Below are 57,671 nucleotides of genomic sequence, written 5' to 3'. Positions count from 1 at the left end.
ACATTTGAGAGCAATGCGCGACTCAACAATCTTAACTTTAAATTAGGCTGGAAAGTCGACTCGATATCCAGAGCAAGCTTGGATTGGCTGAGAGTCACTCAGATCCTTAATAACCTATTGAACAATGCGATTAAGTTCACCGAGAACGGCTTTGTGTTAGTTACGGTAAAAACATCGAGCGAACAACTGCAGCTTTCGATTACGGATACAGGCTGCGGTATGTCTGACCAACAGATCGCTCGTGCGTTTCAACCTTTCGCACAAGGCGACCGTAGCATTAGTCGACGCTACGGCGGCACAGGACTGGGAATTACGGTGGTTCAACGACTAGTTAACATGATGGACGGTGACCTCAAGATTGAAAGCAAGTTGGGGCTAGGCACTAAGGTTTCGGTGAGCTTACCAATTAAAGGAACAGCGAGCCCAGTTAAAGTGGTTACACCGATGCATTCTGAAGACAGAGAGATCTTGGCATGGTTTAAAGCTTGGAAAATCGATAATCAAATGAACGATTACAGTCAGGCTATTGAACGCTCCACACAGTGGCAGAACCTGTATCCAGACCTATTGCTGAGCGATATCACGGCTCAAGGCAAAAGCGTGACTCACGCTCCGGCGTCAGAGTACCACTTTACCGGAACCGTGCTTATCGCCGATGACGACCCAATCAACCGCTTGTTGTTTGCAAAACAGCTTAAGCGCTTTGGTTTAAAGACGATCATCGTCAAAGACGGTCAAGAAGCGATGGAAGAATTAGAAAACAGCGAAACATTGGTGGATATCATCATCACGGATTGCCATATGCCGAACATGGATGGCTATCAATTGACGGAGAAGATTCGTTCACTCGACAAGCTGAAACACTTGCCAATTATTGGCTGTACAGCCGAAGACTCGAAATTGGTTATTGAGAAGGCTGAACGTGTGGGTATGGATCAAGTGATCTACAAGCCTTATTCGTTTGAAGAGCTCGCATTCGCGATTGAGGAATTACTGCCCCAACAAGCGGTAGAAACGATCCAAGCTGATCAATCTTGGGCACAGAATTACAGTCCAGAAGAGCAGCTTCAAATGGCGACGGTTATTTTGGATTCGTTCAGCTCAGACAAAGCGATGCTGCTAGAGCCTAACCCAAACATTAAAGCGATAGCACACAGAATCAAAGGGTCGGCAAGCCTACTTGGCTTAGATTCTCTCAATCATGCAGCAAAGGATTGTGAGAAAAATGCAGAAGACCCTATGTATTGTCACAAGTTAATTGAAGAGCTGGACTTAGCGATTGCCTCAGCTCAAGCGGTTATAAACAGGTTAAATTCACTATGAAAATTCTCATCGTTGAGGATTCATTGTTACAAGCAACACAAATTCAGATCCTACTTAAACGCCACAGCGTGGATGAGGTTTATACCGCTTACAACGGCGAAGATGCGATAGAGCTATGCAAACAACATCGCTTTGATATTGCGTTCTGTGACCTTCAGTTGCCACAGATTGATGGTGTGTCATTACTGGCTTCTTCGGAAGCTCAAGGTTCGATCCAAACTGTCGTCATATTGAGTGCGATGGCTGATGCTGCGTTGGACTCAACCAAAAGCATGTGCAAACTCATTGGTTATAACGAAGTCGAAGCGATACCGAAACCGGTCGATGAAACGCATATCCAGCGTTTGTTGTCGTCGTATAAACGTATCCAAACCGCTAAGTCTATTCTGCCGACCGAAGTTAAGTTAGATGAACAGCAGACCATTGAAGCCTTTGAAAATAAATGGTTCACCAATGCTTATCAGACACAACATGACGTAGAACAATCGACACTGGTTGGTGTTGAGGTACTTGCACGCATCATGCATCCAGAATTAGGGTTGCTCACACCTTTCCATTTCATGGATACATTGCGTCAGCTTGGGCTGATGGATCGACTTTTCTTCACTGTGCTTGAGCTGGCTCTGAAAGATATCTCATCAATGCGTAAACCGATCCACTTCGCGATCAATATTGAGCAATCAACATTGAAGCTTGAGATCGCCGATCAAGTCGCGAGCTTATGTGACAAATACAACATTGATCCATCATTGCTGACTCTGGAGATCACGGAGCATGAGACGATCTTGCTCGATGCGCATTGCTATAAAAATATCGCAAAACTGAGCATGTTAGGGGTTGGATTATCGGTTGACGATTTCGGTACGGGTTATGCGTCACTGTCCCAACTGTCGAGCTTACCATTCACCGAGCTTAAGGTGGATCGGAGTTTTGTTAACAATATCAGCGAAAACAAAAAGAATCAGATTCTAACCAAAGCTTGCATCAATTTGGCAGAAAACCTAGGCCTTTCTTGTATTGTCGAAGGTGTCGAGCAGCAACAAGATCTTGAATACTTGAAGACTATTGGCATGACCAAGTACCAAGGTTTTATTGCTTCAAAGCCTGCGAGCTTTTCGGAATTCACGTCAGTAAATAATTTAAAATAAACATGAAATTAACTCAATTAAATACACTTATCGTTGATGACTCAGCGATAGTGCTATCAACTATTCGCAATATGTTGGTTCATATTGGCTTCTCAGAGCGTTTGATTTCAATTGCTAAGTCACCTCGCATAGCAATGGCTCTCACAAGCGACACAACCTTTGATGTGATCATTTGCGATTATAACTTTGGCAACACCATCAACGGCAAACAGCTATTCGAAGAGTTGAAGCAATCCAAAAGATTAAAAGACGACGGGATATTTATCCTAGTAACAGGCGAGAATTCAGCTTTGTCGATCCGCCCTATCTTAGAGCTTCGACCAGATAACTACCTATTAAAGCCGTTCAACCGAGAAACGTTGAAGCAACGTATTACCAGCTCTCTAAAAAAGAAACTGGTATTGCAGAATATCTACAAGGCTGAAAGAGAGAACAACTACCAAGCGGGTTTAAAATTCTGCGAAGAGTTAGTCGCATTCCATCCAGAATATTTCGCGACGATTCAACAGTTCCGCGGAAGCTTTCTATCCAAGCTTGAACTCTACGACGAAGCTAAGCGTGTTTATGAAAAAGCGCTTGATGAAGGCAGTTTCGATTGGGCTCAAGCTGGGCTAGCGAACAGCCTTGCGAACTTAGGCCAGCTTAATGAAGCACAACGCATGATCGAAAGCTTGATTGATTCAGCGCCCACCAGCACTTTGTATCGAGACCAAGCCGCTCAGGTCAACCTGATCAGCAACAAGATTCCTGCGGCGATTGCACACTTTAAGTTGGCGAGCGAACTCACCCCTGGAAACTCAGAGCGAGAGTTGGCAATCGCGAATCTATGCTTGTCGGTGAATGACTCGAGAACAGCACTGCTTCATTATCAAAACTATGTGCAGATCAACAGAGACACCTTCCGTGACAACTTGTACATGAAGTTGAATCATATTCGATTCTTGCTCTACTGCGCGTCTGACGGCATTGATAAGCAAGCGAATTTGGATCAAGTCAATTACCTGATTTCTAAGATCCCGACCGAGGCAAGATCAGGGCTTCAAACAGACTTGGCGCTGATTGCTGCTCACATTGCAATGGAATCTAAGCAGTATCAAAAAGCGGTGACGATTTTAACCGCACTGCACGACAAGAATGACTTCAATGCATTTCCTGTGATTTATCACCATGCATGGTTGTTGGATAGAATGAGTTGTGAGAACGAATTTAAAGTCGCTCAGAATCGCTGCGGCATGTTGATCATCAAGACAGCAAACGAAACCGTTGTGTCGAGTCAGATGACGATGTGTGCTGAGATGAAAAATCGCAACACAGAAAAAATGACATGGCTAAAAGAGAAAAACATCAGTATTAAGCAAGGCCAGTCAGATTATAAATTGGTGCTCGTGGCTTACTTAGACATTCATAAGCGCTGCCCGATGATCAAAAACGTCTGTATGAACATCGTGAAACTGCTTTCTGTGATTTGGCCAGATTCTATGGGTGCTAAGCAAGTGCTTACTATCATCAAGCAATGTGATGAAGTGATCACCCAGCTTTATACCATTGATGAGCTGACAAAAAACAACTATCAAAGCTACTACCGAAAGGCGCTTCTAGCGTGTAAGCAAGCAGATACTGCTGCTAACGCCAGCTTCTCGTTTATGTAGCAGTTCTTTGAATTAGCTTTTCTAAATAACTGTCGCATACAAAAAATAACGCCACATACAAAAAAGGCTTTGCCATTACAGCAAAGCCTTTTAAATAATCTATTTCGCGCGAGGCGCTAAATAATTAGATTAACCGATGTGCGTTACGCCGCCCATGTATGGTTGAAGTACTGCTGGGATAGCAATACGGCCGTCAGCTTCTTGGTTGTTCTCAAGAATAGCAACCATAGTACGACCTACAGCAAGACCAGAACCGTTTAGTGTGTGTACAAGTTCAGGTTTCTTCTCGCCTTTACGACGGAAACGAGCTTGCATACGACGCGCTTGGAAATCCCACATGTTTGAACAAGAAGAGATTTCACGGTAAGTCTCTTGTGCTGGAACCCATACTTCTAAGTCGTAAGTTTTCGCAGAACCGAAGCCCATGTCGCCCGTACATAGAATGACTTTACGGTAAGGAAGCTCTAGAAGTTGAAGTACTTTCTCAGCGTGACCTGTTAGCTCTTCAAGAGCTGCCATAGAGTCTTCTGGTTTAGTGATTTGTACTAGTTCAACTTTATCGAATTGGTGCATACGGATAAGACCACGAGTGTCACGACCGTAAGAACCTGCTTCAGAACGGAAACATGGTGTGTGAGCTGTCATCTTAAGTGGCAGTTCAGCTTCATCAGTAATCGTGTCACGAACCATGTTCGTTACCGGTACTTCTGCCGTTGGGATAAGCGATAGAGTCTTAAGAGGTACGTCACTTACTTGCTCAGTTAGTGGGCTTGTGTGGAACAAGTCTTCGCCGAACTTAGGAAGTTGACCAGTACCGTATAGGCTATCGTGGTTCACTAGGTACGGTACGTACATTTCTGTGTAGCCGTGCTCATCAGTGTGAAGATCCAACATGAACTGAGCAATAGCACGGTGTAGACGTGCAAATTTGCCTTTCATCACGATGAAACGAGAACCAGAGATTTTAACTGCGCTAGCAAAATCAAGACCGCCAGACATTTCGCCTAGGTCAACGTGATCTTTAACTTCGAAGTCGTAAGTCTTAGGTTGGCCCCAACGAGAAACTTCTACGTTATCGTCTTCATCTTTACCATCTGGCACTTCTGCGTCAGGAAGGTTAGGAATAGACATTGTGATCGTTTCTAGTTCAGCTTGAAGGTCAGCCAATGCTACTTTAGCTTGGTCTAGTTCTGCGCCTAAGTTGCCTACTTCTGCAAGGATACGCTCAGCTTCTTCATGGTCGCCTTTTGCTTTCGCTTGACCAATGGACTTCGATCGAGAGTTACGTAACGCTTGCAGCTCTTCAGTTTTCATCTGAAGGGACTTACGTTTTTCTTCAAGTTCACGAATTGTCTCTACATCAAGGGCGAAGCCTCGACGTGCTAATTTTGCCGCTGTTTCATCCAGCTCAGCTCGAAGTAATTTAGAATCCAGCATTGCTAATCCTATGCTTTAGTTATTTGAATATTCAGTAGTTTGCTACTGAATCACTGCTAAACCCCTAAAACTGGTGCTATTTCGACCAACTTTTAACGATTTAATATAAATTTTATGACTAGGTAACGATATCCAAAAAAGACTACTTTTCATAGCGTTTTTGTGGGCTTTTTGCGTCCAAATCCGCCAGATAATCTAGCTTCTCGCCAATTTTGGTCTCTAAGCCTCGTTTTGTTGGGAAATAGTATTGTTTCTCTCCCATTTCAGGAGGCAGATACTTTTCGCCAGCCGCGTAGGCACCCGGTTCGTCATGAGCATAACGGTATTCTTGTCCGTAGCCCATGTCCTTCATCAAAGTTGTCGGTGCATTTCGTAAATGATGAGGCACTTCGTACTCTGGAAGGTTATGCGCATCGGTTAACGCTTGCTTCCAAGCGGTGTAAACGGCATTACTCTTTGGCGCACATGCTAAATAAACAACCGCTTGAGCAATCGCACGTTCTCCTTCAGCAGGGCCAATACGAGTGAAGCAATCCCAAGCCGACATAGCGACCTGCATTGCCCTTGGGTCAGCGTTACCAATATCTTCAGAAGCGATAGCCAGTAAACGCCTTACGATATACAGAGGGTCACAACCCGCGGCAATCATTCGCGCCGACCAATATAGCGCCGCATCAGGGTTCGAACCACGAATCGATTTGTGAACCGCAGAGATTAGGTCGTACCAAATATCGCCTTTGTTATCGAAACGAGCGACTTTCTCACCTGCCACTTCAGCAAGCAACTGCAAAGTTATCGCTTTCTCGCCCTTATCGTTGTCTTCTGCCATGTCGTACAGCAGCTCAAGATAGTTGAGCGACATACGCGCATCACCGTTCACCAACTCAGCGAGACGGTCTAAGACGTTATCAGCGAAGTCGGCAGGCACATCACCCAATCCACGCTGTTTATCTTCAATAGCTTGGCGAATAACAAGGGAGATGTCGTCAGTATTGAGAGAAGTCAGTTTGTAGACACGCGCACGTGACAACAAAGCGTTGTTCAATTCAAAAGAAGGGTTTTCTGTAGTCGCGCCGATAAACGTAACCGTGCCATCTTCAATATGAGGTAGGAAGGCATCTTGCTGACTCTTGTTAAAGCGATGGACCTCATCCACAAACAGAATCGTTCTGCGTCCTGCTTGCTTGTTTTCTCGTGCTTTCTCAATAGCAATGCGAATGTCTTTCACACCCGATGTTACCGCTGATACACGCTCCACTTCTGCATTGGCGTAATTTGCAGCCACTTCCGCCAACGTAGTTTTACCGGTACCCGGAGGCCCCCATAAAATCATGGAGTGAATATGGCCCGCTTCCAGCGCTCTGCGAAGTGGTTTACCGGGGCCCAATATATGCTGCTGACCGATGTACTGTTCAACAGTTTCAGGTCTCATACGAGCAGCAAGGGGACGAAAATCTTCGTCCCCTGCAAAATCTAAGCTGTAATTACTCAATTGCAATCTCTTGATTCGTTGATGGCATAATGCCTATCGACTTACGACCAAACGATCTGCCTGTTTGGATCAATTTCTTTGGTCGTCGACCTCGACACCTTCCGGTGCCACAAAAGTAAAGCGGTCTGCTGATGGCTTACCTAAATCAACGTTACTGAAAGTAAACTCACCTTTCTGGCCATCTTGTTCAATCACGTTAAAACCCTGAACAATGCCCTTTTCGGTGATGTTAATCTGGAAATCACCTTGGTTAGAATCCACTGCCGTTGGTGTTAACGTAAATTGGTTACCCGTTTGCGCGACGTTGTAGTTATCCCAATCACTTTCTTGGTTGCGAGTCAGCAGTACGAAAGGCGTTTGCGATGTCGCTTGCTCTTGCCAGTAAATGCTCACTTGCTCAATGAACGGGCTGTAGTACCACAAGCTTTGACCATCAGATACCAATAGGTTTTCATCAGGGAACGTGGTTTCCCAGCGGAATAAGCTAGGGCGCGCAATCTCTACAGTACCCTCGCCTTCCATCACCACATCACCATCAGGGCTGGTCACGACTTGTTTAAAGTCAGCACTAAAACCTGCGTTCAATGCCAAACGGCTACTCAGCTCTTCTTTCGGAGAAGCAAACACTGAGAAGCTCATAAATAAAAGTGCGAATACTTTTTTCATCAATAATCCTGTTAAAACATAAGTCGGTCATATTCACGATTTGACCGACTTAATGGGCATAAGTTCATAGGGCGTGTAGACCTAATCTTTTGGTGGCGCTGGCGCTAAGACTTCTCGGTTACCGTTATGGCCCGGAGCACTTACGATACCTTGCGCTTCAAGCTGCTCTACAATACGCGCTGCGCGGTTATAACCGATCTTGAATCGACGCTGTACGCCAGAAACCGAACCACGACGTGAATGAACAACGTGTTCGACTACTTGATCAAACAAAGGATCAACCTCTTCATCGCCTTCCATCTTCTCGCCCGGAAGCAAGGTTTCAGGAGTTTGTTCACCGTTGGTGATTTCATCAATATAGTTTGGCTTACCGCGCGCCTTCCAGTTATTCACCACCGCGTGTACATCATCATCCGATGCAAAGGCACCGTGAACACGAATGGTATGGCTAGAACCCGGCGGTAGGTAAAGCATATCACCCATACCAAGTAGCGATTCTGCACCACCTTGGTCAAGAATGGTTCGAGAGTCGGTTTTGGTTGATACGGTAAAGGCAACACGCGTTGGGATGTTGGCTTTAATTAGACCCGTAATTACATCTACCGATGGACGTTGAGTCGCGAGAATCAAGTGAACACCCGCCGCACGTGCTTTTTGTGCCAAACGCGCAATCAGTTCTTCAACCTTCTTACCTACTACCATGATTAGGTCGGCAAATTCATCGACGATTACCACGATATAAGGAAGTTTCTCTAGCAATGGCGCTTCTGGGTCCATGCTGTCACCCGGTTTCCATAATGGATCATAGATTGGGTGACCCGCATCAGCGGCCATCTTAAGCTTATCGTTGTAACCTTTAATATTACGAACACCTAACGCCGACATTAGCTTATAACGACGTTCCATTTCGCCTACACACCAACGAAGGGCATTCGACGCATCTTTCATGTCAGTAACGACTTCAGATAGCAGATGAGGGATACCCTCATAAACTGAGAGCTCAAGCATTTTCGGGTCAATCATGATGAAGCGTACATCTTCTGGAGATGCTTTATATAACATACTCAAGATCATCACGTTCACACCCACCGACTTACCTGAACCAGTTGTACCGGCAACAAGAACATGAGGCATTTTCGATAGGTCAGCAATCACAGCTTCACCTGCGATGTCTTGTCCTAGAACCACTGTCGTTGGTGATTTCGCTTCTTGGAACTGAGTGCTACCCACTACATCAGAGAAGAATACCGTTTGACGACTCATGTTCGGCAGTTCTAGGCCCACATAAGGTTTTCCTGGAATAACTTCAACCACACGTACTGCTAATGCAGACAGTGAACGAGCTAAGTCCATAGAAAGGCCTGAGATACGGCTTACTTTCACACCTGGTGCCAAATCTAACTCAAATCGAGTGATCACAGGACCAGGGAAAATGTCGACGACGTCGGCTTTGATCTTGTAATCCGCAAGTTTCGATTCAACCAGACGAGCAATCGCTTCTAGTGCATCACGGTCAATGAAGGTTTCACGCTTTTCAGGGTGGAACAACAACTCAAGCGTTGGTAGAGGCTCTGCAGGCTTCGGCAAGTTAACATCTTGCTGAACCAAGAACGGGTTCTGTGCCGCCGCCATATTTGCTTGCGCTTCAGAGACAATGCTTTGGAATGCTTCTACGTCTTTATCTTGGTTCAGAGGCTCATCTTCTGTCACCTCTTCCCAAGGAAGATCAATCGCTGGCTCTAGGCTTTGTTCTGTTGGCTGTGATGGCTTTGAATGTTCTTCTTGGTAAGAGAAAGGTTCAAATGGCTCATCAGCTAATTCTGCATCAGATTGCTCGGTTTCAGTCTGATGAACTGCAGGAGCAAAAGTCTGTTCGTCACTCTGCTCTTCCGTTTCATCAAACGGTGAAGCTTGTGCAGAGAAATCTTCTTGTATTGTTTCTTCTGGCTCACCCATTGGTGAAGCATATAGAGATTCAGGCTGAACCTCTTCAGCATCAAATTCACTCGTTACTTCTGGCGAGCTGTTGATTTCTGGTTCTGTACTTTCAAGAGCCGTATCAGTAGGCGTAACGTCTTGCTGTTCATTCTGTATGTATTGCTGATAAGCGACCTGAGATTCATGCGCGTCAACCTGATCTTGCTCAGCAAGGTCATCTTCATACATAGCGGCGTTTTCCAGCTGCTCGATAGTGGCATTGAGCTGCTTAGAACGTTCAACACCTTCTTCTAAAGGCTCTTCTGGCGCTTGGTAAACCGGCGCTACAGGGATCGGCTCGGGTTCAACTTTAGGTTGACGCTGAATCTGAGGTTCTTCTTGAGCTGAAGCTTCTTGCTTCGTAGGAGCCTCAACTGGCATGTGAATGTTGTAATGACGCTTCGGTGTCGCTGCACTCTCTAGCGCACTTGCAGCCGCATCTGACGAATCATTAGTCGCAGAGAAGCTCAGTGCAGGATCAAGCGGATCTTGCTCTGTTGAGTGTTTATTGTCTTCTATAGCAGGAACGTCGCGGTAAGTTGGCTCTTGGTGACGTTCTTCAATTAAATCACGGTCTGCTGACTCTCTTAGTTGAGGCTCAAGCAACTCTTGGTCTTGGCCGCGCGCTTTGTTTACAACAGACGTGAACAGCTTGATCGCACGTTCACCCAACCATTCAACAATGCTTAACCAAGAAATACCCGTTAGTAGAGTAAAACCAGCGCCCCATAAGAAAAGAAGAACTAACGTACTGCCAAGAACATTCAGAGTCGGAAGTGCAAGGCTAGTTAATACATCACCTACAACACCACCTGATGAGAAGTACCAGATGTCGTCAAAGTTGATATCCGCTAAACCACAGCTAGTCAGAATAAGGACTGTGAGGCCAAGTAAGCGAGTGCCCCAAAGCATAAAATCGATCTGTTCATCTTCATTACGCTTGCGGAACAATACCCACGCGGCAACCGTGACTAAGATAGGCAGAGGGTAAGCCAGAGAACCAAATACAAAGAACAGCGTATCCGCTAACCATGCACCTAGGTAACCACCGGCATTTTGAATGTCACCACCCCACGCCGTTTGCGACCATGATGGGTCTGCAGGGCTAAAGGTTAATAACGCAACGGCAAGTAGAATAGAGAAGAGAACACCCAGAATCAGGCTGCACTCTTTGAGACGTTGAGAACCATTCAAACGAGGAGACTGAGGCTCTTCACTCGTTTTAATGATTGTTTCTACTTTATTACTGCTCTGCTTGAACATAAACCAACTTAATAATTAAACGGGATAAAAACATAACGAGCGGCACACGCCGCTCGTTTCAATGAAACTACTGTTGATTTAACCATATCAAACCGAAAAACCCAATTCCAGAAAGCAAGAAAGCGGAACAAAAGTCCGCTTTCTTTCATTTCACCAATTGTGATTAACGAGTTTTAATCACAAGTTGATTAGTTTGTTTCACTTCTTCCATTACAACGTAGGTACGAGTGTCGTTTACGCCTGGTAGACGCAGTAACGTATCACCCAGTAACTTACGGTAAGCACCCATATCCGATACACGTGTTTTTAGAAGATAGTCAAAATCACCCGACACTAAATGACACTCTTGGATGTCATCAAGTTTCTGAACAGCGGTGTTGAATTGTTCGAACACATCTGGCGCACCACGGTTCAAAGTAATTTCAACAAACACTAAAAGTGAAGCATCAAGGTACTGTGGGTTCAGCAACGCTGTGTACCCAGTAATGTAACCTTGACGTTCTAAACGACGAACACGCTCAAGACATGGAGTCGGAGAAAGTCCTACTCGTTTTGAAAGTTCAACGTTTGAGATACGACCGTCTTTTTGCAACTCATTAAGAATGTTGCGGTCAATACGATCTAGTTCCTTGGACGGCTTCTTATAATTGTCTGCCATTTTTTATTCCACCTTATTACTTCCTTGCAAAAAAATATACTACAACTTTTTAATATTCAGTATCAAATTTTATCTGAACATATCTATACTAGATATTAATTCGACAGAATTACCCTACACATAGATAAAACAACCAAAATAAAATGAGGAGTCAGGATGATCATTGGCGTACCTAAGGAAATCAAAAACCACGAATACCGCGTTGGTATGACCCCAGCTAGCGTGAGAGAACTAATCTCACACGGCCACCAAGTTTTTGTAGAAACCAATGCCGGTACTGGTATCGGTTTTTCAGACGATGATTACATCGCTGTAGGCGCATCCATTCTTCCTACTGCTGCTGACGTTTTCGCGAAAGCAGAGATGATTGTAAAGGTTAAAGAACCTCAAGCTGTCGAGCGAGCTATGCTTCGCGAAGGGCAAATATTATTTACCTATTTACACCTTGCACCAGATTTTCCACAAACTGAAGAGCTGATCAAGAGCAAAGCTGTCTGCGTAGCCTATGAGACTGTAACAGATAATATGGGTCGCTTGCCACTATTAGCACCAATGTCTGAAGTCGCTGGTCGCATGTCTATTCAAGCAGGTGCACAAACATTAGAGAAATCTAACGGTGGTTGTGGTCTTCTTCTTGGTGGCGTTCCTGGCGTTGAACCAGCAAAAGTTGTTGTTGTTGGCGGCGGTGTTGTAGGTGCTAACGCAGCACGTATGGCTGTTGGTCTTCGCGCAGATGTTACAATTCTTGACCGTAACGTAGATACACTTCGTCGCCTTGATGAAGAATTCCAAGGGCGCGCAAAAGTGGTTTATTCTACTGAAGACGCTATCGAGAAGCATGTTCTAGAAGCAGACCTAGTGATTGGTGCAGTACTAATCCCAGGTGCAGCGGCTCCTAAACTTGTTACAAAAGATCACATCGCTAAGATGAAGCCAGGTTCAGCGGTTGTTGACGTTGCAATCGACCAAGGTGGTTGTTTCGAAACTTCACACGCTACAACGCACGCAGACCCAACTTACATCGTTGATGACGTTGTTCACTACTGTGTTGCTAACATGCCAGGTGCCGTTGCTCGTACTTCAACTTACGCACTAAACAATGCAACACTTCCTTACATTGTTAAGCTAGCGAACAAAGGCTACCGCGAAGCACTTCTATCTGATAAAGGCTTCCTAGAAGGTCTAAACGTAATCCACGGTAAAGTGACTTGTAAAGAAGTTGCAGAGAGCTTTGACCTAGAATACGTAGACCCAGCAGAAGCTATCGCAATGTTTAACTAATGATGTAGTGACTAACTGAGCGTAAAATTTTCTCGTTGAAGCGTTCAGTTACAACACACATTAAAAAAGGTTCATCGCGGCTTTCCGGGGAAAGCCGCTTTTATCTTCAAGAAGAAGTAGTCTGTATCTCGATATCCATACCCCATTCGCTTGATTAACTTTATTTTGTTGTTTATCCCTTCCAATGTGCAGGTGTTGAGCGGATAAGTTGCCGATGCAATAATACCGTGAAGATAAGGCCTCAGTTTTCGTGCAAACTCTTTCAATGGCTTAATTCCACTCTCTTGCACTTGTGCCCACCATACCTCCCAGAGCCCCTTAGCATGTGCTTCTGATTTACAGTAACAAAGCTCTTTGAGTTGTGAGCCGAGTATATAAGTGGCCATCAAGTCCTTATTGATATTCAATATTTCAGTAAGATAGCTATCTTGTCGTGCATTTAAATTACCTCTGTTTTTCAGCAGTACCCAGCGTGAGCGCTTCACCCATTGCCTCGCTTTTTTATCCTGCTTGAGTTTGTTAGCTTGGTCGACTCTGACTCTATCCATCACCTCACGACCGAACTTAGCAACAACATGGAATAAGTCGTAAACGATTTTTGCATTCGGGCAGTGCGCTTGAACTTCAAGGTCAAAAGCCGTATTCATGTCCATTGCGACCGCTTCGATATTGTTACCATGCTTGCCTAACTGCTCGAAAAACGGTCGTATGTCCTTGCGGCTACGACCTAACCCTATCCAAATGACTTGGTGAGTCTTAGCATCAGCGATGACTGTGGCATATCGGTGCCCTTTAAAGATGGCGAACTCGTCCATGACGAGTTGCCTTAGCCCTTCCCATTTCACTGACGGTACCACTTGGCGAAGTCGACGTTTATCTATCTCTTTAATGGTGTGCCAATGAACGCTCGTTAACTGGGAGATATGCTTAATGGGAAGAAGAGGCAGTAGTTGTTCTATATAACTTTTTAGACGCGTCGTTATACGAGCATAAGGCTCTAACCAAGATAGAAACTCTGTTTTTATGCCGCAGTCACGACACTTGATCCTTCGAGTTTGAACGGAAAGCTCAACAGGAACATTGAACAACATGGCCTCTTTCACATGACGCCATTGATACTCATGGATAGCCTCAGCTTCAAGACCGCAAAGGCATTTAGCCTCAGAATTAGGTTTAAGAGTTAGTGTAACAAGTGATGCTGTCTGGTGAGACTTTACTATTTTAAAGCCTTCCCAGAATGAAGATAGGAAAGTATGATTCGGCATGAAAACGGTAGTTTGTGTATGATTTTTGTTTGGCGACTAAACCATATCACTTACTACCGTTTTTTTGTTTTTAGTTCCCGCTAATCCGCGATGAACCTTAAAAAAGCCAGTCCGACATTTGTTGAACTGGCTTAATTATATGGTCCGCCTCACTCTCAAGCCCTTAAGCTTAGAGTAGGCTCTCAGAATGAGGTGAACCATATGTCTTCTATTCATATTTTAGGTATCGACCTAGGTAAACACTGCTTCCATGCTATCGCACATAACCGTTGTGGGGTGGAGGTGCTTCGTCGTAAATTTAATCGCAATCAACTCTTAATCTTTCTTAGTAAAATAGAACCAACAACTATTGCTTTCGAAGCTTGTGGCGGTGCTCATTGGCTTGCTCGAAAGTGTGGTGAGCTTGGTCATCAACCCCGACTTATTCCTCCTCAGTATGTAAAGCCTTATGTCAAAGGCAATAAAAACGATTTCATCGATGCTTCAGCGATCGCAGAGGCTGCGAGTCGACCGACCATGAGATTTGTGGCTGTAAAAGTGAAGAGGCTCAAGTCATCGCAGCGATTCATCGAGTCAGAGATAGTTATATCAAGGAGAGAACCGCCACTATGTCGCGGATCGGCGCGATCTTACTTGAGTTTGGCCTTAGCTTTCCCAAAGGGCATGCAAAGATGAAGTCTCTGTTTCAATGGTTAGCAGAACAAACAGTATCACTACCAAAAAGCTTGCTATGTGAATTGATATCTATCCATGAACACTACAAGTACCTCAATGAACAAATCAAAACCCAAGATATCAAGCTTCAAACTATTGTTGATAATAACGAAAGTGCTCAATTATTAAAAACTATCCCTGGAATTGGCGATCTTACCTCCACATTGTGTATTGCTGATGTAAGCTCTCCGAGTAACTTCACCAATGGCCGCGAGATGGCGGCTTGGTTGGGACTTGTACCAAGGCAATTCTCAACGGGAGGAAATACCAAGCTACTTGGTATGAGTAAACGAGGAAATAAGCACCTCAGAAACTCTGTTTATCCATGGCGCAAGAGCTGTACTCTCTAGGCTAGAGACGACAGGGAAAGTGTTTGGAGAGTGGCTTGTGAACCTACGAGCCACCAAACCATTTAATGTAGTGGTAGTTGCATTAGCCAACAAGCTAGTGAGGATAGCTTGGCGGTGTTATACCACCGCCAAGCTTTTAAGGCTGTTTAGCTATAACCAAGTTTGCAACGCCAATGAACGTGATGACAAAAACGGTCAATCGGCCAGATTAAGAACCTGACACAAAAAATAGCAATCAATGCTTTGGGCTTTTAAGGATAATCTGGCGCGGATATCATCGTGGAGCTGGGAAGCTAGTGCTCCCAACAAGGACTCCGAATACATTAGCGCAAACCAACTCCGTTATTACTTAATTGTAGTTGCAATAACGGGGCGGACCATACATTTTTGTATCTATAGCACTATCGCTCGTGAACTATGATCAACGGCCTGCCTTATACTCTTGAGATTTATCGGCCACTCTTAACACCATGAATCAGCAGATTTCGAGGCGTGACACTGCGTTCACAAAACTCTTCGATGCTTGCCTCATAGCCTTGCTCTTGCAGGTAAAGAGCGCGATCCAAAGCTAGCCATATCTCCAATGGTCGCCTGAAAACTTGCTGAACTAAGCTCAGCTTCTCCATTTCCCAGAAAAGTTTCTCTCCTTGAGCAAAATAAAATTCAAAATCCATATCCGAACCAAGTGGTAACTCTTTCACTTCAGAAGCCCACAGACAAAACGATTCAAACCCTTCAGATAATTCTGATTTTTTGATGCTCGGCACTGGGATGTATTCATCGATGTTTAGCTCAGACTTAAGCAGTTGGCTAAAACCCAAACGATAGCTCATCTCTAACTGACGATGTCGCTTTACTCTTTCACCACCTGTAACCGTTTCTTGAAGTGGGATTCGTAAATCACTCTTGCTCAATGTCAAAGCCGAGCTTTTCGCAACCGAAGACATTGTTTGATAGTTTTCTTCACGAATAAGGTGATAACAACAAGGAGAGATAGTGACTGCTGGTAGACCATGTGACACAGATTTTTTAACTAACTCAACATGAAGATCGCCACAGGCGTGCAGTGCGACAGCGTGTTGGTTTGAATTAAATACCTCATCTGCACTTTCAGAAAACGCATCACCTTGAACAAACGTCATTTCTAAACGTTGTGCATCTGCAATCTTTTGCCCGCTTTCGCACAGCGATTGTTGCCATTCGAAGCTGGTCACTTTTTGCTTCGATTGTTGAGATAAGATTCGACCAAGGAAGCCTTTTCCAGAACACCACTCCAACCACTCTTTGCCATGATGATGTTCAAGCGAAGCCTCGCCCATCGAAACAATCTGTTGTAGCTTTCTTCCCGGAATACCATCTTCGGTACCTCGTGGAAGTGTTAACCCTTTAAGAGCTGTGGTAGTGAACTGAATGCTTTGATTCGCCTCCTCTAACTCGGGAAGAAAACCAATAAGCTCTTCGGCCAACACTTGAGGCTGCTCTTTTAGAATCTGAATATTCTCAATACTCAATCTATCCAACCAATCGACAAGCGGGCGATTCACATCAACCCAAGGTTGTTGCTGAGTTTGGCATAGGTGGAAAGGCTCTGAACGCCAGTAAACCTGGTGCTCTAACAAGAATGAGTCGAGTATTTTAAATCGTGAATGCATGCTTCCCCCTATGGTGCGAGGATTGTAGGGGTAACAAACGGAAATGGAAAGGCTCGATATAAAAGAGAGCAGTAAAGAGAGTTCGAAATCAGATAGAAAAACGGCCTGTAGAGACAGGCCGAATTAGAATCTAGATTTGCACGTTGAGATTAACGAACAGGTAGCTCGATATCTTTAAACATCTCTTCAATCTCTTCATTGGATTTCAAAGAAATAGCCTGTTCTACCACAGGGCGAGTTAAGTGCGGTGCAAAGCGCTCCATGAAATCAAACATGTAAGAACGCAGGAAGGTGCCCTTTCTAAAGCCGATGCTTGTCGTACTCGCACCAAATAGGTGGCTTGCATCAATGGCAACCAAATCAGTATCTTGTTCATGGTCAATCGCCATACTCGCGATAACACCAACACCAATGCCCATGCGAACATAAGTTTTGATTACATCCGCATCTGTTGCGGTAAACACAACGCGCGGTGTTAGACCAACTTTGTTGAACGCGGTATCAAGCTCAGAACGGCCAGTAAAACCGAATACGTAGGTCACTAGAGAGTAAGCAGCCAGATCTTCAATGGTAATATTTTGCTTTTGAGCAAGAGGGTGATCTTTGGTTACTACGATTGAGCGATTCCAATGGTAACAAGGCAGCATGATCGCGTCTTGATAAAGGTGAAGTGCTTCAGTCGCAATCGCAAAGTTTGCAGTCCCTTTCGCAACGGCCTCAGACATTTGACTCGGTGTGCCTTGATGCATGTGGAGCGAAACTTTAGGGTAACGTGCTGTGAAACCTTTAATCACATCAGGAAGAGCGTAACGAGCTTGGGTATGAGTCGTTGAAATGTTCAATGTGCCCATCTCTGGATGAGTATGCTCACCCGCAACCGCTTTAATACTTTCAACACGAGCTAAAATCTCTTGAGAGATACGAATGATATCCTCGCCAGCTTGAGTCACCTGCGTTAAGTGCTTGCCGCTTCGCTCAAAGATCTGAATGCCCAGCTCATCTTCAAGTAATCTAACCTGTTTACTGATACCTGGCTGAGATGTGTATAAACTCTCTGCGGTCGCAGAAACATTTAGGTTATGGTTTACAACCTCAACAATGTACTTCAGTTGCTGTAACTTCATATCTAACCTCGTAATCCTTTACTCATTTCTGTGCTAACATATTTGCAAAGAGAGCGTTATAGTCTCGTGTAATATAATTAATAGTTATAACGCTTCAAGCACAAAAATGACAGAAAAATTGAGCTTTTATAGCTTAACAAACAAAAACATCACTAACGCTTTGCAACCCACTCCTCATTCTCATACATTAGTTGATAAATTTTGATTGCCGATTGCGCTCAACAAGAGATAATCAGAAATTGCAATTTACGAGTGCCGATACATAATGGAATCGTGTATCCTCTCCAGTTAGCTATAGAAAACAACAAGCAGACACAAATATATGAATATTGGTTTAATAATCGCCTTAGTAGCCGTTCTTTTGGTGTTGGTTTTAGGCTACAACATCATGCTTCAATACAAAGTTAAGGTAGAAACAGCGAAGAAACAGGAAGCTTCTCGTTATCTAACCATTATTGACGGAACTGAAGAGCTGATTGGTAATGCCCACCATATGCCGTTTAGCCAAGATCTTCTTGTATGCTTAAATAATCGAATTCTTGATGCATTAGAAAATATGTATCAGCTCGACCCTAAAAATAAGCAACTCGCTCAACGTATCGAAAGCGTGAAGCAGCAAATCACTCAGCTTAAAGAGAACTACCAAGGTGGCGAAAGTACAGCTTTCCGCGTACCAAGCAGTGATAAGCAAGCGATCATGATGCTTAAGCTAGTCAAACGCCTTCGCGATACAGTCCGTAATGAACACAACAAAGGTCGTTTTGAAACCCAAGCTTATGTGGTTGAGAACGCTCGTCTCGAGACAATTCAAATTCGTATTAACATCGAGAACGTTATCAAACGTGCAAACGACTCAATTTCACGCGGCCAACCAGGCACAGCAATTCAGTTACTGCGTAAAGGCATTGATGCGTTAGCAACCAAAAACGACTCATACTCTAATCAAGCAAAAGAGAAGCTTCAGCAGATGCTTAACGACCTTGATCAGAAGCGCCAAGATAAAAACGCGCAAGATTTACAACAGATGGAATCTAAAGAGCGTGACGACGATATGGATGCTCTATTCGGTCAGAAGAAGAAATGGTAATCGTCTAACCCAAACAAGAAAAGGCCGCCTTATTTGCTTAAATAGGCGGCCTTTTTTGTACCTAGTTAATTTCCTTTCTCCGTATAGGGAGATCTAGTGAGCTGTGATAAAATCCCGCATTATCAACAAACTTTCCCCGACCATGTATCAAGAACTATTAGCTCCAATTCACTCCTTTCTTAAAGCCGAAACGCCAGATTCATGGATCGATGAAGCCAAAAAGCCAGAAAACCTTCACATCATTCTTCGTGACCACATGCTTTGTGAGCTAAAAGCGGCTCAAAGCGCCCTGTTTCTTATCCGTAAGTACGCGGTTGATAAAGAGAGTGCCAAGCAACTGAATGAGTGGATCTTGCCATACGAGCAGTTTGCTTATCGTCGTATCGGAGATCTAGAGTCACTTCGTGGTAAAAGCAACGTATCAAAGCAAATCACAGCGAAAGAAGGCTGTAATTACGGAGCTGACCTTATCGATAAAATGGTTCTACTGATTAAAGAAGAACTGCATCATTTCTATCAAGTGATGGAGTTGATGGAAAAGAAAGGCGTGACTTACCAACCGATTGAAGCGGGTCGTTACGCGAAGGGGTTGATCAAGCAAGTTAAAACTTACGAACCAGATGCTCTGGTTGATAAGCTGATCATCGGTGCGTTTATTGAGGCTCGTTCTTGTGAACGCTTCGCTAAATTGGCTCCTTTCTTAGAAGAAGACATGGAGAAGTTTTACGTGTCTCTACTTCGTTCAGAAGCGCGTCACTATCAAGATTACCTTGAACTAGCAGAGCAGATCGCAGGGAAAGATATCTCTGAACGTATTGCTCACTTTGCTCAAGTAGAAGCTGACCTGATCACTTCAGACGACAGTGACTTTAAATTCCATAGTGGTGCGCCGGTTTAAGTTAAGCCAACCGAGCCCAAACAAGCTCTGTTTCTCGAAAACAAACAAGAAAGCCAGCAATTTGCTGGCCTTCTTTATTCGTATCGCTAGCTATAAGAGAAACTTAAGCTAGAGTACCGTTAATCTCAGCAAGAACCGCTGCTGGGTCTATAGCTTGAGTAATTGGACGACCGATAACTAGGTAGTCAGAACCTGACTCAATCGCTTTAGAAGGCGTCATGATACGCTTCTGGTCACCAACATCAGCACCTACAGGGCGAATACCTGGAGTCACTAGTTTAAACTCCTGACCAAGTGCACCTTTCAACAATGAAGCCTCTTGTGCTGAACATACCACACCGTCTAGACCAGAGTTTTTAGTAAGAGAAGCCAAGCGCATTACTTGCTGTTGTGGCTCTAGGTTTAAACCGATACCCGCTAGATCAGACTGTTCCATACTGGTTAGTACAGTCACACCAATAAGCAGCGGGCGATCTTTACCATACGGTTCTAAGATTTCGCGAGAAGCCGTCATCATGCGCTCACCGCCACTTGCGTGTACGTTCACCATCCATACGCCAAGTTCAGCAGCAGCGCGCACTGCTTTTGAACATGTGTTAGGAATGTCGTGGAATTTAAGGTCTAAGAATACTGAGAAACCACGCTTATGTAATTCACGAACAAACTCAGGGCCAAACAAGGTAAACATCTCTTTGCCGACTTTTAAGCGGCAAGATGCTGGGTCAATACGATCAACAAAGGCTAACGCATCCGCTTGGTTGTCATAATCCAAGGCTACAATGATTTTTTGGTCGTTCATTTCATCTCCTAACGCAGTTAACTTTCTACAAAACATTTACTCACCTACACATAGCGGGTGATAAATAACAGTCATAAAAATGCAGCCCGAAAGCTGCAATTAAAAATTTGGTCTTAAAATGACCACAAATCTATTCACCATCAAGCCCACGAATAGGCTTGATCGTTCCCCACCCTTTACATGAAGGGCAGTGCCAATACATTGAGTGTGTTGAGAAACCACACTGGCGGCAACGGTAATGAGGCTTAACTTTAAGCTGCTCACCAACCATGGATTGAAGCGTGGTTAAACTATCTTTCGCTCGACCTTCTTCTGCTTCTGCTAGGTGATAATCGATTAATCGATAGAAGCCTTTCATGGTTGGGTTTTTAACAAGTTGCTTGGTCAGTAGCTCTTGAGCAGAGCCAACATCTTCATGGTGAGCAACTAATTGAGCAAGCATCAGTTCCGCAGATACGCCGGCTTTCTTCTGAATACACGCTTTAAGGAATTCGACCAGTTGAGCTTCTTGTCCAAGCTTGTGGTAACACTCAGCAAGGGTTGGCAACACCTCACTAATGAAGTCGATATCTTGCTCGAGTACCGATTCAAGACAATCGATGGTCTTTTGGTAATCTTCGTTCGCTAAATGGAACTTACCTAAAGCAATGCTAGCACGAACACATTTAGGGTCCTCAGACAGAGCCTTCTTGAAGTGTTGCAGCGCTTTAGAGCGGTTACCATCAGCTTGTTCTTGCATCGCAAGCTCACACCAGAAATGCGCGACTGTGGCACGCATCTTCATTTTCTTCTTACCGAGTTTAACTAAGATATTTCCGTAATGGATAGCTTTGTTCCACTCACGTGTTTGCTGATAAATAGCAACCAACTGTTGCAAAGCACCTTCTTTATGATCGGGTTCTTCTACAAGCTGTTCAAAGATTTTTTCGGCGCGATCAAGAAAGCCAGAGACCATATAGTCTTTAGCTAATTGTTGTAGTGCGAGGTTTTTCTGATCGAGCGTTAACCCCGAACGAGAGATAAGGTTTTGGTGAATGCGAATAGCGCGGTCGACTTCGCCTCTTGAACGGAACAAGTTGCCCAAAGCCAAATGAGTATCGATGGTTTCATTGTCTACTTGAAGTAGCTCGATGAAGTGATCAACCGCTTTGTCAGATTGGTCTGACAGTAATAGGTTCAAACCCGTCACGTATTGACGGGAGATCTGGTGTGATTGTTTTTGTTTTTCTTGCTGAGCGTTACGATTACCCATATACCAACCATAAGCGGCTGCGATAGGCAAAAGTAAGAACAGTAACTCTAACATCAAATATAGCCTTTAAGCTTTAGTATCAGCAGCGACCTGCTTTGATTGCTTATTGAGTTGCTTCTTCAAGCGATGAATTTTTAGCTGAGACCGCATGTGCATGTTACCAAAGACTAACCAAGCAAGGCCAAAGCCTGAAACGAATACAACACCTAATAAACTTGATAAATGGAAGTCACCTTGTGCAAGCAGATAGTTGAAATTCACAGTTGTTTGGTTTTGAGAGCCTAAAGCCAGTGCAATTAGGAAAAGTGCGATAACGGCGACTATTTTTATAATTTTCATAGTTCATCACTCATTGGTTGGTTAGCTGTACGATTATGCAGGAAAATTACTAATCAGACCACCATATTATGGTCATAAAAAAGCGGCATACATTATAGTATGCCGCTTTTCTTAATTCCGATAAGTAGGCTACATTCCTGAGTTTACTCGTTCACGCAGCTCTTTACCTGGTTTGAAGTGAGGAACGTATTTACCTTCTAACTCTACTTTGTCACCAGTCTTTGGGTTACGTCCAACACGAGGCTCACGATAATGCAGAGAAAAGCTGCCAAAACCGCGAATTTCGATTCGATCACCACTTTCTAGTGTTGAAGCCATATGCTCTAAAATGTCTTTTACAGCGTCTTCAATTTCTTTTGCAGAAAGATGCGTTTGCTCAGCGCACAGTCTTTCAATCAATTCAGACTTAGTCATAGTTACCCTCGTTGGTTTTCTTTTTAGAAATTATAGACCTATCGGAAAAATAAGCAAAAAAAAAGGAGCCTTACGGCTCCTTTCTTAGCGAAAAATTAAATTATTCGCCTTTAGCAGCTTTGAATGCGTCTGCCATTGCGTTACCGAACGCGCCTTCTTCAGACTTGTTCAGTGAAGCCATTGCTTCTTGCTCATCAGCTTCATCTTTAGCTTTGATAGATAGGTTGATTACGCGGTTCTTACGGTCTACACCAGTGAACTTCGCTTCAACGCTGTCGCCAACGCTTAGGATTAGAGATGCATCTTCGATACGGTCGCGAGAAACTTCAGAAGCGCGGATGTAACCTTCAACGCCTTCGATTAGCTCGATAGTAGCGCCTTTCGCGTCAACTGCAGTAACAGTACCGTTTACAAGAACACCTTTCTTGTTGTCAGCAACGTATGCGTTGAACGGGTCGTTTTCCATTTGCTTAACGCCAAGAGAAATACGCTCACGCTCTGCATCTACTGCTAGAACAACTGCTGAGATTTCGTCGCCTTTCTTGTACTCACGTACAGCGTCTTCGCCAGCAACATTCCAAGAAATGTCAGATAGGTGTACAAGACCGTCGATACCGCCTTCTAGACCGATGAAGATACCAAAGTCAGTGATAGACTTGATCTTACCAGTAACTTTGTCGCCCTTAGCTTGCATTTCTGCAAATGACTGCCATGGGTTAGCTTTACACTGTTTCAGACCTAGAGAGATACGACGACGTTCTTCGTCGATATCAAGAACCATAACCTCAACTTCGTCGCCAACATTAACAACTTTAGAAGGGTGGATGTTCTTGTTAGTCCAATCCATTTCAGAAACGTGTACTAGACCTTCAACGCCTTCTTCGATTTCAACGAAGCAGCCGTAGTCAGTTAGGTTAGTAACACGACCAGAAAGCTTGTGACCTTCTGGGTAACGCTTAGCGATTGCTACCCATGGATCTTCGCCTAGTTGCTTAAGACCTAGTGAAACACGAGTGCGCTCACGATCGAACTTAAGAACTTTAACTAGGATTTCGTCACCAACGTTAACGATCTCTGATGGGTGCTTAACGCGCTTCCAAGCCATATCTGTGATATGTAGAAGACCGTCAACACCGCCAAGGTCAACGAATGCACCGTAGTCAGTAAGGTTCTTAACGATACCTTTAACTTCAGTACCTTCTTGTAGAGTTTCAAGAAGTTCGTCACGCTCAACACTGTTTTCAGATTCGATAACAGCACGACGAGAAACAACAACGTTGTTACGCTTCTGGTCTAGCTTGATTACTTTGAACTCTAGCTCTTTGTTTTCTAGGTGAGCAGTGTCACGGATAGGACGTACGTCTACTAGAGAACCTGGAAGGAAAGCACGGATACCGTTAAGTTCAACAGTGAAACCGCCTTTAACTTTACCGTTGATGATACCAACAACAGTTTCAGCTTCTTCGCAAGCTTTCTCAAGTACGATCCAAGCTTCGTGGCGCTTAGCTTTCTCACGAGAAAGTTGAGTCTCACCGAAACCATCTTCAACAGCGTCTAGAGCTACGTCTACTTCAGCACCAACTTCAACTTCAAGTTCGCCAGCAGCGTTCTTGAATTGTTCAGCAGGGATAGCAGATTCAGACTTAAGACCAGCGTCTACAAGAACGAAACCGTTCTCGATAGCTACTACAGTACCTTTAACGATGCTGCCTTGTTGGAATTCTGTTTCGTTTAGAAACTCTTCAAAGAGTTGAGCAAAAGATTCAGTCATTATTTAATCTTCAATAATTAAACGTCCATGGGTATCCTACCGCATGGGGTTGATAAATTCGCCGGTCATCATCCTTGCGACCAACGTTCTTGCCAGCCGGGTAGAATTACCCAGCTAGTTTCGATTCAATATAGTGTAGTGCTTTTTCTACTACCTGCTCAATATTCATTGAGGTGGAATCAAGCACTAGAGCATCCTCTGCAGGGCGAAGTGGCGCCACTGGGCGATTACGATCTCGGTCGTCTCGCTCTTGGATCTCGCTCAAAAGGTCGTCAAATTTAACATCTAACCCCTTCTGTTGCAACTGTTTAAGGCGGCGACTCGCACGCTCTTCAGCACTTGCATCTAAAAATATTTTCGCTTCAGCTTCAGGGAACACAACCGTTCCCATGTCACGGCCATCAGCCACTAGGCCAGGCGCTGCACTGAATGCACGTTGACGACGAAGCAGAGCTTCACGAACGCGAGGTAAAGCAGCAACTTTTGAAGCCGCCATGCCAGTCTCTTCTTTTCGAAGCTCACCCGACACGTCTTCGCCTTCTAAGATAACCTTAACTAGGTCGCCTTCAGCAATAAACTGTACGTCTAAGTGAGTGGCAAGCGGTACTAAAGCATCTTCTGATTCAGTATCTACACCGTGATGAATTGCCGCTAACGCCAGTACGCGATAGATCGCACCTGAGTCTAGAAGATGAAAGCCTAGCTTATCTGCTAGCAACATACACAGGGTACCTTTACCTGCACCACTTGGTCCATCAACCGTAATCACTGGGCTTTGAGAAGGCATCTTTTACTCCACGTTTTGTCGTAAGTTTTATTCTGTACTAGCGATTCGCCACTACTTTATAGGCGGCATATTATAGAGAAAAATTGGAAGTCGAGCGAGGTAAATCTCAGATAATTCAGAGTTGATGATGCATTGACGAATGCAACCGACTCAATATCCACCAGCTTAGGTCAATAAGACACGTACACATTTTCTATAGGTATAAAAAAGCCTCGCAATAAGCAAGGCTCATGATTTTGCACTTCGTTGCGCAAAGAAGTGTTCGCTCAAAGAGGCTTAACCAATGATGGCGCGAACCGCTTCTAGGTCTTCTGGGGTATCGACACCCGCTGCAGGCGCTTCAACCACTACGTCTACGTGGATCTTCTCTCCGTACCAAAGTACGCGAAGTTGCTCTAGGCACTCAATACGCTCTAGGGTACTCGGTTCCCAATTGATATACGTATTGATGAAACCCGCTCGGTAAGCGTAGATACCAATATGACGAAGCAAAGGAGATTCCGCAGCTGTACCGTTGTTCGCGTAAGCATCACGATCCCAAGGAATCGTCGCACGACTAAAATACAGTGCGTAACCGTCTTTATCCGTCACGACTTTTACAGCGTTAGGATTAAACACTTCATCAGCGTGAGTAATTTCTACGCCTAACGTTGCCATTGGTGCGGTGCTGTTTGCGAGGTTATTCGCCACTTGATTAATAATGGCAGGCGGGATAAGTGGCTCATCACCTTGAACATTCACTATGATATGGTCATCAGGAATCTTCATTACCTCAATCACTTCAGCTAAGCGCTCAGTACCTGATTCATGATTCGGTGATGTCATACAAACGGTTGCACCAAATGCTTTCGCCGCTTTTTCAACTCGAGCGTCATCGGTAGCGATAATAACGTTATCAGCACCTGCCTTCATTGACTGTTCGTATACCCATTGAATCATCGGCTTGCCGCCAATGTCAGCCAGAGGCTTACCTGGCAAACGGCTCGATTGGTATCTTGCCGGTATAACAACCGTGTAAGACATTACTTGCCCTCGTCCATTGAAAGAGTGCGAGCTTCAGGTTCAAGAAGAACAGGAATACCCTCTTTGATTGGGTAAGCTAAGCGATCGATTTTACAAACAAGCTCTTGCTTGTCCTTGTCCTTGTCCTTGTCATAAGTTAGTTTACCTTTACATACAGGGCAAGCAACGATCTCAAGCAGACGGTGATCCATAGTATTCCATAACCTCATTTATTCTTTTTAAAATTTGCTGTTGTGAATCTTCGTCGAACTGCGCAGAAACTGGAAGATACCACCAATTTTCCTGAGCATATTCTCCGCATTTAACAGCGTCTTTTTCTGTCATAATCATATTCATACCTTTCTTTGCTAAGGTATGAAGTTCATCTTTATCAAAATCCTGATGGTCAGCGAAGCCTTGTGTGAAAACCACATCACCATCAAGATCGTCTAATGTTTTAAAAAAGCGTGGCGGGTGACCGATTCCTGCAAAAGCCACCAGCTTTGGTAATTCAGCGACCGATACTTTCTGACCCGTTTTTAGGTTCACAGCTTGGCTTGGTTGCAAAGACATTGAGAACTCTCGCCCTTGCGCCTTTCCGCCATTGTTAATCAAGAAATCAACATCATCTAAACGTGATACTGGCTCTCGTAATGGACCAAGTGGAATTAGGCTCTCATTACCGAAACGTCTTGCACCATCAATAACTGAAAATTCAATGTCGCGCTCAAGTGCATAATGCTGCAGGCCATCATCAGTAATAATGACATTAACACCTTCACTCAGCAAAGCCTTCACGGCATTTGCACGTACAGGGTCAACCGCAACAGGACAACCGGTTCGCTTGCGAATCAAACGAGGTTCATCACCCGAGTGTTCGGCTGGCGTATTTTCATCTAGAACGAGGGGATAATTTGGCGCTTTAGCTCCATAACCTCGAGACACCACACCAGGTTTAAAGCCATTGGCTTGCAGCATCTCAACCAACCAGATCACAACGGGTGTTTTACCATTGCCACCAGCAGTTATGTTACCAACAACAATTACAGGTAGAGGTGGTCGATAGGTTTCTTTCTTTCCAGAGAGATAAGCATTACGACGCTGCCCACTGATCATTTTGAACAGCTGGCTCAATGGCCACAGAAGTGGCCAAAGTAGATATTTCAACGGATGATTGTTAAACCAAATCTTTTCGATCACAACAACGACCTAATCTTATCCGCTGAACTGAATTCGATGCAGCTGCGCGTAAGCACCATCATGTTCAATAAGTTCTGCGTGTGCGCCTCTTTCTACAATTTGGCCATCATCAACCACTAAGATCTCATCGGCTTGCTCGATAGTCGATAAACGGTGAGCAATTACCAACACAGTCTTATCTTTTTGTAGTTCTTCCAATGCAGACTGAATCGCTCTCTCTGATTCAGTATCCAATGCAGAGGTCGCCTCATCAAGAATCAGTACAGGTGCATCTCTTAATAATGCACGTGCTATCGCAATACGCTGTCTTTGACCGCCAGAAAGGCTTGCGCCATTTTCACCAACAACGGTATCGATGCCATTTTCCATGCCTTCGATAAACTCACTCGCATGAGCAAGCTTGGCTGCGTGTTCAATCTGTTCGCGAGTATATTGCTCTTCTGCAGCATACGCGATGTTGTTCGCGACCGTATCGTTAAACAGGTGAACATTTTGAGAAACAAGAGCAAAGTGCTCACGTAGATTTCTCAATTCGTAATCGCGAATGTCGTGTCCATCCAATTCGATAGAGCCTGAATCGACGTCATAGAAACGAGTAAACAGGTTAGCGATGGTACTCTTGCCCGAACCTGAGCGGCCGACAAGTGCGACTGTCTTACCTTTCGGTATATTAAAGCTGACCTTATCGAGTGCAGGCTTCTCTGCACCATCATAAGTAAACGTCACCTCTTTTACAGCAACCTCACCAGTTACCGTTTTAGGTTTCAACGTACCTGTGTTTTGCTCAGTATCTAGATCCATCAAACCAAATAGTGTGGTACTTGCTGCCATACCGCGCTGGAACTCAGACGTTACGTTAGTTAGCGCTTTTAGTGGACGCAACAAACCAAACATTGCAGAGAACACAACAGTGAATGTACCCGGCGTTAGTTCTGCTTTAATAGAGTCGACACTCGCCAAGAAAAGAACCACCACAATCGCAACCGAAGCGATCATTTGAATGATCGGGTTCGCAGCGGCTTGAGCGGTGATTAACTTCATGCTTTGTTGGCGCATCTGGTTACTTACTTTGTCAAAGCGGTGTTTTTCTAGATCCTGACCACCGTAAGTAAGAACCACCTTGTGGCCTTTCAACATTTGCTCAGCTGAAGAAGCAACGTGGCCCATGCTGGTTTGCATGTTTTTAGAAATCTTTCTAAATCGCTTCGATACAATGCTGATCGCCCACGCAACAAGAGGAGCAACCGCGAATAGAACCAAAGACAACTGCCAGCTGTTCCAGAACATCAATGTTAGCAAACCAATAATACTTGCACCTTCACGTACAATGCTTACTAGCGCTTTGCTTGTTGCGGCAGACACTTGCTCAGAATCGTAAGTAATTCGAGATAGCAGTGCACCTGTCTGTTCTTTATCGAAAAAAGAAACAGGCATGTGCATGAAATGACTGAAAATTTTGCGACGAATCTCCATAACCACATTGCCAGAAACCCAGCTCAAGCAATAGGTTGAGACAAAACCACTGACACCACGAATGAACATCATGGCAAAGATAATGATTGGAAGCGTGCGTAAAAAGTCAGATTCAGCATTACCAAAGCCTTCATCAAGTAACGGCTTTAGTAAGGAAATCATATAGGTATCAGAGACGGCATTTATAATAAGCGCAATAACCGCAACACCAAGGCCAGCCTTATATAATCGAATATAAGTCCAAAGTCTTTTAAACGTGACCCAGGTAGTTTCATCTGTTTGTGTTGACATAGAATCGCTTAATTTTCTCACAATAATCTATCTATTCTACTCCCTTACGGAGCATCTGCCTATACCACTGCCTCCCTTGTTCCTCTCTAATCGTATGATATTGCCAACCTTCTTGAGTTAGAGTGATGGTTATTTGTCCGCTTTCTCCTGTATCAAGCCATGCGCTCCCCACTTCTTGATAGCGTGCAATCACAGATTCGCTCGGCATTCCCCATTGATTCCCTTTAGCTAGAGAAGCTATCGCCAACTGAGGTGACACAGCCTCAATAAACGGTTTGATAGATGACGAACCACTACCATGATGCGGAACCAACATAACATCACTCCTGAGTCGTTCACCTTGACGAGCAAGTAACCACTCACTTACCAGTTCAATATCACCCGTTAACAGCATCGAAAACTCTGAGTCTGGTTCATATAGTCTGACAACACACGAATGTGGGTTATATGCCCTCTTCACTCGTTGAGGAGGCCACAGCACCTCAAACTCAATACCCTGCCAGTCCCAAGCCTCTCCAATAGTACATGCTTGAATATTAGACTGAGCTTGAGTGGTAGATTGGGTTTGTAGGTTAATGTTCTGACTGGTTCTTACCCACTTAGGATCGTAACTCTCAAGTAATGCCGGAAAGCCACCGGCATGGTCAGAATCAAAGTGGCTGATTATCACACCTTCGATACCTCTTATGCCTCTACTGTTCAATGTAGGGATCAGCAAAGATTCGACAATCGACCCTCCCGGCCATACATTACCAAGGTCATAAACCACAACTTGATTGTTCTTCTCTAAAACCAAAGACAGTCCATGTCCAACATCCAAGATATCGATGGTGAAACTATCGGGTTTGGATTCGCCAAGTTCCCACCACAATACAACTGCAGAGACGGTTAATATTGATAACTTCGACTGGATGTATCGGCTAACAAAACCGAAAAACACGATCAAGGATACAAATAGCCCACTCGTGTGGTTATCCACCTGAATCCAAAACTGTTCAGAGAAAGGGAGACTGAAAACCAGAGGTTCAAGCGACAAATCAACGAGCTTCCACAACTTAGAGGCGATGCCATAAGTTAAAGCTCTCGCTTCAAGAAAAAATTCGGAGAATAAGCTAAAAAACATCGCCAGAAACAGCAATGGAATCGTCACTATCGACACCCAAGGCAACAACAGCAGGTTATAGACAACAGAGACCAGACTCACCCCTTGGAAAAACAACATCGAAAAGGGAGCAATCAATAACGTCAGCATAAACTGTATCTTGATGAGCACAAATGCTCGGCCGATAAAGGTGGGGCTTGAAGAAGATGAGTTGTTGTTCATAGCAATGTAGAGCACCGCGCCCAACGCACCAAAGGATAGCCAAAAGCTACTCGATAATGCTGAAAATGGCCAAATCAACAAGACTACACACAAGCTCAATGCCACATAGCGAATCAAACTGATACTTTGCCCACGCCACAGAAAGTAACTCGCGAGAACACACATCACCAGAGCTCTAAGTGTCGGCAAAGTAAATCCTGCAAACCAACTGTAGAAATAGGCCAAACCAAGACCAAACAGCGTGGGCAACCAGAGCAGTGAAGGAGAAACCAATCGGACGGCCTTCCCCAATTGATAACCAATACCAAAAGCAATCCCAATATGGAGCCCTGAAATAGCCATCAAGTGAATTAACCCACTACTTTTAAGCAAGTCCCACTGCTGAGGATGAATCAGATCTCGATAACCAAAGCTCAGAGCCACAATAAGATCAGTGTTGGCCAGTCTATTTAGCCGTTGGAGAGTGCTTTCAAACCACTGATAACGTAGGTTGGTGCTAGAGTGGATCCGATATCTGGTATCTGCTCGGTAAATTACATTAGCCACCACTCCTGTACTGAATAGATACTTTTCCAGATCAAAGCCCACCTCGTTGAGCTTGCCCCAAACGGGCTTTATTGAAGCCGACAAATAGACTTCATCTCCGAGCGTTAACTTAAAAGGCGTAAACAACCGCAATTTTATCAATTGAGGAAAGATTAATTTTTCGCCGCCAATTGATCTGACTACTATTACGCTTTCAAAACCGTGGCTATTTTCACTAAAAAGGCTAACAACCGACGCATTTATGGTAGTATTCTGCCCTGATTGGAATAATCGATTCGTTTGTATTTCAATTGCATTCCCTAGGCAGATAACTAGTATCAATGCTGTTACTGGACCTCTTGCACTCCGGAAAACGCTATACTTTATTGATGCTATCAGTAACAACAGCATCAATGGTGCCCAAACCCAATGTGGCATCACAGGCCAAAAGCTGGCAGACACAACTGTCGCAGCGAATGAAATCAAGAACCAAGTGTTAAACAAGAGAGTAGCTTCCTCCTATGCCAAGAAAGTTTATCAAACGATTTATGCCTGACCATGAGCTCATCAAGCGTCAGAAAGCATTGAAAGTTTTTGGCAATGTTTTGTACAACCCCAACTTATGGTGCCTTAATCGTCGCTCTGCGGCTGGCGCGTTTGCTGTTGGGTTATTCATGGCGTTTGTCCCTCTACCAAGTCAAATGATTATGTCTGCAGGCCTCGCTGTCGCATGTGGCGTTAATCTACCGTTGTCTGTCGCTCTTGTTTGGATCAGCAACCCGGTCACCATGCCTGTGCTCTTCTACTTTGCGTACAAAGTCGGGGCGTTTGTGATGCATGTGCCACCTCAAGCCTTTCATTTCGAGCTGTCTTGGGACTTTATCTTGGCGCAAATGAGCACGATAGGACCTCCATTCCTACTAGGTTGTCTGATTTGTGGCGTGGTTTCAGCGATGATTGGCTACTTTGGTATTCGCGGCTTATGGCGTTACTCAGTAGTGAGAAGCTGGAAGAAACGAAAAGCAAGGTACTGAACGACCTACTGTTTTTAGTTCTACCCTTGTATCCGATCCGAGTGAAACGAAAACAAGCATAAATCAGATGAAGAGCTTACCTCTGCAACATTGGCATGTAAGAAAAGTCTTAAGAAATGCAATGTGAATTCAATAAAAAAGGATCCCATCGGGGATCCTTTTTTGCATCTAGAGAAATAGATCTTGTCGGTTATTAAAGACCAATGTGATTTAGAGCTGCCATTATTTAGAACTTAACACCGAGGCAGGGTTCAACTTCGCCGCTCGTGATGCTGGGTACCATGTCGCCAATAAGCTCAAAACAATCGCAGTACCGGACACGACAATAACATTCGTCATGTTCAGCTGTGATGGCAAGAAATCGACAAAGTAGATATCGCCCGACAGGAACTGATGATCAATCAACTTTTCAAGCCCCTTGATGATAGTGGTTAGATTAAGCGCGACCAATACACCAATTGCACTACCAACTAGACTGCCTAACACACCCGAGAAGACACCCTGCCAAACAAAGATGCGTTTCACCAATCCATCCGAAGCACCCATGGTTCTTAGTATCGCAATCTCTGATGCTCTGTCTTTTACTGCCATCATCAAAGTAGAGACAATGTTGAAACAAGCCACACCAATTACCAACACCATTACTAGGTACATGATGGTGCGAACTAGCTGAATATCTCGGTATAAGAAACCAAACTTCTGTTGCCAACTACGCAGGTACACATACACATCAAGCTGATTTCCGACTTCACGCACAATCGAGTTGGCATTCAGTACATCGGTTACTTTCAAAGAAACCCCTGTCACCGCTTCACCTAGGTTTGCGTAAACCTGAGCATCACCAAGAGGGATCAAAGCCAAGCTGTGATCAATCTGGCCATTAAGAGTCAGCAGACCCACCACTTTGACTCTAACTCGTTTTGGCGCTTGAACCTTCACCGTTCCATTCACCGTTGGAATCATCAGGGTTAGGTAATCGCCGACTTTCGCACCGAGCACATTCGCGACACCCGAGCCCAAGATGATCTGCTGTTGTCCTGCCTTAAATTCACTCCAAGCTTGTTTATCGATAAACTTAGACAGGCTTGATACTTCTTGCTCACGCTTAGGATCAACGCCGCGTACTTCGATCGCTTTCAGCTCTTTGCCCTTTTCAGCAAGCGCTGTAATTTTCACATAAGGCGCTGCTGCCACAACCTTGTCGTGTTTCTCGGACTGTTCAATCACATGCTCCCAGCGAGTGACCGGTTCATTCACGCCCTCAAACTCACCGTGTGGAATAACAGAAAGCACACGCGATTCAAGCTCACGCTCGAAACCATTCATGGCCGACAAACCAATAATGATCACCGCCACACCAACCGCAATGCCAATTGTCGAAGACAAGGAGATGAAAGACACCATCTTGTCTCGCTGCTTAGCACGACTAAAGCGGCCGCCAATCAATAGAGATAAAGAAGAAAACACTTAGCTCTCCTCTTTTTCTACGTTAACTAACAAGCCATCTTGCATATGAAGTTGACGATCCATCTTGCCCGCAAGTTCACCATCGTGAGTCACCACCAAGAAGGCAGTATCGTATTCACGGTTCAACTCACGCATTAAGTCGTAAATAGAAAGCGCTGTGTTGTGGTCAAGGTTACCCGTCGGTTCATCAGCTAAAACTAAAGCAGGTTTATTTACCAATGCACGAGCAATTGCCACACGCTGTCTTTCACCACCAGAAAGCTCTGAAGGTCGGTGATCAACACGATGACTCAGCCCGACTTTATCAAGTAACAATTGTGCTTCTTGTTTTGCTTTCGCTGGTTTCTCACCGCCGATAAGTAACGGCATAGCTACGTTTTCTAGTGCAGAAAAATCAGAAAGCAGATGGTGGAATTGATAAACAAAACCTAGATGTTGGTTGCGAAGCTTGGCCTGCTTGTTCGAACTTAAAGACGCTAAATCTTGACCAAGAAAACTCACACTGCCCGCAGAAGCATCATCTAAAGCGCCTAATATATGCAGTAGCGTACTTTTACCTGAACCAGAGGTACCAATGATCGAGACCAGTTCGCCTTTCTCAATGTCAAAGCTAACACCTTTAAGGACTTCGGTATCCAACGAGCCTTCACGGTACGTTTTACGGATATCATTACATTGAAGAAAATTACTCATAACGAAGGGCCTCAGCAGGTTTCACAGATGATGCACGATAAGAAGGGAAAACAGTGGCAATCAAGCTAAGTGCAATAGCCAGAACCACAACAACTGCGATTTGAATTGGGTTAATCATGATTGGCAGTTGACCACCAAACGAGAACAGAGCAACACCCATCGCCTCTAAAATAGCATTCAAGTTCATGGCTAATACAACGCCTAAAACGCCGCCCGATAGCGCGCCAATCACGCCGCTACTCGCACCTTGAACCATAAAGATACCCATCACTTGACCATCAGTCATACCTTGGGTTTTAAGAATCGCGACTTCAGACTGCTTCTCCATCACCACCATAATCAGCGCAGAGATAATATTGAATGCAGCAACACCGATGATCAGCCCAAGCATCAAGCCCATCATATTCTTTTCCATGCGCACAGCTTGGAACAGCTCGCCGCGTTGGTCACGCCAATCGCTCCACAACCAACCATCAGGCAACGGTTGATTGGATAGCTCCGCGACTTCAAACGGGTCATCAAAAAACAGTCGCCAGCCTGAAATCGTGTCCGACTTGTAACGCATCAAACGCCCTGCATCTTGAATGTTGCTGACCATGAGCTGAGCATCAATATCCGACCCCGTATTAAAGATACCGGCTACGGTGAAATTTCGTTGGCTAGGAATACGCCCCAGTGGTGTGTATTGACTCGCGCTGGTCACCATTAAGCGAACTTTATCGCCCATGGATACTTTCAAGTTTCTCGCCAAAGTATGACCAAGGAACAGCTGATATTGCCCAGCTTCGAGTGAAGACAAGCGACCAGCAATTAAGTGGTCCTGAAGTGGGTCATCGGAATTTGGCTCGATACCGATTAAAAGACCAGCCGACAATTGAGCCGGGCTCTGAATCACCGCCTCACTGCGTACAATCGGTTCGACGTGGCCATTAAGCGAAATTTGTTCTGCGAAACTTGGGGCTTTTTCAGAAAGCGAGGTCGTGCCTCCTTGCTCGTAAACCACAGCCTGAGGAAGAACGCCAAGGATTCGGTCTTTTAACTGCGCTTCGAATCCATTCATTACCGATAAAACAGTAATCAAAGACAGCACACCAATGGTGATACCTGCCGTCGACATGTAAGAAACAAAACGGCTAAAGCGATCACCTGAACGGCCTTTCAAATAACGCAGGCCAACAAACATTGAAATAGGATGAAACATACTTTGAACCATCAAAAAGGGATGCGGGTTAATGTAACGGGTATTGCTGTTACTGTGTAGGGGTTAATTGAAAATATAGAGTGAATTAACTCAATTAGTTAGGCTTCAAAAACAGAACCTTGTCAAATAGCGATATTTCAAACAACTATTTGAGACTTTCAATTAACTGACCTTGATTACTGCGGCCACATAGCGATAATCAATAGATCACTTCAAGGAACTAACGCATGACAGAACAAGAGTTTTTCACCGTTCACCACAGCCTTACCGCTAATATAGAACCAATGGAAAGTAACTTCACTTTACCTTCTCAAATTCAGTTCGAATCCGAGATCCCTGCCCCTTTCGTTGTGGCGAGTGAATTTAGCCAATTGGACCTGTTAGCCGACAGTGCTCGCGCTGAACTGAAAAACAGCGACTTGAAGAATGTCACCAGTTTATTGGATGCACAAAACTCTAAATTAAACCTGTTGTTGAGCTTTATGTTATCGCAGCAAGATGAAGAGAAGTTTCGTACTCACACCTACTCTTTCGGTGCGAGTCAATTTTCCTGTTTTTCAAAAACAGATATCGAAGCGGGACGTTTGGTAAAAGCTAAACTGTTCCTAGAGCACCCTGCCGCGGCCATTTATTGCTATGCGGAAGTGTTTGCAAGCCAACCTAAAGATTCAGGTTTCGAAATCAACTTCAAATACGCTCATCTTCGCGATACCGACCAAGACCTGCTAATCAAAGCGGCACTTCATCAACAACAGAAACTTTTGCGTCAACGCTCTCTAGAACGAGATAACAAGTAAATTAACATGACCAAACAATCTATTTTTACACTACCTACACTCAAAGGAGCCGGTGACAAAAAGCACATCGGTAACCTAGTCGGTTCGTCTCTCGCTCTGGCCATTGCTAAACTCGCAGAGCAGCACAACAGCCATACCGTACTTGCAGTGCCAGACCCACAAGTGGCACTTAAGCTACAATCTGAAATCGAACAGTTTACAGCACATGAAGTTGCACTATTCCCAGACTGGGAAACACTACCTTACGACAGCTTTTCGCCGCACCAAGAGATCATTTCAGATCGTATCGCACGCCTTTACGCCTTACCGACGTTAAAAGACGGCATCACGATCGTACCGATCAGCACGCTACTTCAGCGTCAATCACCGCGTGACTTTTTGCTGCAACACACCCTAATGGTAAAAACAGGCGATCTCTACTCTTTAGAGAAACTGCGCCTGCAACTTGAAAAGTCTGGCTATCGTTACGTTGATCAAGTGTTTGGTCCGGGTGAATACGCAAGTCGTGGTTCGATTCTTGATCTGTTCCCGATGGGCAGTAAAGACCCATATCGCATCGACTTCTTCGATGATGAGATCGATACCATTCGTACCTTCGATCCTGAAAACCAACGTTCTATTGAAGACATCTCTGAGATCCGCCTGTTACCTGCTCACGAATTCCCAACCTCGGAAACGGCGATTGAAGACTTCCGTATTCGTTGGCGCCAACAGTTTGATGCCCGCCGCGAACCCGAATCGGTTTATATGCAGGTATCTAAAGGCACTTGGCCTGCTGGTATTGAGTATTGGCAACCACTGTTCTTCGATCACACAGAAACGCTTTTTGACTATGTTGCCGATGAAGCGCAACTCTTAGTTCTTGGTGACGTAGAAACCGCTGTTGATTCTTTCCTGGCTGATGTCGCTCACCGATACGAGCAACGTGGCGTTGATCCATTACGACCACTGCTGACACCTGAGCAACTTTGGTTGAAGAAAGACGAACTATTCGCACACTTCAAACAGAAGCCACAAGTCAACCTAAGCCTAGATTCGATTGAAGAGAAAGCAGGCCGCACTAACTTACCTGTCGTGCCATTGCCTGATCTCAGCGTTCAACATCAAAATAAAGAGCCTTTGGCTAACCTAAGAAAGTTCACAGAAACCTTCGACGGCAAAGTGGTGTTTTCAGTTGAATCAGAAGGTCGTCGTGAAGCGCTGAGTGAACTGCTTCGTGGTATTAAGGTACGACCAAGCGAAATTGAAAACCTCGATGGTGCAATTAAAGCGAAAGACAAGTTCAGCCTCATTCTTGGTTCAGCTGAACACGGCTTTATCCATGAAGAACAAAACATTGCGCTTATCTGTGAAAGCGACTTACTTGGCGATCGTGTTGTTCAGCGTCGTAAGAAAGATAAGAAAAGCGTCAACAGCGACACCGTAATTCGTCACCTTGCGGAACTTAAACCGGGTCAACCTGTTGTTCACATTGACCATGGTATTGGTCGCTACATCGGCCTGCAGACTCTCGAAGCCGGTGGCATGAAAACCGAATACGTAACCCTTGAGTATCAAAACGATGCCAAGCTGTACGTACCTGTTGCTTCTTTGAATCTCATCGGACGCTACTCTGGTGGTGCTGAAGACTCTGCACCACTGCATAAGCTCGGTGGCGAAGCATGGCAAAAAGCACGTAAACGTGCGGCTGAAAAAGTCCGAGATGTGGCCGCAGAATTACTTGATGTTTACGCCAAGCGTGAACTGAAACCGGGCTACAAGTTTGTATTGGACCGCGGTCAATACGCAACCTTCAAATCTGGCTTCCCGTTTGAAGAAACCGATGACCAAGCGATGGCAATCAATGCGGTTATGTCTGACATGTGCCAAGCCAAAGCCATGGACCGCCTAGTGTGTGGTGATGTTGGTTTTGGTAAAACAGAAGTGGCGATGCGCGCGGCATTCGTTTGTACGGATAACAGTAAACAAGTGGCGGTGTTAGTTCCTACTACCCTACTTGCTCAGCAACACTTCGAAAACTTCCGCGACCGTTTCGCCAACTTGCCGATTCGTGTCGAAGTTCTGTCTCGATTCAAATCAGCCAAAGAACAGAAATTAATCATGCAAGATGTCGCAGACGGTAAGGTTGATATCTTAGTCGGTACTCACAAACTGTTATCGAGCGATATTAAATTCAAAGATCTTGGCTTGTTGGTTGTCGATGAAGAACACCGCTTTGGTGTGCGTCAGAAAGAGAAAGTAAAAGCGATGCGTGCGGATGTCGACATCCTAACGTTAACCGCAACGCCTATTCCACGAACGCTAAATATGGCGATGAGTGGCATGCGTGACTTGTCTATCATCGCAACGCCGCCTGCACGACGCTTAGCAATCAAAACCTTTGTTCGTCAAAGTGATGATGCCGTAGTGAGAGAAGCGGTACTTCGTGAAATCATGCGTGGTGGACAGGTGTACTTCCTGCACAACCAAGTTGATACGATTGAGAAAACGGCTGAATCACTACAGAAACTGATTCCAGAGGCGCGTGTGACGGTCGCTCATGGTCAAATGCGTGAGCGCGAACTAGAACGCATCATGAATGACTTCTACCACCAGCGCTTTAACCTTCTGGTGTGTACAACCATCATTGAAACCGGCATCGATGTTCCAACAGCCAATACCATCTTAATGGACAGAGCCGATAACCTTGGTTTAGCACAGCTGCACCAATTACGTGGTCGTGTGGGTCGTTCTCACCACCAAGCTTATGCTTACTTGTTAACGCCACACCCTAAAGCAATGACCAAAGATGCGATTAAGCGATTAGACGCGATTGCCTCTCTTGAAGATTTAGGTGCGGGCTTCACCCTTGCAACTCACGATTTAGAGATTCGTGGTGCAGGTGAGCTATTGGGTGATGAGCAGAGTGGTCAGATCCAGTCGGTTGGCTTTACCTTGTACATGGAGATGCTTGAACAAGCGGTTGAGGCATTGAAAGAAGGTCGCGAGCCTTCACTTGATGATCTATTGCGTGAGCAAACAGAGATAGAAATGCGCTTGCCGGCTCTATTGCCAGACGACTATATCCCAGACATCAACACACGTTTATCAACCTACAAACGTATTGCGAGCGTGAGTGACACCGATGAATTGGCTGAGCTTAAAGTTGAGTTGATTGATCGCTTCGGTATTCTTCCTGATGCAACCAAGAACTTATTGTCAGTTTCTGAGCTTAAGTTAGCGGCCGCGTCTATTAAAGCGAAGAAAATTGAGGCTCACGATAAGGGCGGATTCTTAGAATTCTACCCGGATGCTGACATAAACCCGGCCTACCTTGTTAAACTGTTGCAATCTCAACCGCAAAAGTTTTCAATGGAAGGACCAACTAAGTTCAAGTTTACGATACCATTGGTCGACAGACGGAAACGAATTCAATTTGTTAGTGATTTATTGGGCGAATTCAGACAGAACTTGCTGCCTTCAGCATAAGACCCAATCCACTTGCACATATAAATTATCCAGCCGGTAGTTCGGCTGGAAGACGGAGTAAAAATGAAAAGACTGATCCCACTGCTACTATTGTTCGTCTCACTGCCAAGTTTGGCGCAGAGACAATTTGATATAGAAGTGATCATTTTTAAGCGCGCTGTTGATGCAGAAAAAGTAAATGAATCTTGGCCAAATACACAGCCTAAGATTTCACTTGAGCGCGTTGGTTCATTTCAAGGTACCCAATACCGAGCGAAGAAAGGCGTGCAGATGCTTCCTTACTCGGAATACAAGTTAACACCTCAGAAAGACAAACTACGTAAACACGCTGGCTTTGAAGTTCTGATGCACACTGCTTGGCGTCAAGGCGATCAAGGTAAGAGCTCAGCACCTGTTTTCCACATTCAAGCAGGTAAAGACTTCTCTAAACAGTTTAATGCCGACGGCTCTGAGAAAGGTGCGGTCACTGCATCAAACCCGGATGGTTTCCAAGAAGAGACCATTGATAAGCCGCTTTACGAGTTAGATGGCAAGCTGCAAATCTACGTACAGCATTATCTATATGCTGAAACGACGCTGGATTTGAAAGCACCAAGCGTTCGTGAAGTGACTCTACAAGAACAGCAAATCGAACTCGACTCGCCAGTAAGTGGTGCAGAGAGCAATGTTCAGGTGGGTAACCTTACAGAGATCTCTCCGACCGTTGAAGTGCAAGAGTTCCTTAAGAGCTACCGTATGGACCAAAAACGTCGCATGCGCAGTACAGAGACTCACTATCTAGACCACCCGCTTCTTGGCATGGTGATTCAAGTACGTCGCGTCGCTCAATAAGCCACGTAATCAGTCTTCAGCTAGCAGCTAGCAGCTAGCAGCTCAACTATTCTTATAGAGAGTGGAACTTGATATAAAGAATTGAAGTTGTATTAAGCATTGAATACGCCCTCCATTGTGAGGGCGTTTTATTAGCCGTTACATGTTATTTGGTGCGTCCTATGAGCCCAGACTTTCAGATCAATACACAGAATCTAAGCCTCAAAATCATTGAAGCCTCAGATGCTCAAGAGTTTGCTCAACTGATCAAATCTTCTCCGAGTTTATTACCTTGGGTAGACTGGTGTCATGATGAGTTTTCTATCGTCGAAGCCGAAAAATTCATTCTGGCAACTCGCCTGAACTGGGTGAAAGCCGATGCGTTTGGTTTTGGTATTTTTGAGCGAAAAACCGATAAGCTGGTCGGAATGGTCGCGATCAATGAGCTTTACCACACCTTCAATATGGCGAGTTTAGGTTATTGGGTGGGGGATAATTTTCAAAGAAAAGGCATTGCCAAAGAAGCGATGCTGGCCTTGTTTGAGTTCTGCTTTGCTCAGCTTAAGCTAACGCGCCTAGAGATCGTTTGTGATACCGAAAATCTACCAAGCCAAAAGCTGATAGAAAAGTGTGGTGCAGAGCGAGAAACCATCGCAAAGAATCGATTTCTGTTTAACGGAAAACCGAAAGATGGCGTCGTTTATTCTGTGCTACCTCCAACTTATTAATAGCAAGTACTAGTTCAACATTTGCGATGGCACGTAAGCGACACGATCAAAAAAGAGCTCCGAAGAGCTCTTTTTTATTAGTAACTTGAAGTTATTTATCAGGCTTAGCTGATTAGTGAAGCTTTAGGTTTGGACGAAGTACGCGGTTAATACGACCAACCAACATCATCAGTGATGTTTTGATCAAGCCGTGAAGCGCCATCTGGTGCATGCGGTACAAAGAGATGTAGACCACACGAGCAATACGACCTTCAACCATCATCGAACCTTTAGTCAGGTTACCCATCAAGCTACCTACCGTAGAGAAACGGCTTAGTGAAACCAGTGAGCCTTTATCTTTGTAGATGTAGTCTTTCAGGTCACGACCATTCAGCTTAGCAATGATGTTGCTGAATGCGCAGCTTGCCATTTGGTGAGCCGCCTGTGCGCGTGGTGGAACAAATGAACCATCCGCTTGTGTACATTGTGCTAAGTCGCCGATAGCAAAAATGTTGTCATCCAGTGTCGTTTGCAGCGTGTTTTTCACAACCAGCTGGTTGATACGGTTAGTCTCAAGACCACCAATATCTTTCATGAAATCTGGCGCTTTAATACCAGCAGCCCATACCATGATTTGTGCTGGGATCTTGTCACCGTCTTTGGTTGTTAGACCATCAGCATCAGCTTGCGTCACCATAGTATTCGTACGAACGTTTACACCAAGCTTCGTTAACTCAGAGTGTGCTGCGCTTGAAATACGAGGAGGAAGAGCTGGAAGAATACGCTCACCCGCTTCAACTAGGTTCACGTTCAGCTTGCTTGAATCTAGATCACCGAAACCGTAAGTACGAAGCTCTTTAACCGCGTTATGCAGCTCAGCAGAAAGCTCTACACCTGTTGCACCCGCACCAACAATCGCGATGTCTACCGTACCTTGGCCGTTCTTAGCATGAAGCTTTAAGAACTGGTTGTTCATTTCAGTACGGAAACGGTGCGCTTGTTCTGGGCTATCAAGGAAAATACAGTTATCACGAACGCCAGGAGTGTTGAAGTCGTTCGACGTTGAACCTAGTGCCATAACAAGAATGTCGTATTCAAGTTCACGGCTTGGCATCAGCAGTTCACCGTGCTCATCTTTCAGTTCGCTCAGTGCAATCACTTTACGTTCACGATCGATGTCGTTCAGGCTGCCCATTTGGAAGTCGAAGTAATGGTTTTTTGCATGTGCGCGGTAGCTTAATGCATCAACACCTTCATCCAGTGAGCCAGTTGCTACTTCATGAAGTAATGGTTTCCATAGGTGGCTTGCTTTACGGTCTACCAGAGTGATCTGGGCACGCTTCTTACGACCTAAAGTTCGGCCTAGCTTAGTTGCTAGTTCTAAACCACCAGCACCGCCGCCTACTACGATAATTTTTGTCACAATGACAATCCTCTACAAAATGAATAAATGGGGTTCGGTCCGATTGCTCCAACCGATAAATTCTATGTATCTACTCGGCCTTGTTGATAAGGCTGTGACATATTGGATAACCGCGAAAAAGAATAACGACAGCTCACCGAGTAGTTAGAGGGATTACAAACAACAAACATTCGTTTGTCGCTCTGCTCACATGGATAAAAAAGGCGTCTAGCTGAGAGATAGAACGCAAATTATGGGCAAGTTTTTCACTCGCTCTCAATTTTTTTTGATATTTGTCAAAATATTTTGCTTGGGAACATTATATATAGCAAAAAGATGACCGCAACAAAAATCCTTACCCGCAATGAGGATTCGCGGCTAATTAGTTAACGTTTGCGCAAACTTATCTATAAATGCGCAAACCAACCGATAAAACATATACAACTGCTTTATCAATACCAATCTCTAAGATTCAGATGTGAAAAAGCAGCACCCAAATAAGTGCTGCTTTTATAAAATAACCGGAGTGATTAGGCGTTCTTAAACGCTTTCATTGCCTGAAGGTGCTGAGAGATCTTTTTGAATTTATGACTCTCTTTTTCATCCCAGATTACGTCGTAGTAATCTTCGAGCGCAGCGGCTGTTTTGCTATTGTCATGAATCTCATCTTCACGAGAAAGCACCACTAAACAGCGACCTTTGTTCTTCATACGATATTGAGCGACACACTTAGTAGCGATGTCTTCGTACTCTTCTGGACGGTCAATGCGACCTACCATGTTGTTCTCAGGGTGCAGATTCGGGTTGAAGACCACCTGCTTAATACCGCATAAGAAACCAATGCGCTCAGACCAAAAACCACCTAAACCAACACCACAAATAATTGGATGCGGATCATCGGATTGTTCTATCACTTTATGCACTTCTTTTAGCAAATGCTGCATATCGTGTTTTGGATGCAAAGTACTGTAGTTAATGAAACGAACGTCATCATCAATGAATTGCAACTGCAGTATTTTTTCGTGATTGCCCGGGCTTGTTGAGTCGAAGCCATGTAGATAGATAATCATTGTACCTCCCCCGTTGAATATTGGTACGTTTTGATCAATCTAACACGAAAAACAAGGTTTTAAAGGGAAGACCACCGAAATTATATTTTTCACTTCCTAAACGTGATCCTAGCTACATAAAGTGTGACTTAGAGCCTCGGCTTCGCGCAGATAACTTTCATCACCCCATAACTGGTGAGCGAGCAAATACCATAACATCGCCATCATTTGGCTTCTTGGTAACCATGCTTCTACACCATCAAGCCAAGGCTGAACATCATGAATGCCTCGCAGCTGACAATACTTGTTAACCGCTTCCGAAACTGGCGCACCTGCAACCGCAATGGTTAAGGTTAGATCAAGCCTAGGGTCGGCTAACGCTGCGTATTCCCAATCAATAATCTTAATCTCGTCGATGCTTCTTACTAAGTTGTAACCACCTAAATCAAAATGGCACAAAGATAGATCAACGCTTGGAATACTTGGAGCGGTTCGCCACTCTTGGTAAATTTTGGTGCAGGCTTCGGTCTTATGAATCGCGTCAAGCTGAAGCCAGTAATGGTCGACCCTTGCTGTAAAGCTGAATGGTTGGAGCGGCAATCGCGCAGTGTTAACCAGATGCACAGAGATCAGCGTTTTCAATAGGTCATCAATGTCTAACCCTTCATAAAGAGTCTCACCATCAATCCATTCAACCAATAACCCTTGCTCATTCACCACCATCGGGCTTGGGCCAATACCAAGACGCTCAATCGTCGAGAGCACTTGATACTCTTCATGACGAGAGATAAAGAAGGCTTTGGTGATCGGTGTGATTGGGCGCCACACATAGGCTGTGCCATCGGCTGAAACCAGCTTCCAACATCGATTAGTCAAACCGCCTGTCAGAGTCTGTGCTCTAACTGGTGGCTTTGAAAAGTAACCATCAAGCGAACTCAAACTGGTATCAAGAAGCTTAGCCTCAGACCAAGAAAAGATTGCCATTGCTCATTCCCTATAAACGTCTTTGTTTCCCTACAAAAAAGACACTGACCAAAAGCCAGTGTCTCTTAATTCACAGCACATCATGTACTGCATTGGCGAGTGACCAATCTATTCACTTTCAATAGTAAGTGTCGTAGTTGGCAGTTAAGCGAAATTAAAGACCCAGTAGGCTCTTAGATTGTTGCTTACGGATTTCAGTCTCGTCAGCCCACTCAATCAAGCCAGACTCAAGATCCATTAGACGCATAGTCATTTTGTAGTATACGTCTTCATCGCTACCGTCTTTCTTAACGATGCTTGATAGGTTGCCGTACAACATGTACTGAGCACCAACCATTTTACCGAACTGGATTGCTGAGCTTTGGTTTACTAGCTCATCATTGTTTTGGAAGTTCAGTTGGTCACGAACAGACTCTACACGGTCCATATCAACGAAACGGAACTTACCAGAGTTCAGCATCTTAGTACTGATTGTGTCAGTGATTGACTCAGTATCGATGTGCTCACTTGTCTTGTTCTTGATACGCTCAACGAACACGATTGGACGCTGTTCACGAGTAATGTAAGACACTGAACCAGAAGCCATCATGCTATCAACCATTTCACCCGCAATCGTTTGAAGGTCAGTTGAACCGAAATCGATTGTCGTGGTTTCTACTGCTTGTGCATCACCGTAGCTTACCTTGTTCGAACAACCGCCTAAAATAACCGCTAAACCTAGTAGCGCAATGACACTCTTTTTCATTTTGTTTCCTCAACTTATCATTGAGTGGGGTTACCCACACTCTTAAATTCTTGTCTGTGCGAATCAATGAATCCGCTTTCTGAAACTCTAGTCGATGTTAACTAAAGCCAGTTATCACTAAATATATTCTAATCGAGCTTACTGCTCTCGGAACTGAACTCGGAACTGAGTTGCCTTCGGGTTTACCGACACTTCCGACAACGAAAGACTTTCAAAGCCACGAACAATCGCTTGTTTCCAAGGGCCTTGTTTTAGGTTGACCTCAAGCCCAGCATCGTCGTACCAGTAAAAACGATAAAGGATATGTTGATCGCCTTTATAGTTACTGTTTAAACGAACGATTCCTCGCGTATGACCGTCGACTAGATCGGTGCGGATATCTTCAACCTGTAAACGGCTACCCAATACCTTGTCACCAAAGAAAACGTTCTGAGTCAGACTATCAACCCTTACTCCAGCTGTATTATCAGCACAACCAGCCAGAGCCATAACCGCTGCTAAGCTCACTAACCACTTTTTCATTACAGCCTCCCTAGCTGTTTATGCCACATTGTTGCGTTATTCCCTTGTCGAGAAATCCAAACCAAGGTGGTCTGCCCTTCTCGAATATCAAAGTCATACGTTTTAGCGCCCGCTTCTAACGTATATTGACCGCTATTTGCTACAAACGTGCTGCTCTTAATCTCAGCAGGTAAAGATTGCCAACTGCGCGTGTCTGGTTGCTCTGTCAGTGTGTTCCACACATTGAACAAAATGTTACCGACATCATCGCCCTTGGTTGCTTCTTTACGAATGCGATCTTTCGCGACTACACGCAGCGCTTGGCGAATAACAATTGTCGTCATGCGCTCAGATAAATCGTTCTGAGCCATCGCGTTTACATCCGTAATCAAGTGTTCTTGTAACGGTTGTCCGCTGATTCGTAACGCAGAAAAACGCTCTACGTTTTGGCTCGGGTAATATGGCAGCGCAAGAGAATATATTGCCCCTTGATCGCGACTGTCATAAACAGGTAAATCCAATCGCCAACTGTCCATTGCTTGCACAGCGCTTTGCTCTTGAAGAACAATCACACGTCCTTGGCCGCCAGCAAGCTTAGACGATTGCTTATAACGCTTTTCAAGTGTCTCTAAATCTTGTCTCATTCCTAAACGAGCGGCTGTCGCCATCGTTCTGTCGATGATCTCTTGGTTCTCCGGCATAACCGCCAAAGCACGTCGATAATCTACATAAGCGCTGTTTAAATCGTTTGAAGCTTCATAAAGCAATCCAGACAAAAACATCAAATACGCATTTTGAACCGATTGCAGCTTCTTACCCGCGTCTGGGTAATTGGCAAGGATGCTACCAACATTGGCAGACAAGCCTTGCTTCTTCGCATCGTTAGCTGCTCTTTCTAGCTCAGCTTCACGTTGCTTCTTTGCTTGTTCTTGAACTTGGTTGGCGCGACGCATTTCAATCACCGCACCTTCTAAATCGTTTTTCTTGAGATAATTCAAACCGAGGTAGAGATGAAGAAAGCCTAACTCGTAATCAGGCGGCACATACTCGGTAATGTTGTCGTTAACAGCCAACGCACCTACGCTGGTTGCACTGTCTGAAATAGAGATCACGGCTTTGTTTTGTTGATCTTTTACGGCCTGATCAGCCAGTTCAAACGAAGACTTACTCTCAGGGTACCTTTGATCCAGTAGGTTAATTCTGCCTCTTTCAAAGTTATCAAGGATGTCGCCTGCTGCGTAATCTGGTAACTCTTGTTGAGCCTCTGAATAATCCCCAGATTTCACTGCTTGATAGATAGCTTTGTTTTGCGCGCTGTAATGACTGAACAAACTGCCTGCAGACATACTCGCACAACCCGCAGTCAACGCCGATAACAGGGCAATGGAAGCGAATCTAAACTGTTGCTTCACTTATCGTCTCCGTGCATGTTTAAAATGCCAACTTTGTTAGGGTCTGTTGACCGTTGTCTCATTATCAAAACGAAACGTGTTGTTAAAAGGATCTCAAGCAAGTGGATACCTTGCTTTTTAGGCTCTACCTAATCGATGCCGATATTCAGACAACAGATAAAACTTAAAGTTGGCATACAAACTACAAATTTTCCAACTAGCTAATTATGTTACTTAACTCGTTAGCTTTTTTAGCTAACTCATTAATTAACCCACTAGCTCATTAGCAGAGGGCCAAGCGGACGACCGCCCACTAAGTGCATGTGAATGTGGTAAACCTCTTGGCCACCGTGAGAATTACAGTTCACGATAAGACGGTAACCATCTTCTGCGATGCCTTCTTCTTTTGCTAACTTACGAGCGACAGTAAACATACGTCCCATCATCGCTTCATCTTCTACTTCAACATCATTGGTCGTTGGAATCAGCTTGTTCGGGATAATTAGGATATGACTAGGAGCGCGAGGGTTAATATCGCGAAACGCCGTTACTAAGTCGTCTTGGTATAGCAGATCTGCAGGAATTTCTTTATTGATGATCTTACTAAAGATGGTTTCTTCAGCCATGTTTTTCTCCGATAAAACATTTACTTTTTAATGTTTTGAGTATGCGCTATGCCGCAACAAACCACAATAAATCCGCTTTAAAGCATAATAAAAAACACCGTTCAAATCAAAGAAAACCAGTGTTAGCTCTCAAGAATGGCATGTTGATTATAACTGAGGGTTATTTTTGCCGTATGCGTCATAAAATGCGTAAGCGGAGCTCAATAGAATGCTGACAATTTTGTTAGTTTTACTTTGACCTGACATTAGGTCTGCATTTTTATTAGGGAGAAAGCCATGAAGGGATCTGTGATCAAGCGTATGTACGCTGGTTTCGCACTGATCATCATCATGTTCGCAGTCACGATAACCATCATGATGAACAGCATGAATCAGATACACAGCAATTTTGAGAGTGTCTCAGAAACCTCATTACCGCTTGTTGCGCTTTCAAATCAAACAAGTGTTCAATTGCTCTCTGCTGACAAGTCATTCAAAGACTTCTTAACCACACAAAACGCTGAACGCATGTCTGCAATGCGCACAGAGTTTGCTGCATCACAAAACTCTTTTTCTGAAGTTCTAAGCAATCTAGAAGCGGCAAGCCAGAACGACTCAACACTCATCGAACGCATCGCACAATTACGAGCGATGGAAGAACGCTACTTTACAGAAGCAGACGAAGCGATGAACAACTACGTCGCGATGTTTGAAGCACAAGAACAAGTACAAAAAGCATCACGTGACTTTCAACGCCTGCATTCAGAATTAACGGTTGGCATGAAAGAGTACGTTGCTGACCAAAAAAGTATCTCTGTAAAAGTGATGGCGAAGAGCTACTTCATCAAACTGCAAGACGCTGAGGTAATCACTTCAGATGCACTAGCAAGCTCTGATGTCGCCTTCGTACAGAAAGCCGTTAACCAAAACAAGAAAGCCGTGACTCACCTAAACTATGCCTACCGTGGCTTAGCGACACAGCTTCCTGCACTTAAAAACGTGTTCGATGAATCGGTTCAGAAATTCACTAAAGACGTCGGCCAAAAAGGCGGCGTGTTAGACAAACACAACAACTACCTACAAGCGAAACAGGCGCTGTACGTCAACATCGCAAACCTAGCGGTTGAAGTAGACCAAGCGATGGCGGTATTAGATTCATTCAACGTGACTGCCGAAGAGCAACTTAATGCTTCACTGGCAGACGCAAGCAGCATTTACGACAAAGGCCTATTCAACGCAATTGCGATTGGTATTGTTGTAACGGTATTCGCTGCTGCAATCGGCTACCATATTGCACACAGCGTAAGAGAGCCACTAACTCGCATTCTAGGGACATTAGAAGGCCTAACTGAAGGTGACATGACTCAGCGTATCGACATTCGTTACGACAACGAATTCAGTCGCGTGAGCCGTCACATTAACACCTTGGCCGACAACCTACACAATATCCTCGTGAAGTTGAATGACGCTTCAGATGACTTAACTAAGACGGCAAGCGTCAACCAGAAGACGTCTTCTGAAACGCAGGCTCAACTGAACAGTCAACGCGAACAAACCGCGACCGTTGCGACAGCAATGACAGAGATGTCTCATTCTGTACAAGAAGTGGCGAACAGCGCGCAAAGCTCATTAACCATGGTTCAACAAGTAGAATCAGCGTCTGAATCTGGTCGTCAGATCATGAACACCAACATCAGCACCATCAACCAACTAGAGGTTCGCTTGAACGAATCTGTAGGCGCAGTGGGTGAACTGCAGCAGATGAGTAGCCAGATCGGCTCAATCCTAGATGTGATTCGTGGCATTGCAGAGCAAACCAACCTACTCGCACTCAACGCAGCCATCGAAGCAGCGCGTGCTGGTGAACAAGGTCGTGGCTTTGCGGTCGTTGCCGATGAAGTTCGAGTGCTTGCACAAAAGACGACACAATCAACGTCTGAAATCGAGACTATGATCAGCAACCTACAATCAAGCTCGAAAACGGCGAGCAACGTGATTGAAAGCTGTATGAGCGATATGGACATGTCGGTTCAACAAGCATCAAGTGCGAACAGTGCGATGGAAGAAATCCAAGCATTGATTCTAGAGATCAGCCACATGAGTACACATATCTCTCAAGCTGCCGCTGAGCAGAGTGAAACGTCTGGCGATATTGCACGTAACATTGAAGACATCAACCACATCGCAGATAAGAGTTACCAAGCGATGTCATCAATTGCAGAAGCCAGCCAAAACCTAACGATTCTGGCAAATCAGCAAGGTGATTTAGTACATCAATTCAAACTATAGATAAATGAAGAATCGATAGATATTTAGTGAGATTCTTGAGACTTCTTACCCAATAGTGGTAACTAATTGAGCTAGGGCAACTTTTATCAAGGGTTGCCCTTGTTTTTTATGAGCTTTGTCATTATATGATTATTAAGGCTTGCTGCTTCCCGTTTTTTCTTTCACCTTTATGAGCGAGCCGCTATTAAGGAATTTATATGGCTGTTCATGTTGGCATTATCGATCAAGACCCCATTCGCTTGCTCACCCCTCTACTTGATAACCGAACGGTCAGCACTCACATCGTGTTTATCGGCGACAAAAATCAAGTCAGTATGTACAAACGTTTAGACAGCGTTTTGCAGAAGCGCGACATTACCAGTGAGTTTTTCGAAATTCCGACCATCGTAAACACGTCCGTTATTAAAGAATCTATCCAAACTCTTGCCGAAGACCTCAAAGCACGCGGCCAAGAAGTGAAGCTCAACGCGAGTTGTGGCCTACGTCACCGCCTACTTTCTGTTTACGAAGTATTCCGTACTTACCACTGGCCAATCTTCGTGGTTGAACCAAACAGTGACAAACTTTGCTGGTTGTACCCTAATGGCAAAGAAGACGCACAAGTTCAAGACCGCATTACTATCGACGACTACCTAACAGTATTTGGTGCTCGTGGTGAATTCAGCGATGTACAGCTGTCTCCGCAACTTGATCAGAAACTTTATGAACTGGGTGAACGTTGGGCAAGTAACGCACTCGAATTAGGCCCTGGCCTTGCGACCTTGAACTACCTAGCAACGACCTGTCGTAAAGAACAGAAACTTGATGTTGGACTATCTGAGAAGCAACAAGGCTACCGTGAACTGAACATGCTGTTGAGTGATTTAGTTGAAGCTAAGATTGCGACGTACGACAACGGTATTTTGACCTTTGCCAACGAAGACGCGCGACGCTTCTCAAACGGTGAATGGTTAGAAACTCTGGTTCATAGCACAGTGAAACAAATCCAAGATGACATGCCGACTATCCAAGACCGTTCGTTGAATGTTCAGGTATACCGTCAACTTGGTGAGCGTGAGGTTCGAAACGAGCTTGACGTAGCATCAGTGGTGAACAATAAGCTACATATCATCGAATGTAAGACCAAAGGTATGCGTGACGATGGTGATGACACCTTATACAAACTGGAATCGCTGAGAGACCTGCTGGGTGGCCTACAAGCTCGTGCAATGCTAGTAAGCTTCCGCCCTCTTCGTCATAACGATATCACGCGAGCAGAAGATCTTGGTCTTGCACTGATTGGCCCTGACGAACTGAAAGATCTTAAAACACACCTAACGGCATGGTTTACGGCTGCTGGCGGTAATGAAGATTTAGAGTACTAACAACCAATAGACTCTAAGAGTCAGACTCTCTTAAGCAAATCTAAAAAAGGCGAATGACCATTAAGTCACTCGCCTTTTTTGTTGTCTGTTTTCTCTATTGATTACTTTCAGACGGCACATAAAAAATGGCCGCATCATACGATGCGGCCATTTTCAAAATTTAATGTCACTTGAAGACTTAATGCTCTCTAAAACTCAGAGCACTTTAAGACTTAAAGCATTTTACGAGCGGCTTCTACAACCACTTTGATTGAACGTGCTTCAGTTACTTTTAGTGTATCGTGATCAGGCGTCTCTTTTTGAGTACGGTTGATGATTACACCCGCAACACAACCTGCTTTCAGACCAGAACTTGCACACATAGTTAACAGCGTTGCAGATTCCATCTCAAAGTTTAGAACGCCCATGTCTTGCCACTCTTGCATAGAACCTTGGAAACGCTTAACAACGCGACCAGAGAACGTATCGTAACGCTCTTGACCAGGGTAGAAAGTGTCACTTGAAGCTGTTACACCCATGTGAACTGCAGCGCCAGACTCTTCAACTGCTGCTTTCATTGCTGTTGCCACTTCGAAGTCAGCTACTGCAGGGAACTCCATTGGAGCAAAGTGCAGGCTAGCGCCGTCTAGACGAACAGAACCAGTTGAAACAATCATGTCACCCACGTTTACGTGAGGTTGGATAGCACCAGTAGTACCAACACGAAGGAAAGTGCGCACACCCAGTTGAGCTAGCTCTTCTACAGCGATAGAAGTAGATGGACCACCGATACCTGTTGAACATACAACAACTGGCTTGCCGTCTAGTTCTGCGCGGTAAAGTGTGTATTCACGATGGCTAGCAAGAAATACTGGATTCTCCATCTCTTCTGCAATTTTTTGTACACGAGCAGGATCACCAGGGATGATCGCAAGAGTAGCACCGTTAAGATCTGCTTCAGTAACACCTAAATGGAAAACAGCTTGAGACATAGTTCGCTCCTTTTGGCTTATTGGGCTTTTTACCCTTATTTAAGCTCATAGTAAATTCGTGGGGTACGAACACACTCTAACCAAGCTCACCACAAAATGAAGTGACAGCCGTCACATGAATGATCGCAACAAGTTTTCAAGTTTCACGAAAAACCGATTGGCATCACAAAAATAAGCAATCCATACGCCTGTGTTGCATACTAATGAGACAAAAAGCGCCTTTAACGTATTACCGCAAAAGGCGCTTTTTATTAAGAATGCTCTATGTCGGTGAGCTCGATTTAATCCGCTTTAGATTTGAATCGAAGCAGACGCAATGCGTTCAATGTGACCAATGCAGTTGCACCACTATCGGCTAACACTGCAACCCACAGACCGGTAATACCGAACAAGCTCGTCACCAAGAACACACCTTTCAAACCGAGCGCGAGAGCCACGTTTTGACGAATATTATTCATGGTTGCTTGCGATAGCTCAATCATCGCTGGCAGTTCCGTTAAGCGGTTATGAGTCAGGGCTGAATCCGCCGTTTCCAAGGCAACATCAGTCCCTCCGCCCATCGCGATACCCACGTTGGCGGTTTTCATCGCTGGCGCATCATTGATGCCATCACCGACCATCGCAACGTGCGATTGTTGAGAAAGCTCTTCAACATAAGATACTTTGTCGCTTGGAAGTAGGCTCGCCTTGTACTGCATACCTATCTTGCTACTTATAGCAGCCGCACTGCGTGGGTTGTCACCCGTCAGTATGATAGATTGAATACCCAAGTCGTTAAGTCGCTCAATCGCAACCTTAGCGTCACTGCGTAACGTATCTTGCCACGCAATCAAACCAATCGGTGTAACTTGATCTACTGACTCTTCTTGATGCTTAAACTCTAAAGCAATAACAACCGTCTTGCCCTCGCCTTCTAGATCTTCTACCTGAGACATAACCTCAGTATCAAGATCGAAAGTCACTTTAGAAGGTGCTAGAACTTGGTATTTAATACCATCGACATCACCTTCCACACCGCTACCAATCAGCGCTTTCTTGTTGTGCGATTCTGGGATCTCAATATTCAGCTCTGTTACTTTCGCCACTAGCGATTGCGCCAATGGATGAGTAGAGCCGACTTCGATAGCACCAACCACACGAAGCATCGCGTCTTGTTGCCACCCTGACAGTACCTGAATATCGGTTACCTGAGGTTTACCCTCAGTCAGTGTACCCGTCTTATCAAACGCAATGGTTTGAATCTTACCAAGCTGCTCTAGTGCTGCGCCGCCTTTAATTAGCGCGCCACGTTTTGCTGCTGCCGCTAAGCCGGAAGTAATAGCTGCTGGAGTCGAGATAACCAAGGCACACGGACAAGCAATCAACAATAACGCTAGACCACGGTATACCCATGTTTCCCAAGGTTGAGCAAACAACAGTGGCGGCGTGATAATCACCAACAAGGCAACCAACATCATTAACGGCGTGTACCAACGGCTGAACTTATCAAGGAAACGTTCCAGCGGTGCTTTACGAGATTCCGCCTCTTCAATCAGGTGAAGAATACGGTCAATCGCATTTTCACCTTGCTTAGAGGTGATAGTAATACGCACAACTTTATCGACTACCACAGCGCCCGCCATGATGCTGTTACCTTCGATGTGTTCAACCGGAACAGATTCACCAGTTAACGCACTTTCATCAAAGCTCGCTGCGTCAGTCATCAGTTGACCATCAGCAGGCAAGCGAGAACCCGCTGCCACTTCAATGACATCACCAGGGACAAGTTCGCTTACCGCCACCTCAACACGTTCACCGTTGATAATCTTGGTCGCATTCTCTGGCACTAATGCCATTAAAGCTTGAACGCCACTTCTTGCTCTTGATGACGCAAACGCTTCTAGGCGCTCACCAATCAAGAACAACAGCAACACCATCGCCGCTTCCGCTGTTTCACCAAGGTACAAAGCACCGAGCGCAGCGACACTCATTAGGGTTTCGATGGCAAAAGGCGTACCCGAGCGAGCCAATTGCACGGCTTTCTTAGCTACTGGGTATAAACCGAGTAAACAGGTGACAGTGAATAAGCCTTCACTTAATTGAGGAGAAGTACTTTTCAGAAGCGCAGCAAACAGCATTGCAGCTGCAATCGCTATGATCTGTAAATTGGGTTGAATATGAGCTTGCCAAAAGGTCTCTGGTTGTTGTTTTTCTTTCTTAGAACCCACTTCCGTTAATGGGAAGCCAGTTTTGATAGAGACTTGTTCAATGGTGTCAGCAAGACTTTCATTATCGAATTTCACAACCAGTTTTTCGGTAGCAAAGAGAACCTTCGCTTGAATCACACCGTCAATGTTACTGATCGCGTTTTCTATTTTTCTTGCACAAGCTGGGCAGTCCATTCCGGCAACCAACCAACTTTTTGAAAATTGGGCATCGAGAGATAAAGTTGAGGGCTGACTGTCTTCTTCTCCACTGTCCGATCCACAACAATCATCTCCAGACGACGATGACGCCGCTGCAGAAGAGCTGCAACATCCTGACGAAACGCCAGCTGCAGTGATGCTTGAAATTTTAGGGCTAGAGCAACCGGCTCCCACCGCTTGAGGTTGAACGTCCACTTTTGCTGAGCGGCACGCTGCGTGTTTTGCGCACATAATGTATCTCCTTAATACTCAAAAGCCTTGAGGCCGTTGTCGTTTAAGCACAACAACGGAACCTTAAGTTCATCGAAAGTATAAACCTTGGAGGTAGCTCCAAGGTCAAGGAGAAGTTATCGTTTAATGCAATTTATTTAAAAGTCTCAACCAAGTAGGTCGCTCTTACTGAGGCTTAAGCTCGGCACACTCTTCTCTATTTGCGGATACATCATCAATCAGGACGGCATCGTGTGAACAGAAAGGCTGTGTATTCAAACTCACAATAGACACATCATCTTCAACAGGGTCGACCTGAGATCCTTCCATCAACTCTGAGATATGGTAACGAAGCACCAAGATACCCAACAAGCCAAACAAAATATTACCCAGCGCTTGTCCGTACAACACCCCTAACGCGCCATACCATTGTGAACCTAAGTAAACGAATGGCAGAGTACCTAGTGTCGCCTTACCTAAGTTCAACGCCGTTGAATAAAGAGGCTTACCTAGGTTATTGAATGAAGTGTTCGCGACAAACAGTGCGCCGTTAAAGGTAAAGGTCAGTGCTACATAAGTACAAAACGCAGCAACAATAATGGCCGCATCACCTTGCAGGCTGAAGCCTTGAATTACATAACCTTGCATGAAGTACAAAAGAATACACACAGCGATGGTGTACACCGTGGTTACTAACAGCGAGTTATTCAGCGTCTCTTTGACTCTGTCCATTCGCTCGGCACCAAAGTTCTGACCAATGATTGGCCCGACTGCGCCAGACAAGGCAAAGATCACAGCAAAGCACACTGGCGTTAAACGGCCAATCACAGCAAAGCCTGCCACGAAGTCTTCACCGTATTGCGCAATACCGGTCGTCACAATCGCATTACCGATCGGTGTTGCGGTATTAGTGATAATTGCGGGAATAGCTATGGCTAGAATTGGACGAATATTGATGCGCCACTGCACCAGTGAAGGCGGAGCTACCAGCTCATGGCTGCGAATCAAAGGATAAAGCGAGAAGAAGAGAACCGAAAAGCGTGCAACGACAGAAGCGATGGCCGCCCCTTCGATGTTCCAACCAAAACCAAAGATGAATAGAGGGTCCAAGATTGCATTCACAATGCCGCCAGACAAGGTCGCCCACATCGAACGCTTTGCATCTCCTGCAGCCCTTAAACCGGCACCCGCCGCCATTGCCAAGGCTAGGAATGGTCCACTAGGCAACAAAATCTGGAGATAAGCTTGTGCACGTTCTGCCGCCAAACCTTTAGCACCAATCGCCGCGAGTAATTCAGGGATGTAAGCGTACATAATCGCAGTGACCGTCGAACTGATCACAAACGCGGTTAACATGATACTGGTGCTGAGATTTCTTGCGTGGTCTCTGTCTTTAGAGCCTATCGCCTTTGAAACCAACGCGCCCATTGCAATAGAGGTACCGATAGAAACGGAGGTAGAGAAGAAAGTGAGAGTACCAGCAAAACCGACTGCGGCGGCCAATTCGACTTGTCCCAACATACTGATAAACAGCATATCGAGTAAATCGACCACAAACAGTGCCATCAAGCCAACAGAGCCAGCCCCCGACATCACCAAGATGTGGCGCATCGTTGAACCTTCTACAAACTTTGCAGTTTGGTTTGACATGAAACCTCCAAAAGCTGGAACACCACAAGTCAAAGCTTCGTCATTTGAGCTCTATGACAACAGATCTACAAAAACTCTACGAAGAAAAAGGCGCTAGTGCGCCTTTTGTCATTTATGGGTGTTGAGAAAAATAATCGTTCTTAACACGTCACTATACAGGATGTTTGAAGCATTCATCTAAGTTCTTGCCAATTGCTCTTAAAACATCTGTTCGGGTGATAATTCCGACCAACTTTCTGTTGTCGATCACAGGGTAAGCTTTCGGTTTACCCACTTGCATCATGTCCGCCAATTCAATAATGGATAGATCTGGCGATACCGATAGCACCTCTTGGTACATGCAATCGCCAACAATGTGTGTGTCTTGACAGAAGTAACTGACCTTAACCAGTTTTTCTAATAAATCTTGCTCTGAAAGGAAACCAATTACTTGTTCATTATCATCAATAACTGGGCCGCCCATGTGATGACTGCGCATCACTTTGTCTAGCGCCAGACTTAATGGCATGTCAGGAGTGAATGTCACAACCTGCTGCGTCATGTAATCTTTCACTTTAATTGAATGCATTGCGTTCTCCCTAAATACTTTCCGTGATGTCTTTATCTATCTCGTTAACTTAATTGTTGTCTAAAATCTTGATTTTACTAAATGGATTTCAACAATTTTATTGATAGGCAAAACCTAACAAGCCTTAAAAACGAGACAGCAAAAGGCTCGGGAGAGTTTTTGTGGCACAGAAAAAAGAAAAAAAAGAGCCCTTACAAAG

At 44.8% G+C, this 57,671-nt stretch carries 46 protein-coding genes and 1 pseudogene (1 of these 47 only partly in view); 14 read left to right on the top strand and 33 right to left on the bottom strand.

The annotated features are described in order from the left end of the window. The 3 genes in view from ITG10_RS13760 to ITG10_RS13750 are tightly spaced (at most 2 nt apart) and all read left to right on the top strand, a layout consistent with a single transcriptional unit that may run on beyond the window. A protein-coding gene (locus ITG10_RS13760; protein ID WP_248386449.1) for a transporter substrate-binding domain-containing protein crosses the window boundary here: on the top strand, window positions 1-1,323 show its end. The gene continues 2,262 nt to the left of window position 1, outside the view; the window shows 1,323 of its 3,585 coding nt (coding positions 2,263-3,585); its start codon lies off the left edge, out of view; its stop codon occupies window positions 1,321-1,323. Further along, window positions 1,320-2,471: an EAL domain-containing protein gene (locus ITG10_RS13755; RefSeq protein ID WP_017630262.1), complete on the top strand. Its 1,152-nt coding sequence runs from the start codon at window positions 1,320-1,322 to the stop codon at window positions 2,469-2,471. Before ITG10_RS13760 ends, ITG10_RS13755 begins: the two co-directional genes overlap by 4 nt. 2 nt (window positions 2,472-2,473) lie before the next feature. Continuing rightward, window positions 2,474-4,120: a response regulator gene (locus ITG10_RS13750; RefSeq protein WP_248386448.1), complete on the top strand. Its 1,647-nt coding sequence runs from the start codon at window positions 2,474-2,476 to the stop codon at window positions 4,118-4,120. A 129-nt stretch (window positions 4,121-4,249) separates the two neighbouring features. On the opposite strand, the gene serS is transcribed toward ITG10_RS13750, so the two are convergent. The 5 genes from serS to lrp form a co-directional block, all read right to left on the bottom strand. After that, window positions 4,250-5,557 (bottom strand): serine--tRNA ligase, encoded by a 1,308-nt coding sequence (gene serS, locus ITG10_RS13745; protein ID WP_017630263.1) that lies wholly within the window; start codon window positions 5,555-5,557, stop codon window positions 4,250-4,252. Window positions 5,558-5,699: 142 nt separating this feature from the next. Further along, window positions 5,700-7,055 (bottom strand): replication-associated recombination protein A, encoded by a 1,356-nt coding sequence (locus ITG10_RS13740; RefSeq protein WP_017107655.1) that lies wholly within the window; start codon window positions 7,053-7,055, stop codon window positions 5,700-5,702. A gap of 63 nt (window positions 7,056-7,118) precedes the next feature. After that, entirely contained in the window at window positions 7,119-7,715 is a 597-nt protein-coding gene (gene lolA, locus ITG10_RS13735; protein WP_017630264.1) for an outer membrane lipoprotein chaperone LolA, read from the bottom strand. An 81-nt stretch (window positions 7,716-7,796) separates the two neighbouring features. Further along, window positions 7,797-10,955, bottom strand: coding sequence for a DNA translocase FtsK 4TM domain-containing protein (locus tag ITG10_RS13730; RefSeq protein WP_017630265.1), 3,159 nt, complete (start codon window positions 10,953-10,955; stop codon window positions 7,797-7,799). 163 nt (window positions 10,956-11,118) lie between these two features. Next, window positions 11,119-11,613 (bottom strand): leucine-responsive transcriptional regulator Lrp, encoded by a 495-nt coding sequence (gene lrp, locus ITG10_RS13725; RefSeq protein WP_004734558.1) that lies wholly within the window; start codon window positions 11,611-11,613, stop codon window positions 11,119-11,121. A gap of 156 nt (window positions 11,614-11,769) precedes the next feature. Between lrp and ald the strand changes: the two genes are divergently transcribed. Beyond that, the gene (gene ald, locus ITG10_RS13720; protein WP_017630266.1) at window positions 11,770-12,894 is read left to right on the top strand and encodes an alanine dehydrogenase; all 1,125 of its coding nucleotides are present in this window, start codon (window positions 11,770-11,772) and stop codon (window positions 12,892-12,894) included. 71 nt (window positions 12,895-12,965) lie between these two features. On the opposite strand, the gene ITG10_RS13715 is transcribed toward ald, so the two are convergent. Continuing rightward, on the bottom strand, window positions 12,966-14,159 hold the full coding sequence (locus ITG10_RS13715; RefSeq protein ID WP_248386447.1) for an ISL3 family transposase: 1,194 nt from the start codon (window positions 14,157-14,159) through the stop codon (window positions 12,966-12,968). 201 nt (window positions 14,160-14,360) lie between these two features. Between ITG10_RS13715 and ITG10_RS13710 the strand changes: the two are divergent. Then, window positions 14,361-15,335: pseudogene (locus ITG10_RS13710) on the top strand (IS110 family transposase); the annotation flags it as partial. Between the two features lie 337 nt (window positions 15,336-15,672). Here the strand turns inward: ITG10_RS13710 and ITG10_RS13705 are convergent. Next, complete coding sequence (locus ITG10_RS13705) at window positions 15,673-16,875, bottom strand: methyltransferase (protein WP_017629878.1); 1,203 nt, start codon at window positions 16,873-16,875, stop codon at window positions 15,673-15,675. Window positions 16,876-17,024: 149 nt separating this feature from the next. Continuing rightward, a complete protein-coding gene (gene cysB, locus ITG10_RS13700; protein ID WP_004741986.1) occupies window positions 17,025-17,999 on the bottom strand; it encodes an HTH-type transcriptional regulator CysB in 975 nt (324 codons plus the stop codon). A gap of 322 nt (window positions 18,000-18,321) precedes the next feature. Here cysB and ITG10_RS13695 point away from each other — a divergent pair, with 322 nt between their 5' ends. Next, a complete protein-coding gene (locus ITG10_RS13695) occupies window positions 18,322-19,086 on the top strand; it encodes a hypothetical protein (protein ID WP_017629879.1) in 765 nt (254 codons plus the stop codon). Between the two features lie 103 nt (window positions 19,087-19,189). After that, on the top strand, window positions 19,190-19,984 hold the full coding sequence (miaE, locus tag ITG10_RS13690) for a tRNA isopentenyl-2-thiomethyl-A-37 hydroxylase MiaE (protein ID WP_277619141.1): 795 nt from the start codon (window positions 19,190-19,192) through the stop codon (window positions 19,982-19,984). Window positions 19,985-20,087: 103 nt separating this feature from the next. Here miaE and pyrF read toward each other — a convergent pair whose 3' ends face one another. The 11 genes from pyrF to ITG10_RS13635 all read right to left on the bottom strand — a co-directional run bounded on the left by pyrF (window position 20,088) and on the right by ITG10_RS13635 (window position 31,467). Further along, complete coding sequence (gene pyrF / locus ITG10_RS13685; protein ID WP_017629880.1) at window positions 20,088-20,783, bottom strand: orotidine-5'-phosphate decarboxylase; 696 nt, start codon at window positions 20,781-20,783, stop codon at window positions 20,088-20,090. A 130-nt stretch (window positions 20,784-20,913) separates the two neighbouring features. Beyond that, a complete protein-coding gene (gene lapB / locus ITG10_RS13680) occupies window positions 20,914-22,089 on the bottom strand; it encodes a lipopolysaccharide assembly protein LapB (RefSeq protein WP_016769333.1) in 1,176 nt (391 codons plus the stop codon). 12 nt (window positions 22,090-22,101) lie between these two features. After that, window positions 22,102-22,374 carry a lipopolysaccharide assembly protein LapA domain-containing protein gene (locus tag ITG10_RS13675; RefSeq protein WP_010439925.1) on the bottom strand — a complete coding sequence of 91 codons (273 nt, stop codon included), beginning with the start codon at window positions 22,372-22,374 and terminating at the stop codon, window positions 22,102-22,104. Window positions 22,375-22,503: 129 nt separating this feature from the next. Then, window positions 22,504-22,788 carry an integration host factor subunit beta gene (ihfB, locus tag ITG10_RS13670; protein ID WP_017060238.1) on the bottom strand — a complete coding sequence of 95 codons (285 nt, stop codon included), beginning with the start codon at window positions 22,786-22,788 and terminating at the stop codon, window positions 22,504-22,506. A 100-nt stretch (window positions 22,789-22,888) separates the two neighbouring features. Continuing rightward, window positions 22,889-24,559 (bottom strand): 30S ribosomal protein S1, encoded by a 1,671-nt coding sequence (rpsA, locus tag ITG10_RS13665; protein ID WP_061031784.1) that lies wholly within the window; start codon window positions 24,557-24,559, stop codon window positions 22,889-22,891. A gap of 106 nt (window positions 24,560-24,665) precedes the next feature. After that, complete coding sequence (gene cmk, locus ITG10_RS13660; protein WP_017060237.1) at window positions 24,666-25,346, bottom strand: (d)CMP kinase; 681 nt, start codon at window positions 25,344-25,346, stop codon at window positions 24,666-24,668. 276 nt (window positions 25,347-25,622) lie between these two features. Continuing rightward, on the bottom strand, window positions 25,623-26,369 hold the full coding sequence (gene kdsB, locus ITG10_RS13655) for a 3-deoxy-manno-octulosonate cytidylyltransferase (protein WP_017631701.1): 747 nt from the start codon (window positions 26,367-26,369) through the stop codon (window positions 25,623-25,625). Beyond that, the gene (locus tag ITG10_RS13650; protein ID WP_017631700.1) at window positions 26,369-26,560 is read right to left on the bottom strand and encodes a Trm112 family protein; all 192 of its coding nucleotides are present in this window, start codon (window positions 26,558-26,560) and stop codon (window positions 26,369-26,371) included. The genes kdsB and ITG10_RS13650 overlap by 1 nt, the downstream gene beginning before the upstream one ends. Continuing rightward, the gene (lpxK, locus tag ITG10_RS13645; RefSeq protein WP_017631699.1) at window positions 26,541-27,548 is read right to left on the bottom strand and encodes a tetraacyldisaccharide 4'-kinase; all 1,008 of its coding nucleotides are present in this window, start codon (window positions 27,546-27,548) and stop codon (window positions 26,541-26,543) included. The genes ITG10_RS13650 and lpxK overlap by 20 nt, the downstream gene beginning before the upstream one ends. Window positions 27,549-27,563: 15 nt before the next feature. Next, window positions 27,564-29,312 (bottom strand): lipid A ABC transporter ATP-binding protein/permease MsbA, encoded by a 1,749-nt coding sequence (gene msbA / locus ITG10_RS13640; protein ID WP_248386446.1) that lies wholly within the window; start codon window positions 29,310-29,312, stop codon window positions 27,564-27,566. A 31-nt stretch (window positions 29,313-29,343) separates the two neighbouring features. Continuing rightward, window positions 29,344-31,467, bottom strand: coding sequence for a DNA internalization-related competence protein ComEC/Rec2 (locus ITG10_RS13635; protein WP_026084335.1), 2,124 nt, complete (start codon window positions 31,465-31,467; stop codon window positions 29,344-29,346). 215 nt (window positions 31,468-31,682) lie between these two features. On the opposite strand from ITG10_RS13635, the gene ITG10_RS13630 reads away from it, so the two are divergent. Then, a complete protein-coding gene (locus ITG10_RS13630) occupies window positions 31,683-32,195 on the top strand; it encodes a DUF2062 domain-containing protein (RefSeq protein ID WP_017631697.1) in 513 nt (170 codons plus the stop codon). A gap of 222 nt (window positions 32,196-32,417) precedes the next feature. Here ITG10_RS13630 and lolE read toward each other — a convergent pair whose 3' ends face one another. Genes lolE through lolC form a run of 3 tightly spaced genes read right to left on the bottom strand, consistent with a single transcriptional unit; the run spans window position 32,418 to window position 35,556 of the window. Beyond that, window positions 32,418-33,662 (bottom strand): lipoprotein-releasing ABC transporter permease subunit LolE, encoded by a 1,245-nt coding sequence (gene lolE / locus ITG10_RS13625; protein WP_017631696.1) that lies wholly within the window; start codon window positions 33,660-33,662, stop codon window positions 32,418-32,420. After that, complete coding sequence (gene lolD / locus ITG10_RS13620) at window positions 33,663-34,355, bottom strand: lipoprotein-releasing ABC transporter ATP-binding protein LolD (protein ID WP_017631695.1); 693 nt, start codon at window positions 34,353-34,355, stop codon at window positions 33,663-33,665. Next, window positions 34,348-35,556: a lipoprotein-releasing ABC transporter permease subunit LolC gene (gene lolC, locus ITG10_RS13615; protein ID WP_017631694.1), complete on the bottom strand. Its 1,209-nt coding sequence runs from the start codon at window positions 35,554-35,556 to the stop codon at window positions 34,348-34,350. Before lolC ends, lolD begins: the two co-directional genes overlap by 8 nt. 227 nt (window positions 35,557-35,783) lie before the next feature. On the opposite strand from lolC, the gene ITG10_RS13610 reads away from it, so the two are divergent. From ITG10_RS13610 to ITG10_RS13595, 4 genes are all read left to right on the top strand, one after another. Beyond that, window positions 35,784-36,353, top strand: a complete 570-nt coding sequence (locus tag ITG10_RS13610; RefSeq protein WP_048669044.1) for a hypothetical protein — start codon at window positions 35,784-35,786, stop codon at window positions 36,351-36,353. Between the two features lie 6 nt (window positions 36,354-36,359). Then, entirely contained in the window at window positions 36,360-39,821 is a 3,462-nt protein-coding gene (gene mfd, locus ITG10_RS13605; RefSeq protein WP_017632167.1) for a transcription-repair coupling factor, read from the top strand. 63 nt (window positions 39,822-39,884) lie between these two features. Next, a complete protein-coding gene (locus ITG10_RS13600) occupies window positions 39,885-40,652 on the top strand; it encodes a peptidoglycan binding protein CsiV (RefSeq protein ID WP_017632168.1) in 768 nt (255 codons plus the stop codon). Window positions 40,653-40,813: 161 nt separating this feature from the next. Continuing rightward, window positions 40,814-41,359: a GNAT family protein gene (locus ITG10_RS13595; RefSeq protein ID WP_017632169.1), complete on the top strand. Its 546-nt coding sequence runs from the start codon at window positions 40,814-40,816 to the stop codon at window positions 41,357-41,359. Window positions 41,360-41,471: 112 nt separating this feature from the next. Here the strand turns inward: ITG10_RS13595 and ITG10_RS13590 are convergent, their stop codons facing one another. From ITG10_RS13590 to hinT, 7 genes are all read right to left on the bottom strand, one after another. Further along, window positions 41,472-42,761 (bottom strand): NAD(P)/FAD-dependent oxidoreductase, encoded by a 1,290-nt coding sequence (locus tag ITG10_RS13590; protein ID WP_017632170.1) that lies wholly within the window; start codon window positions 42,759-42,761, stop codon window positions 41,472-41,474. A 509-nt stretch (window positions 42,762-43,270) separates the two neighbouring features. Beyond that, complete coding sequence (gene ycfP / locus ITG10_RS13585) at window positions 43,271-43,810, bottom strand: alpha/beta hydrolase YcfP (protein ID WP_017632171.1); 540 nt, start codon at window positions 43,808-43,810, stop codon at window positions 43,271-43,273. Window positions 43,811-43,918: 108 nt separating this feature from the next. Next, window positions 43,919-44,773 carry a phosphotransferase gene (locus ITG10_RS13580; RefSeq protein WP_017632172.1) on the bottom strand — a complete coding sequence of 285 codons (855 nt, stop codon included), beginning with the start codon at window positions 44,771-44,773 and terminating at the stop codon, window positions 43,919-43,921. A gap of 154 nt (window positions 44,774-44,927) precedes the next feature. Next, complete coding sequence (gene lpoB, locus ITG10_RS13575) at window positions 44,928-45,518, bottom strand: penicillin-binding protein activator LpoB (RefSeq protein WP_017107631.1); 591 nt, start codon at window positions 45,516-45,518, stop codon at window positions 44,928-44,930. Between the two features lie 138 nt (window positions 45,519-45,656). Continuing rightward, window positions 45,657-46,040 carry a YcfL family protein gene (locus tag ITG10_RS13570; protein WP_017632173.1) on the bottom strand — a complete coding sequence of 128 codons (384 nt, stop codon included), beginning with the start codon at window positions 46,038-46,040 and terminating at the stop codon, window positions 45,657-45,659. Then, the gene (locus ITG10_RS13565; RefSeq protein WP_017632174.1) at window positions 46,040-47,431 is read right to left on the bottom strand and encodes a hypothetical protein; all 1,392 of its coding nucleotides are present in this window, start codon (window positions 47,429-47,431) and stop codon (window positions 46,040-46,042) included. The genes ITG10_RS13570 and ITG10_RS13565 overlap by 1 nt, the downstream gene beginning before the upstream one ends. A 254-nt stretch (window positions 47,432-47,685) precedes the next feature. Then, window positions 47,686-48,036: a purine nucleoside phosphoramidase gene (gene hinT / locus ITG10_RS13560; RefSeq protein WP_004736268.1), complete on the bottom strand. Its 351-nt coding sequence runs from the start codon at window positions 48,034-48,036 to the stop codon at window positions 47,686-47,688. 276 nt (window positions 48,037-48,312) lie between these two features. Between hinT and ITG10_RS13555 the strand changes: the two genes are divergently transcribed. After that, a complete protein-coding gene (locus ITG10_RS13555) occupies window positions 48,313-50,304 on the top strand; it encodes a methyl-accepting chemotaxis protein (protein ID WP_123310059.1) in 1,992 nt (663 codons plus the stop codon). Between the two features lie 197 nt (window positions 50,305-50,501). Then, a complete protein-coding gene (locus ITG10_RS13550; RefSeq protein WP_017632175.1) occupies window positions 50,502-51,668 on the top strand; it encodes a DUF1887 family protein in 1,167 nt (388 codons plus the stop codon). 212 nt (window positions 51,669-51,880) lie between these two features. Here the strand turns inward: ITG10_RS13550 and udp are convergent, their stop codons facing one another. The 4 genes from udp to ITG10_RS13530 all read right to left on the bottom strand — a co-directional run bounded on the left by udp (window position 51,881) and on the right by ITG10_RS13530 (window position 57,472). Further along, window positions 51,881-52,639 carry a uridine phosphorylase gene (udp, locus tag ITG10_RS13545; protein WP_017632176.1) on the bottom strand — a complete coding sequence of 253 codons (759 nt, stop codon included), beginning with the start codon at window positions 52,637-52,639 and terminating at the stop codon, window positions 51,881-51,883. A 281-nt stretch (window positions 52,640-52,920) separates the two neighbouring features. After that, window positions 52,921-55,275, bottom strand: a complete 2,355-nt coding sequence (locus ITG10_RS13540; RefSeq protein ID WP_248386445.1) for a zinc/cadmium/mercury/lead-transporting ATPase — start codon at window positions 55,273-55,275, stop codon at window positions 52,921-52,923. Between the two features lie 165 nt (window positions 55,276-55,440). Continuing rightward, complete coding sequence (locus ITG10_RS13535) at window positions 55,441-56,904, bottom strand: MATE family efflux transporter (RefSeq protein WP_248386444.1); 1,464 nt, start codon at window positions 56,902-56,904, stop codon at window positions 55,441-55,443. Window positions 56,905-57,055: 151 nt separating this feature from the next. Further along, the gene (locus tag ITG10_RS13530; RefSeq protein ID WP_017632179.1) at window positions 57,056-57,472 is read right to left on the bottom strand and encodes a CBS domain-containing protein; all 417 of its coding nucleotides are present in this window, start codon (window positions 57,470-57,472) and stop codon (window positions 57,056-57,058) included. Window positions 57,473-57,671 lie beyond the last annotated feature (199 nt).

This window comes from Vibrio sp. ED004 (genome assembly GCF_023206395.1).
Taxonomy (GTDB): domain Bacteria; phylum Pseudomonadota; class Gammaproteobacteria; order Enterobacterales; family Vibrionaceae; genus Vibrio.
Note: the sequence above shows the minus strand (reverse complement) of the source record. Positions and strands in the feature narration are given on the sequence as shown.

Coding starts and splice junctions, on each gene's coding strand:
- ihfB (WP_017060238.1), bottom strand. CDS start 22,788: ATGACTAAGTCTGAATTGATTGAAAGACTGTGCGCTGAGCAAACGCAT.
- cmk (WP_017060237.1), bottom strand. CDS start 25,346: ATGCCTTCTCAAAGCCCAGTGATTACGGTTGATGGACCAAGTGGTGCA.
- ITG10_RS13530 (WP_017632179.1), bottom strand. CDS start 57,472: ATGCATTCAATTAAAGTGAAAGATTACATGACGCAGCAGGTTGTGACA.
- ITG10_RS13630 (WP_017631697.1), top strand. CDS start 31,683: ATGCCAAGAAAGTTTATCAAACGATTTATGCCTGACCATGAGCTCATC.
- hinT (WP_004736268.1), bottom strand. CDS start 48,036: ATGGCTGAAGAAACCATCTTTAGTAAGATCATCAATAAAGAAATTCCT.
- ITG10_RS13570 (WP_017632173.1), bottom strand. CDS start 46,040: ATGAAAAAGTGGTTAGTGAGCTTAGCAGCGGTTATGGCTCTGGCTGGT.
- udp (WP_017632176.1), bottom strand. CDS start 52,639: ATGTCTCAAGCTGTTTTCCATTTAGGTGTTACTGAAGCAGATCTTAAC.
- ITG10_RS13580 (WP_017632172.1), bottom strand. CDS start 44,773: ATGGCAATCTTTTCTTGGTCTGAGGCTAAGCTTCTTGATACCAGTTTG.
- ITG10_RS13750 (WP_248386448.1), top strand. CDS start 2,474: ATGAAATTAACTCAATTAAATACACTTATCGTTGATGACTCAGCGATA.
- rpsA (WP_061031784.1), bottom strand. CDS start 24,559: ATGACTGAATCTTTTGCTCAACTCTTTGAAGAGTTTCTAAACGAAACA.
- lolC (WP_017631694.1), bottom strand. CDS start 35,556: ATGTTTCATCCTATTTCAATGTTTGTTGGCCTGCGTTATTTGAAAGGC.
- kdsB (WP_017631701.1), bottom strand. CDS start 26,369: ATGTCTTACACGGTTGTTATACCGGCAAGATACCAATCGAGCCGTTTG.
- ITG10_RS13600 (WP_017632168.1), top strand. CDS start 39,885: ATGAAAAGACTGATCCCACTGCTACTATTGTTCGTCTCACTGCCAAGT.
- ITG10_RS13675 (WP_010439925.1), bottom strand. CDS start 22,374: ATGAAAATTATAAAAATAGTCGCCGTTATCGCACTTTTCCTAATTGCA.
- ITG10_RS13550 (WP_017632175.1), top strand. CDS start 50,502: ATGGCTGTTCATGTTGGCATTATCGATCAAGACCCCATTCGCTTGCTC.
- ITG10_RS13555 (WP_123310059.1), top strand. CDS start 48,313: ATGAAGGGATCTGTGATCAAGCGTATGTACGCTGGTTTCGCACTGATC.
- ITG10_RS13595 (WP_017632169.1), top strand. CDS start 40,814: ATGAGCCCAGACTTTCAGATCAATACACAGAATCTAAGCCTCAAAATC.
- lolA (WP_017630264.1), bottom strand. CDS start 7,715: ATGAAAAAAGTATTCGCACTTTTATTTATGAGCTTCTCAGTGTTTGCT.
- ITG10_RS13705 (WP_017629878.1), bottom strand. CDS start 16,875: ATGCATTCACGATTTAAAATACTCGACTCATTCTTGTTAGAGCACCAG.
- ITG10_RS13650 (WP_017631700.1), bottom strand. CDS start 26,560: ATGGATCACCGTCTGCTTGAGATCGTTGCTTGCCCTGTATGTAAAGGT.
- lrp (WP_004734558.1), bottom strand. CDS start 11,613: ATGGCAGACAATTATAAGAAGCCGTCCAAGGAACTAGATCGTATTGAC.
- serS (WP_017630263.1), bottom strand. CDS start 5,557: ATGCTGGATTCTAAATTACTTCGAGCTGAGCTGGATGAAACAGCGGCA.
- ITG10_RS13730 (WP_017630265.1), bottom strand. CDS start 10,955: ATGTTCAAGCAGAGCAGTAATAAAGTAGAAACAATCATTAAAACGAGT.
- ITG10_RS13610 (WP_048669044.1), top strand. CDS start 35,784: ATGACAGAACAAGAGTTTTTCACCGTTCACCACAGCCTTACCGCTAAT.
- ITG10_RS13715 (WP_248386447.1), bottom strand. CDS start 14,159: ATGCCGAATCATACTTTCCTATCTTCATTCTGGGAAGGCTTTAAAATA.
- msbA (WP_248386446.1), bottom strand. CDS start 29,312: ATGTCAACACAAACAGATGAAACTACCTGGGTCACGTTTAAAAGACTT.
- pyrF (WP_017629880.1), bottom strand. CDS start 20,783: ATGAACGACCAAAAAATCATTGTAGCCTTGGATTATGACAACCAAGCG.
- ITG10_RS13755 (WP_017630262.1), top strand. CDS start 1,320: ATGAAAATTCTCATCGTTGAGGATTCATTGTTACAAGCAACACAAATT.
- cysB (WP_004741986.1), bottom strand. CDS start 17,999: ATGAAGTTACAGCAACTGAAGTACATTGTTGAGGTTGTAAACCATAAC.
- ycfP (WP_017632171.1), bottom strand. CDS start 43,810: ATGATTATCTATCTACATGGCTTCGACTCAACAAGCCCGGGCAATCAC.
- ITG10_RS13535 (WP_248386444.1), bottom strand. CDS start 56,904: ATGTCAAACCAAACTGCAAAGTTTGTAGAAGGTTCAACGATGCGCCAC.
- lapB (WP_016769333.1), bottom strand. CDS start 22,089: ATGTTAGAGTTACTGTTCTTACTTTTGCCTATCGCAGCCGCTTATGGT.
- ald (WP_017630266.1), top strand. CDS start 11,770: ATGATCATTGGCGTACCTAAGGAAATCAAAAACCACGAATACCGCGTT.
- ITG10_RS13695 (WP_017629879.1), top strand. CDS start 18,322: ATGAATATTGGTTTAATAATCGCCTTAGTAGCCGTTCTTTTGGTGTTG.
- mfd (WP_017632167.1), top strand. CDS start 36,360: ATGACCAAACAATCTATTTTTACACTACCTACACTCAAAGGAGCCGGT.
- lolD (WP_017631695.1), bottom strand. CDS start 34,355: ATGAGTAATTTTCTTCAATGTAATGATATCCGTAAAACGTACCGTGAA.
- ITG10_RS13540 (WP_248386445.1), bottom strand. CDS start 55,275: ATGTGCGCAAAACACGCAGCGTGCCGCTCAGCAAAAGTGGACGTTCAA.
- lpoB (WP_017107631.1), bottom strand. CDS start 45,518: ATGAAAAAGAGTGTCATTGCGCTACTAGGTTTAGCGGTTATTTTAGGC.